At 61.3% G+C, this 45674-nt stretch carries 41 protein-coding genes; 22 read left to right on the top strand and 19 right to left on the bottom strand.

Going from position 1 to position 45674, the window contains the following annotated elements:
• Positions 1–179: 179 nt before the first annotated feature.
• From EOA19_RS30375 to rpsF, 4 genes are all read right to left on the bottom strand, one after another.
• The gene (locus EOA19_RS30375; protein ID WP_128305695.1) at positions 180–1484 is read right to left on the bottom strand and encodes a cyclopropane-fatty-acyl-phospholipid synthase family protein; all 1305 of its coding nucleotides are present in this window, start codon (positions 1482–1484) and stop codon (positions 180–182) included.
• Positions 1485–1785: 301 nt separating this feature from the next.
• Positions 1786–2370: a 50S ribosomal protein L9 gene (gene rplI, locus EOA19_RS30370; protein WP_127289263.1), complete on the bottom strand. Its 585-nt coding sequence runs from the start codon at positions 2368–2370 to the stop codon at positions 1786–1788.
• Between the two features lie 220 nt (positions 2371–2590).
• The gene (rpsR, locus tag EOA19_RS30365; protein WP_006203718.1) at positions 2591–2839 is read right to left on the bottom strand and encodes a 30S ribosomal protein S18; all 249 of its coding nucleotides are present in this window, start codon (positions 2837–2839) and stop codon (positions 2591–2593) included.
• Positions 2839–3339 (bottom strand): 30S ribosomal protein S6, encoded by a 501-nt coding sequence (gene rpsF / locus EOA19_RS30360; protein WP_013532520.1) that lies wholly within the window; start codon positions 3337–3339, stop codon positions 2839–2841. The genes rpsR and rpsF overlap by 1 nt, the downstream gene beginning before the upstream one ends.
• Before the next feature lie 453 nt (positions 3340–3792).
• Here rpsF and EOA19_RS30355 point away from each other — a divergent pair, with 453 nt between their 5' ends.
• Positions 3793–5451 carry a pilus assembly protein gene (locus EOA19_RS30355; protein ID WP_128305694.1) on the top strand — a complete coding sequence of 553 codons (1659 nt, stop codon included), beginning with the start codon at positions 3793–3795 and terminating at the stop codon, positions 5449–5451.
• An 8-nt stretch (positions 5452–5459) separates the two neighbouring features.
• Here EOA19_RS30355 and EOA19_RS30350 read toward each other — a convergent pair whose 3' ends face one another.
• The gene (locus EOA19_RS30350) at positions 5460–7388 is read right to left on the bottom strand and encodes an LTA synthase family protein (RefSeq protein WP_128305693.1); all 1929 of its coding nucleotides are present in this window, start codon (positions 7386–7388) and stop codon (positions 5460–5462) included.
• 277 nt (positions 7389–7665) lie between these two features.
• Between EOA19_RS30350 and fabD the strand changes: the two genes are divergently transcribed.
• The 8 genes from fabD (at position 7666) to gmk (ending at position 14427) form a co-directional block, all read left to right on the top strand.
• Positions 7666–8607: an ACP S-malonyltransferase gene (gene fabD, locus EOA19_RS30345; protein ID WP_128305692.1), complete on the top strand. Its 942-nt coding sequence runs from the start codon at positions 7666–7668 to the stop codon at positions 8605–8607.
• 65 nt (positions 8608–8672) lie between these two features.
• Positions 8673–8897, top strand: coding sequence for a ribbon-helix-helix protein, CopG family (locus EOA19_RS30340; protein WP_128305691.1), 225 nt, complete (start codon positions 8673–8675; stop codon positions 8895–8897).
• Between the two features lie 30 nt (positions 8898–8927).
• Positions 8928–9665, top strand: a complete 738-nt coding sequence (gene fabG / locus EOA19_RS30335; RefSeq protein WP_023813762.1) for a 3-oxoacyl-[acyl-carrier-protein] reductase — start codon at positions 8928–8930, stop codon at positions 9663–9665.
• A gap of 210 nt (positions 9666–9875) precedes the next feature.
• Positions 9876–10112 (top strand): acyl carrier protein, encoded by a 237-nt coding sequence (locus tag EOA19_RS30330; protein ID WP_006203723.1) that lies wholly within the window; start codon positions 9876–9878, stop codon positions 10110–10112.
• A gap of 34 nt (positions 10113–10146) precedes the next feature.
• Entirely contained in the window at positions 10147–11409 is a 1263-nt protein-coding gene (gene fabF, locus EOA19_RS30325; protein WP_127273339.1) for a beta-ketoacyl-ACP synthase II, read from the top strand.
• A gap of 102 nt (positions 11410–11511) precedes the next feature.
• Positions 11512–12720: an endolytic transglycosylase MltG gene (gene mltG, locus EOA19_RS30320; protein ID WP_128305690.1), complete on the top strand. Its 1209-nt coding sequence runs from the start codon at positions 11512–11514 to the stop codon at positions 12718–12720.
• Positions 12721–12876: 156 nt separating this feature from the next.
• Entirely contained in the window at positions 12877–13767 is an 891-nt protein-coding gene (locus EOA19_RS30315; protein ID WP_023813765.1) for a YicC/YloC family endoribonuclease, read from the top strand.
• A 3-nt stretch (positions 13768–13770) separates the two neighbouring features.
• Positions 13771–14427: a guanylate kinase gene (gmk, locus tag EOA19_RS30310; protein ID WP_013532512.1), complete on the top strand. Its 657-nt coding sequence runs from the start codon at positions 13771–13773 to the stop codon at positions 14425–14427.
• Between the two features lie 50 nt (positions 14428–14477).
• Here gmk and rsmA read toward each other — a convergent pair whose 3' ends face one another.
• The 7 genes from rsmA to EOA19_RS30275 form a co-directional block, all read right to left on the bottom strand.
• Positions 14478–15317: a 16S rRNA (adenine(1518)-N(6)/adenine(1519)-N(6))-dimethyltransferase RsmA gene (rsmA, locus tag EOA19_RS30305; protein ID WP_128305689.1), complete on the bottom strand. Its 840-nt coding sequence runs from the start codon at positions 15315–15317 to the stop codon at positions 14478–14480.
• Positions 15318–15327: 10 nt separating this feature from the next.
• Positions 15328–16356, bottom strand: a complete 1029-nt coding sequence (pdxA, locus tag EOA19_RS30300) for a 4-hydroxythreonine-4-phosphate dehydrogenase PdxA (protein ID WP_128305688.1) — start codon at positions 16354–16356, stop codon at positions 15328–15330.
• Position 16357: 1 nt separating this feature from the next.
• Positions 16358–17287, bottom strand: coding sequence for a peptidylprolyl isomerase (locus tag EOA19_RS30295; RefSeq protein WP_128305687.1), 930 nt, complete (start codon positions 17285–17287; stop codon positions 16358–16360).
• Between the two features lie 99 nt (positions 17288–17386).
• Entirely contained in the window at positions 17387–19825 is a 2439-nt protein-coding gene (locus EOA19_RS30290; protein ID WP_164893080.1) for an LPS-assembly protein LptD, read from the bottom strand.
• Complete coding sequence (gene lptG / locus EOA19_RS30285) at positions 19825–20910, bottom strand: LPS export ABC transporter permease LptG (RefSeq protein ID WP_206638135.1); 1086 nt, start codon at positions 20908–20910, stop codon at positions 19825–19827. The genes EOA19_RS30290 and lptG overlap by 1 nt, the downstream gene beginning before the upstream one ends.
• Positions 20907–22109, bottom strand: coding sequence for an LPS export ABC transporter permease LptF (lptF, locus tag EOA19_RS30280; RefSeq protein WP_128305684.1), 1203 nt, complete (start codon positions 22107–22109; stop codon positions 20907–20909). Before lptF ends, lptG begins: the two co-directional genes overlap by 4 nt.
• Positions 22110–22220: 111 nt before the next feature.
• Entirely contained in the window at positions 22221–22409 is a 189-nt protein-coding gene (locus tag EOA19_RS30275) for a hypothetical protein (RefSeq protein WP_127289235.1), read from the bottom strand.
• A gap of 51 nt (positions 22410–22460) precedes the next feature.
• Between EOA19_RS30275 and EOA19_RS30270 the strand changes: the two genes are divergently transcribed.
• Entirely contained in the window at positions 22461–23972 is a 1512-nt protein-coding gene (locus EOA19_RS30270) for a leucyl aminopeptidase (protein ID WP_127289425.1), read from the top strand.
• A 28-nt stretch (positions 23973–24000) separates the two neighbouring features.
• Complete coding sequence (locus EOA19_RS30265; protein WP_128305683.1) at positions 24001–24450, top strand: DNA polymerase III subunit chi; 450 nt, start codon at positions 24001–24003, stop codon at positions 24448–24450.
• 88 nt (positions 24451–24538) lie between these two features.
• Here EOA19_RS30265 and EOA19_RS30260 read toward each other — a convergent pair whose 3' ends face one another.
• A complete protein-coding gene (locus tag EOA19_RS30260; protein WP_128305682.1) occupies positions 24539–25060 on the bottom strand; it encodes a DUF995 domain-containing protein in 522 nt (173 codons plus the stop codon).
• A 179-nt stretch (positions 25061–25239) separates the two neighbouring features.
• Positions 25240–26163: a glycoside hydrolase family 26 protein gene (locus tag EOA19_RS30255; protein ID WP_128305696.1), complete on the bottom strand. Its 924-nt coding sequence runs from the start codon at positions 26161–26163 to the stop codon at positions 25240–25242.
• 623 nt (positions 26164–26786) lie between these two features.
• Here EOA19_RS30255 and EOA19_RS30250 point away from each other — a divergent pair.
• The 3 genes from EOA19_RS30250 to EOA19_RS30240 all read left to right on the top strand — a co-directional run bounded on the left by EOA19_RS30250 (position 26787) and on the right by EOA19_RS30240 (position 32225).
• A complete protein-coding gene (locus tag EOA19_RS30250) occupies positions 26787–28673 on the top strand; it encodes a cellulose synthase catalytic subunit (protein ID WP_128305681.1) in 1887 nt (628 codons plus the stop codon).
• A 260-nt stretch (positions 28674–28933) separates the two neighbouring features.
• Positions 28934–31372 (top strand): sulfatase-like hydrolase/transferase, encoded by a 2439-nt coding sequence (locus EOA19_RS30245; RefSeq protein ID WP_164893079.1) that lies wholly within the window; start codon positions 28934–28936, stop codon positions 31370–31372.
• Positions 31373–31808: 436 nt separating this feature from the next.
• On the top strand, positions 31809–32225 hold the full coding sequence (locus EOA19_RS30240) for a hypothetical protein (RefSeq protein ID WP_128305679.1): 417 nt from the start codon (positions 31809–31811) through the stop codon (positions 32223–32225).
• A gap of 260 nt (positions 32226–32485) precedes the next feature.
• Here EOA19_RS30240 and EOA19_RS30235 read toward each other — a convergent pair whose 3' ends face one another.
• Both EOA19_RS30235 and EOA19_RS30230 read right to left on the bottom strand, forming a co-directional pair.
• Positions 32486–33487, bottom strand: coding sequence for a glycosyltransferase family 2 protein (locus tag EOA19_RS30235; RefSeq protein WP_245486377.1), 1002 nt, complete (start codon positions 33485–33487; stop codon positions 32486–32488).
• 44 nt (positions 33488–33531) lie between these two features.
• Positions 33532–34434, bottom strand: a complete 903-nt coding sequence (locus tag EOA19_RS30230; protein WP_245486374.1) for a lysylphosphatidylglycerol synthase domain-containing protein — start codon at positions 34432–34434, stop codon at positions 33532–33534.
• A 545-nt stretch (positions 34435–34979) separates the two neighbouring features.
• On the opposite strand from EOA19_RS30230, the gene EOA19_RS30225 reads away from it, so the two are divergent.
• Positions 34980–35483, top strand: coding sequence for a DUF995 domain-containing protein (locus EOA19_RS30225; protein WP_128305676.1), 504 nt, complete (start codon positions 34980–34982; stop codon positions 35481–35483).
• 688 nt (positions 35484–36171) lie between these two features.
• On the opposite strand, the gene galE is transcribed toward EOA19_RS30225, so the two are convergent.
• Both galE and EOA19_RS30210 read right to left on the bottom strand, forming a co-directional pair.
• Positions 36172–37251 (bottom strand): UDP-glucose 4-epimerase GalE, encoded by a 1080-nt coding sequence (gene galE / locus EOA19_RS30215; RefSeq protein ID WP_128305675.1) that lies wholly within the window; start codon positions 37249–37251, stop codon positions 36172–36174.
• A complete protein-coding gene (locus EOA19_RS30210) occupies positions 37248–38285 on the bottom strand; it encodes a UDP-glucuronic acid decarboxylase family protein (protein WP_128305674.1) in 1038 nt (345 codons plus the stop codon). Before EOA19_RS30210 ends, galE begins: the two co-directional genes overlap by 4 nt.
• Positions 38286–39341: 1056 nt before the next feature.
• On the opposite strand from EOA19_RS30210, the gene EOA19_RS30205 reads away from it, so the two are divergent.
• From EOA19_RS30205 to EOA19_RS30185, 5 genes are all read left to right on the top strand, one after another.
• Positions 39342–39947 (top strand): hypothetical protein, encoded by a 606-nt coding sequence (locus EOA19_RS30205; protein WP_128305673.1) that lies wholly within the window; start codon positions 39342–39344, stop codon positions 39945–39947.
• 61 nt (positions 39948–40008) lie between these two features.
• On the top strand, positions 40009–40863 hold the full coding sequence (locus EOA19_RS30200; protein ID WP_128305672.1) for a 23S rRNA (adenine(2030)-N(6))-methyltransferase RlmJ: 855 nt from the start codon (positions 40009–40011) through the stop codon (positions 40861–40863).
• A 193-nt stretch (positions 40864–41056) separates the two neighbouring features.
• Positions 41057–41509 carry a hypothetical protein gene (locus EOA19_RS30195; protein ID WP_128305671.1) on the top strand — a complete coding sequence of 151 codons (453 nt, stop codon included), beginning with the start codon at positions 41057–41059 and terminating at the stop codon, positions 41507–41509.
• Positions 41510–41642: 133 nt separating this feature from the next.
• Positions 41643–42224 (top strand): TetR/AcrR family transcriptional regulator, encoded by a 582-nt coding sequence (locus EOA19_RS30190; RefSeq protein ID WP_128305670.1) that lies wholly within the window; start codon positions 41643–41645, stop codon positions 42222–42224.
• Positions 42221–43057: a DMT family transporter gene (locus tag EOA19_RS30185; protein ID WP_023813790.1), complete on the top strand. Its 837-nt coding sequence runs from the start codon at positions 42221–42223 to the stop codon at positions 43055–43057. The genes EOA19_RS30190 and EOA19_RS30185 overlap by 4 nt, the downstream gene beginning before the upstream one ends.
• Positions 43058–43095: 38 nt before the next feature.
• Here the strand turns inward: EOA19_RS30185 and EOA19_RS30180 are convergent, their stop codons facing one another.
• Entirely contained in the window at positions 43096–43407 is a 312-nt protein-coding gene (locus EOA19_RS30180; protein WP_023813791.1) for a transcriptional regulator, read from the bottom strand.
• A gap of 573 nt (positions 43408–43980) precedes the next feature.
• On the opposite strand from EOA19_RS30180, the gene EOA19_RS30170 reads away from it, so the two are divergent.
• Complete coding sequence (locus tag EOA19_RS30170) at positions 43981–44460, top strand: histone (RefSeq protein ID WP_128305669.1); 480 nt, start codon at positions 43981–43983, stop codon at positions 44458–44460.
• Positions 44461–44872: 412 nt separating this feature from the next.
• A complete protein-coding gene (locus EOA19_RS30165) occupies positions 44873–45469 on the top strand; it encodes a glutathione S-transferase family protein (protein WP_031213750.1) in 597 nt (198 codons plus the stop codon).
• The last annotated feature ends 205 nt before the right edge of the window (positions 45470–45674 follow it).

The raw sequence follows: 45674 nt of genomic DNA, 5'->3' as shown, positions 1-45674 counted from the left end.
GACGCCGCACTCGCGCAGCTCTCATCCCCGCCTAAATAGCTATCGACAACCGAGCGCTTGAAACTCTCGCTGTATTTGGACATGCAAAACCCCCGAAGGTTGTGTCCAACTTTCGGGGGTCAGTTCAACGGTCACGGGACCTTTTTCAGTGCAGGCGCCGGCAATGGCAAGCGGCAATGCTATTCCTGGTCCGCAACCTTGCGGCGACGAGCTGGCTTGGCGGTCGGGCTCTTTTTGACGGGAGCCGTTTCACGATGCCCCATATCGCGTATCTCGAGCGCCTTTTCGCATTTGGCCATGTAGTCGCGCGACATAGGCAGCGTATCGTTCTTCTTGGTGATCTGGATCTGGAAGATGACCAGGTCCTGCCAGCGGAAGGCGGCTTCCGAGGCCGCCAGATAGAATTCCCACATGCGGCAGAAGCGCTCGTCATAGATCGCCTTGGCCTTGTCGCGGTTGGCAGCGAAGCGCTCGCCCCAGTGCTTCAGCGTATCGGCATAGTGGAGCCGCAGGATCTCGACGTCGGTGACGACCAGGCCCGACTTTTCGATCGCCGGCATGACTTCCGAGAGCGAAGGGATATAGCCGCCCGGGAAGATGTATTTGCGGATGAATGCGCTGGTCGCCCACGGCACGCCGGAACGACCGATCGTGTGCAACAGCATCACGCCATCGGGCTTGAGCAGCGTCGCGCTCTTGTCGAAGAACGTACGGTAGTGGTTGACGCCGACATGCTCGAACATGCCGACCGAGACGATGCGATCGAAACGCTCGTTGAGTTCGCGGTAGTCCTTGAGCTCGAAATGCACGCGGCTTTCCAGCCCTTGCGCGTGCGCCCGGTCGGTGGCGACGCCATGCTGCTCGGTCGACAGCGTCACGCCCTGCACGTCGACGTCGAACGCCTTGGCGAGGTAGAGGCCAAGCCCGCCCCAGCCGGAGCCGATGTCGAGCACCGTCTGGCCGGCTTTCAGCCGGAGCTTGGCGGCGATGTGGCGCTTCTTGGCGGCCTGCGCTTCGTCCAGCGTCATGTCCGGCTGCTCGAAATAGGCGCAGGAATACTGCATGTCCTGGTCGAGGAAGAGCCGGTAGAGGTCGCCCGACAAATCGTAGTGGCGCTGCACGTTGCGGCGCGAGCGCGAGGCGGTGTTGATCTGCTGCAGGCGGCGGAAGGCGTGGCGCAGCCCTTCGATGGCCTTCGACCAGGTGGCGTCGATGCCGCCGCTGCCCATGTTCTGGAAAGCGATGCGCATCACGCCCAGCACCCCGCCTTCGAGGATGTCGAGTTCGCCGTCCATGTAGGATTCCGGAACCGCCAACATTGGATCGAAGGTGATGGCGCGCTCGGCATGCGCCGTCTTGATATGCATGTGCACCGGTTCGCCGCTGCCGTCGCCGAAAACCACAGCCGAGCCCTTGGGGCCGGTCACCTTGAGATTGCCGGTGCGCACCAGGCGGTCGAGAACGCGCTTCAACAGAATATTCATGACCAAATGTCCCCTCTCGGCCAGACAGGCTGCCTTGGCGCGTGACCGCGAAAATCGGGATCGATTTCGCCGGGGGTCTTGCGCCGAACCAAAGTTGCACAGCGTGCTTTGCGCGGCCAAAGGACGCGCTACGCCATAGTCTGCAACAATATATAGGGGTTCGAAAAGTTCCATTTGGCACAAAAATGCCCGGGCGAGAGACCCGGGCATTGGTCCAGCATGGCTGGATGACGGCAAAGTGATCGGAGCTTGGCTTTAAGTCGTGATCAGCCCATGGCTCCAATCGTCTTGCGAAGTGTGATCAGGCGTTGTCTTCGCCGCCCTCGAACTCGGTGTTCGGATCGAAGAAGTTCTCCGGCCGGGCGTTGTCGTTGATGTCGTCGCCATAGATGGCTTCGGCGGTGGTCAGTGTCTCGCCTTTGGCCTGGCGCTCGGCTTCGTCGGCCGTGCGGGCGATGTTGAGCGTGACGGTGACCTCGACTTCCGGATGGAGCGCGATCGCCACATTGGTGACACCGATGGTCTTGATCGGCTGGTTGAGCAGGATCTGGTTGCGGTTGATCGAGAAACCTTCCGCCGTCAGCAGATCGGCGATGTCGCGGGTCGAAACGGAACCGTAAAGCTGCCCGGTTTCGCCGGCGGAGCGGACGGCGATGAAGCTCTTGCCGTCGAGCTTTTCGGCGATCTGGGCCGCTTCCGACTTGCGCTCGAGGTTACGGGCTTCGAGTTGGGCGCGCTGGCCTTCGAACTTCTTCTTGTTGGCTTCGTTGGCGCGCAGCGCCTTGCCCTGCGGCAGCAGGAAGTTACGGGCAAAGCCGTCCTTGACCTTGACGGTGTCGCCCATCTGGCCGAGGCGGGAAACGCGTTCGAGAAGAATGACGTCCATGGTTTTGTTCCTTCGGTTGGGCGCCAATCGATCGATGAGATCGACGCCGAATGTCTCTGGAACAGGTCAGGAAGCTTGAGCGCCGGGGGCGCTGGTGACGCTGTCCTGCCTGTCGCGGCAGTTAGAGGTTTTTGACCTCAACCCGGGATTTGATGTCCAACCCTGCGGCGCCCGTCGCCGCGGGAGAAGAGCGGGCGGCGAGCCGCCCGCATTGACGCTATTAGCGAACCACGTAGGGCAGCAGGCCGAGGAAGCGGGCGCGCTTGATTGCCTTGGCGAGTTCGCGCTGCTTCTTCTGGCTGACGGCGGTGATGCGCGACGGCACGATCTTGCCGCGCTCAGAAATGTAGCGCTGCAGGAGACGCACGTCCTTGTAGTCGATCTTGGGCGCGTTGGCGCCTGAGAACGGGCAGGTCTTGCGGCGGCGATGGAACGGGCGCCGGGTCGGGATCTGATTGATGTCGACCATTATTCTGCACCCCCTTCAAAGCCTTCGCGCGGACGGCGCGGACCACGATCGGCACCGGCGTCGCCGAACGAGCGCGGCGGACGATCGCCACGGTCGCCGCGATCACGGTCGCCGAACGAGCGCGGGCCACGATCGCCACGGTCGCGGTCGCCGAAGCCGCCGCGTTCCGAGCGCTCTTCGCGCTTCTGCATCATGGCCGACGGGCCTTCCTCATGCGCCTCGACCTTGATGGTCAGGAAGCGCAGCACGTCTTCGGACAGGCCCATCTGGCGCTCCATCTCGTTGAGCGCGGCCGCTGGGCAATTCAGGTCCATCAGCGTGTAGTAAGCCTTCCGGTTCTTGTTGACCCGGTAGGTGAGGGACTTCAGTCCCCAATTCTCGACCCGGCCGACGGACCCGCCATTCGCGGAGATGACACCCTTGTACTGTTCGACAAGAGCATCGACCTGCTGCTGCGAGAGGTCCTGCCGGGCAAGAAACACATGTTCGTAAAGAGCCATTATGTCTTATGCCTTTCTTCGTTTCTCTCCCGGTTCCCGGCGGCAAAAGCCTCTGCAACTTCTCTGACCCGCAAACCCTCGAAGGGGCAGGGGGAAGAAAGGAGCATGACGAGACGGTCGAGAGCGGAGACACGGGAGGCGGAAGCACTTCCGGCTTCACACGAAGGTTCTAAAAAACCTCCGGCCCTCCGTTCAGCCCCCAGCAAGGACCGGCAGATTGCGGGCGTCTATATAGCAATCCGACCGTAAAGCAAGGGCAAGCGGCATTCCCGTGTGTCCCACGTGACGATCGGGGAGCAGCAACGGCGGAAGTTGTGGTTTCCGGGAACCACGTCTTAACCACACTAGAAGGTTGTGTGGAGTTGAAGCCCAGCCGTCAACGGTCGATTCATCATGGAAGGCGCAAAAGCCCGGACGACCGCACAAAAGCGGCAAGCATTTCCGGGGGTAAGGATGCTTCTCGACAAATTCTGGCGCTCGAAGAGCGGCAATTTCACGCTTGTGCTGGCACTGGGTTTGCCGGTCATCCTGACAGCAGTCGCTTTCGCAACCGATGTCTCGACCCTTATGCGGGCCAAGAGCAATTTGCAGAACGCTCTCGATTCGGCAAACCTTGCTTCCTCGCACCTTGGCGATCTCGACATCACCCGCAATGACGCTTTCAACCGCTATTTCCAAGCCAACATCGTCGGTCATGGCGAGCTCGGCAATGCGCAGGCGACGTTGACTGTCGACAAGGGCGTCAACTTCGTCAAGACAAAGGCGGTTGCCTCGGCGGACGTCAATCTCAACTTCGCCTTCCTGTTCGGCGACAGCAAGCGCATCGTCGTCGATGCCTCGGCGGTCGAATCGAACAACCAGCTCGAAGTCGTGCTGGTGCTGGACAACACCGGCTCGATGGCCGGCGCGCGCATGACGGCGTTGAGGACGGCGACAAAATCGTTGCTCGACACGCTCGAAGCGGCGAAATCGCCGACGCGCAAGATCCGCGCCTCGCTGGTTCCTTTCGTAACCGCTGTCAACGTCAATGGCGACGGCTTCGATCCGTCCTGGATCGACATGGACGGCAAGTCCTCGACCAACGGCGTCAATTTTCCCGTCATCGACGGCAAGCGACCGAACCACATGGCGCTTTTCAAACAGCTCAAGAAGACCGGATGGACCGATGCCGGATGGAATGGCACCGGATGGAAGGGTTGTGTCGAGGCGCGGCCAGGCGCTTACAATATCTCCGACACGCCACCCGACACGGCCAAGCCCGACACGCTGTTCGTGCCGTACTTTGCGCCGGACGATCCCGAAGACGCCCAAAAGCCGTCTGGCGCCTATGGCAATTCGGACAAATACTACAACAACTCCTACCTCAACGATGTCAGCGACAAAACCAGGCTTGCCCAGTCGGGCATCAACATTCTGGGCATCGATCTCAGCAACCTGCTCGGCAACCTCATCGACCTTTTGTCACCCGATGACAGGGCTGCCAGGGAAAAGATCGCCAAATATGTTGCGCCCGCCAAGGAACTCATCACCGAGACCGGCTCTCCCATCACTATCGGCCCGAACCGTGCGTGTCCGACCCCGGTGGTCCCCCTGACCGACGATTTCGACAAGCTGCGCAAGGCAGCCAGTCAGATGACCGAGTGGAACGGTGCGGGCACCAATGTCTCCGAGGGCCTGTCATGGGGTATGCGGGTGCTGTCGCCCGCCGCGCCCTACACCGATGGAGCGCCGTGGAAGACGCCCGGCATCAGCAAGATCGTGCTGTTGCTCACCGACGGTGAGAACGTCGTCTATGGCGCCAGCCAACAGCCGACGAAGTCTGACTACACATCATATGGCTATCTGGCCGGCGGCCGTTTCGGATCGGATAACCAGACGACGGCGGCACGCAACGTCGATGGCTGGACCAAAAGCGTCTGCACCCAATTGAAGGACCAGGGCGTACAGATCTACACCATGGTGCTGCAGTCCGACACCGCAGCCAACCGTGCGCTTTACAGCGCATGCGCCTCTGATCCGAGCGGCTATTATGCAGTCAACGATCCGACCAAATTGCCGGACGTCTTCCAGCAGATTGCCAACAAGTTCTCGAAGCTGCAATTGACGAACTAAAGGCGATCTCAACTCGTATGGGCGACAATCTTGTCGACGGTTTCGGGGAAGAAGTCGGGCGCGGCGTGGCGTTTGCCGAACATCATATCGTACTGCAGCAGGCGGAAATCGCGGATTGCCGGATCGATCTCCTTCTGTCGCGCCCAATCGGGCGTGGCTTCGCCAGCCGGCGTCAGCAGAAGATTGCGGTCGACGACACGGTAGCGTTCGCTCATCTCGCCCAGGAAGCCGGTGTAGTAGGGATGGCTGATCCCGGCCGTTTTCAGGATATGATAGGGCAGGAAGGCTGGGCTGACGGCACCCATGTGCTCAGCCGGTCCGGTGCGGTTCGACCAGATGACCAGCGGCGTCTCGTGGTGTTCGAGGGCGGCCTCGGGCGACGCTTCCTTGCGCGGCGCGACATTGTCCTTGAGGAAGCCGGTTTCGACGTAGACCGGCCCCAGCGGCGGCAGATGGTCGCCGAAGAAGGCGATCACGGTGGGGCGGGAGCGTTTCTTGGCCCATTCGACGAGGCGTTCGAGACCGCGATCGGCATCGGCTGAGCCCTCGGCGTAACTGAGCAGCGATTCGCGCGCCCACTGGCTGATTGGCGCCTGCACCGTGTGCGTCGGATTGTAATAGCGGTTCGGCTCGTAGGGACCGTGGTTCTGCAGGCTGACCGCAAAGAAGAACACCGGCTCATCGCTGGCGTCAGCCTCGCTGATGATCTCGTCGGTCATCGCGGCATCCGATGCCAGTGGCCCGCGTTTTTGCATTGGCGGCAGCGTCTCTTCCGACTTGAAATCGTTGAAGCCGAAATCGGCATAGACCGCGCCACGGTTCCAGAACCAGTTGGTACCGGGATGGATGGCGCGCGCCCGGTAACCCTGGCTCTTCAGGAAGGTCGCGAGCGAAGGCGTCGGCGTGCGCACATATTGCTGATAGGGGATGCTGCCTGCCGGCAGGAACGCGTTGGAGAAGCCGGTCAGCGCCTCGAACTCGATATTGGCGGTCATGCCGCCGAACTCCGGCGAGAACATCGAGCCCGAGCGCAGCGCCCGCACATTGGGGATTGGATCTGGCGTGATGGTGACGCCAGGCAACCTGGTCGGATCCCAGAAGGATTCGCTCATGACGATGATGATGTCCGGCTTCTCGGCCGGCACCGAGGCGGTCACACCGGGCCTGGCTATCGCTGCGATCGCCTTGTCGGAATAGCCCGGCGGCGCCGAGACATGCGCCATCGGCACATTGAGCGCAAAAGCCAGCGCAAAGCCGTTGGAGGCATAGTTTTCCTTCTGGTCCCACATGATCGGGATGATCTGCAGCCGATCCCTGGTCCAGGAGAAGGTGGCGTAGTCCATGATCGAAACGAAGAAGGCGAGCAGCGGCACGGCCAGCGTCAGCCGGGCAAGGCGGCCCTTGCGGCTGAGCGCGGGAACCTTGCGGCGCCACAGCCGCCAGCCGTAGACGAGCAGCGACAGGCCGGCGACGATGCCGACGACCATGGCGAGCGCGGTTATCGGCCGGTCGCGCACCAAAAGCGGCAGCAGCGCGAAGATCTGGCGGGCATAGAGGAAATCGGTGGGATAGAGCGGATCGCCGAGATAATGCGACTTCTGGTGGCCGACGAAGGCAAGGGATAGCGTCAGCGGCGCGACGATCATCAGGCTCTGATGGCTGCGGCCGAGCACCGCATCGAGGCCGATCAGGATCAGCGCGAAGACGACGATGGTGGTCCAGCCGGGCTTCAGCGGCTGCAGGAAGAAGGAGACGGTGCCAGCAAAATCGCCGCGCACGATCAGTTCGATCGCAAACACCAGGACAGCCGCGATCGCCAGGCTGACAAGCCCATAGCGCACGACCGGCCATCTCCTGCCCGGCAGATAGCCGGTGGAGGGGTCGTCTTCCAGGAACTGTGGCGCGGGCTTGCCGGCGCGTTTGTAACTCTTTGCCACTTAAACTTCCCCACCCAGCGACAAACACGTCACTCGATTGTCATGGAATTGTCACGCAAAGCTAGCGCCTGTGGCCAAAATAAGAAGAGCCAGCAAACGAATCGTGAGCGGTTTTCATCAGGAGTGATCGCCAAAAAGCCTTTCGGAACAGGCACTCGGCGGATGAGGCGGCCGTCGGGCAGGGTCAAACCGGGCTTGACTTGGCGCCCCGCCATGCCTCACAGGCAAGAAAAACTCGTCTATCAGGCAAGCAAAACCAGCCCTTGGGAGCCCTCGCATGGCCGTCGCATTCACCTTTCCCGGACAAGGCAGCCAGGCGGTCGGCATGGGCAAGGATCTCGCCGACGCCTTCCCCGAAGCGCGCAGGGTCTTCCAGGAAGTCGACGACGCACTTGGTGAGAACTTGTCGAAGCTGATCTGGGAAGGGCCGGAAGAGGCGTTGACGCTGACCGCAAACGCGCAGCCGGCACTGATGGCGGTGTCCCTGGCCGTGATCCGGGCGCTGGAATCGCGCGGCTTCTCGCTGAAAGGCAAGGTCACCTATGTCGCCGGTCATTCGCTGGGCGAATATTCGGCGTTGGCCGCTGCTGGCTTCGTTTCGGTTGCCGATGCCGCCCGGTTGCTGCGCATACGCGGCAATGCCATGCAGGCGGCGGTGCCGGCCGGCGAGGGCGCCATGGCGGCGATCATCGGATTGGAACAGGCCGATGTCGAAGCAGCCTGCACCGAGGCATCCAAAGGGTCGGTCTGTCAGATCGCCAACGACAATGGCGGCGGTCAGCTGGTTATTTCCGGAGCCAAGGCCGCGGTCGAACTGGGGGCGAAACTGTGCACGGAAAAGGGCGCCAAGCGTGCGCTGATGCTGCAGGTCTCCGCGCCTTTCCACTCCGCGCTGATGGCGCCCGCGGCCGACGTCATGCGGGAAGCCCTGGCCGGCGTGACAAAGAATTCGCCGGTGGTTCCCGTCCTATCCAATGTCACGGTTAGCCCGACCAGCGATCCGGACGAGATCGCCCGCCGCCTTGTCGAGCAGATAACCGGCCGCGTGCGTTGGCGCGAGACGGTGGAGTGGTTCGGCGCGAACGGCATCACCACGCTTTACGAAATCGGTGCGGGCAAGGTGCTTTCGGGCCTGGCACGGCGCATCAACCGCGATATCACCACCGCGTCGATCGGCACCGCGGCTGAGGTCGAGGGGGCGTTAGCGGCGCTTGGTTGAACGGCTTGACTTGAATTCGCTGATGCGCGGCCACATGAATACGTGCATCGCAACTAAGGTGGGGCATGTCCACATCGATCCGTCTTTCTCCTGAGATCAGGCTGCGCCTGGATGCTCTCGCGTCCAAGACTGGGCGCAGCAGAGCCTATCATATGCGTGAGTTCATTGAGCGCGGCCTTGAGGACGTAGAAGACTACTACCTTGCCGCCGAGGTGCTGGCACGGATCAGGAGCGGCGAGGAAGGTATTATGAAAGGCGACGACTTCTGGGGCAGTGATGTCTACAGATAACCGTTATCCGGTTTGAGAGAAGGAAAAGACATGTTCGAATTGACTGGCCGCAAGGCGCTCGTCACCGGCGCATCGGGAGGCATCGGCGAGGCGATCGCCAGGATGCTGCATGCGCAGGGCGCGATCGTCGGCCTGCATGGCACCCGCGTCGAGAAACTGGAAGCGCTGGCTAGCGAGCTTGGCGACCGGGTCAAGCTGTTCCCGGCCAACCTGTCGAACCGTGACGAGGTCAAGGCGCTCGGCCAGAAAGCCGAGGCCGATCTCGAAGGCGTCGACATCCTGGTCAACAATGCCGGCATCACCAAGGACGGGCTGTTCGTGCGCATGTCGGATGCCGACTGGGACACCGTGCTCGAAGTCAACCTGACCGCCGTGTTCAGGCTGACCCGCGAACTCACCCATCCGATGATGCGCCGCCGCCATGGCCGCATCATCAACATCACCTCGGTGGTCGGCGTCACCGGCAATCCCGGCCAGACCAATTATTGCGCCTCAAAGGCCGGCATGATCGGCTTTTCCAAATCGCTGGCACAGGAGATCGCCACCCGCAACATTACCGTCAACTGCGTCGCCCCGGGCTTCATCGAATCGGCGATGACCGACAAGCTCAACGACAAGCAGAAAGAGGCGATCATGGCGGCGATCCCGACGCGGCGCATGGGCACCAGCGTTGAAGTCGCGTCCGCCGTCGCTTATCTCGCCTCCAACGAAGCCGCCTACGTCACCGGCCAGACCATCCACGTGAATGGCGGCATGGCGATGATCTGACGAGGTTCGGCAGCAACGCCGGCGGGTTGTGAAAAGAGACCATTTCGGCTTGGACCTCAGCTATTTTTCGTGTAATGCGGCCCGCAACCCGGCGGTTCGGGCAAAAACCGGTCCGTAGTCGTTGCGTTTCCGGCAGGACCATCTTTCAGCTTGATTAGCGGCATTCTGCCCGCTAACGAAGACAGACAAACAAAAGACGAGGATGCCCAAATGAGTGACACCGCAGAGCGCGTCAAGAAGATCGTCATCGAGCACCTTGGCGTCGATGCCGACAAAGTGACGGAGCAGGCGAGCTTCATCGATGATCTGGGCGCCGACAGCCTCGACACGGTCGAACTCGTCATGGCGTTCGAAGAAGAATTCGGCGTCGAAATTCCCGACGATGCGGCTGAGACCATCCTGACCGTTGGCGATGCCGTGAAGTACATCGACAAGGCTTCGGCCTGACGCTTTCCGCAGTCATCACCGGGGAGGACCTGCGATGAGGCGTGTCGTCGTCACGGGCCTTGGGTTGCTGTCGCCGTTCGGCATGGGCTTCGAGCACAGCTGGAAGGAACTTCTGACCGGCCGCAGCGCTGCCAAGCGCATCACTGAGTTCGAGGTGGAGGATCTTGCCTGCAAGATCGCCCACGTCATTCCGCGTGGTGACGGCAGCAATGCCACCTTCAATCCGGAGGCCGTGCTCGAGCCGAAGGAACTGCGCAAGATCGGCGACTTCATCCTGTATGGGATTGCCGCCGCCGACGAGGCGCTGAAGGATTCCGGCTGGGAACCCAAGACGCATGAAGAGCGGTGTGCCACCGGCGTCCTGATCGGCTCCGGCATCGGCGGCATCGAGGGCATCGCCGAGAACGCGATGATCCTCAAGGAGCGCGGCCCGCGCCGCATCAGCCCTTTCTTCATCCCGGGCCAGATCATCAATCTCGTCTCCGGGCAGGTTTCGATCCGGCACGGGCTGAAAGGCCCGAACCATGCCGTCGTCACGGCCTGTTCGACCGGCGCGCACGCCATTGGCGATGCTGCCCGGTTGATCATGTGGGGCGATGCCGACGTGATGGTCGCCGGTGGCGCCGAAGCGCCGGTGACGCGGCTGTCGATCGCCGGTTTTGCCGCATGCCGGGCACTGTCGACGGAACGCAATGATTCGCCGCAAACGGCGTCGCGACCCTATGATCGCGACCGCGACGGCTTCGTCATGGGCGAGGGCGCCGGCGTTGTCGTGCTCGAGGAGCTCGAACATGCCAGGGCGCGCGGCGCCAAGATCTATGCCGAGGTGACGGGTTATGGTCTCACCGGCGATGCGCATCACATCACCGCGCCCGCCGAGGATGGCGATGGCGCCTTCCGTTGCATGACGGCGGCACTGAACCGGGCCAAGTTGACGCCGGCCGATGTCGACTACATCAACGCGCACGGCACCTCGACCATGGCCGACACGATTGAGCTCGGTGCCGTCGAGCGGCTTGTCGGCAATGCCGCATCGAAGATTTCGATGTCGTCAACCAAGTCGTCGATCGGCCATCTGCTTGGAGCGGCGGGTGCCGCCGAAGCGATCTTCTCTATTCTTGCCATCAGAGACAATGTCGCGCCGCCGACCATCAACCTCGATAACCCGGAACGCGAAACCGCGATCGATCTGGTGCCGAACAAGCCGCGTGCCCGCCAGATCGACGTGGCGCTGTCCAATTCCTTCGGCTTTGGCGGGACCAACGCGTCGCTGGTCTTCCAGCGCTACAATGGCTGATCGTCCGGCTGCCGGGCGGCGCTTTGGCGTGCCGTCAATTTTGCCATATTCGCCCCTACTCTGCCGCTGGGGATTCGTTGGGCGATCAAACGGTAGGGCGAAATGAACACAAATCCGGCAGGCAACGGAGAATTCGGGCAACGGCCGCCGACATCCGGCCCGATCGTGCCGAAAACGGCCAGCGAGGCGTTGCGGCCGGAGGCTGGCACGCCGCCGCCGAAGCGCTCGCGTGCGTCACGCAGCCAGGTCGTCGTGTTCATGAACTTCGTCATCTCCTCGGTGATGCTGGTGGTCCTGGCGGCCGGCGTCGCGGTCTATTTCGGCAAGCAGGAATTCACCGAACCCGGACCTTCGGCTAATGGCGACACCTTCCTGGTCAAGCCGAACACCGGCGTCCAGGATATCGCCGACCAGCTCGAACGCCGGGGGCTGATCAGCGACGCCCGGGTATTCCGTCTTGGCGTGCGGGCCTTCGGCAATGATTCCGCGCTGAAAGCCGGCGAGTACGAGATCAAGCCCAGGGCTTCCATGCGCGATATCATGGAGCTTTTGAAGAGCGGCAAGTCGGTGATGTATTCGCTGACCATTCCTGAGGGACTGACGGTCGACCAGGCATTGCAGCGCATCGCCGAGGAGACTGCCTTGAGCGGCGACATGCCGGCAACCACGCCGCCGGAGGGCAGCCTCGCCACCGACACGCTGCGCTTCACGCGCGGCGCGACACGCCAGCAGATGGTCGACAAGCTGCTGGCGGATCAGAAGAAGCTGGTCGACGATGTCTGGCAGCGGCGCGCGCCTGACCTGCCGCTGGCCAGCGTCGAGGAGTTCGTCACGCTGGCCTCGATCGTCGAGAAGGAGACGGGCAAGGGTGACGAGCGTTCGCGAGTTGCCGCCGTCTTCCTGAACCGGCTTGCCAAGGGCATGCGCCTGCAATCCGATCCGACCATCATCTACGGGCTGTTCGGCGGCAAGGGAAAGCCGGCGGACCGGCCGATCTACCAGTCGGACATCCAGAAACAGACTCCCTACAACACCTATGTGATCAATGGCTTGCCGCCGACGCCGATCGCCAATCCGGGTCGTGCAGCGCTGGAGGCGGTGGCCAATCCGTCGAAAACCGCCGACCTCTATTTCGTTGCCGACGGCACCGGCGGGCACGTCTTTGCCGCGACGCTGGACGAGCACAACGAGAATGTCGCCCGCTATCGCGCGTTGCTGAAGAAGCAGGCCGATGATGCCGCCAAAGCCGCCAAGACGACTGGCACCGGCGACAGCAATGCCGGCGGCGGTGACGCGGGCGCTGCCCAGTAAATGAAGAAAGGCGTTGCCCGACAGGCAGCGCCCTGACATTTGGAAGAGCGCCGCGCGTCCGATTTCGACGCCTGCGGCGCAGTCTTTTTTCAAGCCGCACTCGTTCCTGTCCGGAAAGCCGGTTCAGGGGCGATGTGCCAGGGACGTGTGGGCGATATGAATTTGCAGAGCATGACCGGTTTTGCACGTGCCGTCGCCGAGCACGAAGGCACCTCGATCGCCTGGGAGGTCAAGTCCGTCAACGGCAAGAGCGTCGAGGTACGGCTGCGGCTGCCGCAAGGCTTCGAACGGTTGGAACCTGCTGTCCGGCAGATACTTCAGAAACGTTTTGCACGCGGCAATTTCCAGGCGACGCTGACCATCGGCCGTGCCGTTGGCGCGCAGGCGCAGCCGGTCGTCAACGAAGCCTTCCTGAAGGACCTTGCTGGGCTCGCCAAACGGCTGCAGGAGCAATTCGGCGTTGCTGCGGCGACGTCAGATGGATTGCTTTCGCTGCGCGGCGTGCTCGACATTCCTGAAACCGTCGAAACCGAGGAGGCGAGGGCCGCGCTCGATGCCGCGATCATGGTCGCGCTCGAAGTGGCCTTGAACGGGCTCGAACAGGCACGTCAGGGCGAAGGAGCCGCGCTGGCTTTGCTGTTGTCGGGTCATATCGACACGATCGAGGTGCTGACGCTGCGGGCAGAAGTGGATCCATCCCGCGAGACGACGGTGATTCGCGAACGCATCGCCGAGCAGGTCAGGCTGCTGATGGACGCTTCCGCCAATCTGGATGCCACCCGACTGCACATGGAGGCGGCGTTCCTGGCCACCAAAGCCGATATTCGCGAAGAGATCGACCGGCTGAAAACGCATGTCGCGTCCGGCCGGGCTCTGCTGCTGGGCGGCGGTGCGGTCGGTCGCAAGCTCGATTTTCTGGCACAGGAATTTAACCGCGAATCGAATACGCTGTGTTCCAAATCGAATGCCGCAGCCGTCACCGCGATCGGCCTGGACCTGAAGGCGGTGGTCGACCAATTTCGTGAACAGATCCAGAATCTGGAGTAGCCGATGGTTGCCAAGGATTTGGGGTCCCGCATTCGCCGCCGGGGCCTGATGCTCGTCCTGTCGTCGCCATCCGGCGCCGGCAAGTCGACGATCGCGCGCAATCTTCTGGAAAGCGATTCCAGCCTCGAACTGTCGGTCTCGGTCACCACCAGGCCGCGCCGCGGAAGCGAGATCGAAGGCGTCCACTATCATTTTCGGACGATGCGCGAATTCGAGCGGCTTCGTGATTCCGACGCACTGCTGGAGTGGGCCGAGGTGCATGGCAATTGCTATGCGACGCCGCGCGAACCGGCCGAACTGGCGCTGTCCGAGGGGCGCGACATGCTGTTCGACATCGACTGGCAAGGTGCCCAGCAGCTCAAGGAGAAGATGCGCGCCGACATTGTCTCGATCTTCATCCTGCCGCCATCGATGAAGGAGTTGAAGGCGCGGCTGAAACGTCGCGCTGAAGACCAGGAGGCGGTGATCGAAACGCGGCTGAAAAACGCCCGCAACGAGATCGAGCACTGGAAGGAATATGATTTCGTCATCGTCAATGACGACCTTGACCGCGCCTTCGCCGAAGTGCGCGGTATCGTCGTCGCCGAGCGGCTAAGACGCGACCGCCGGCCAGGCCTGTTCGATTTCGTCTCTGGACTGTTGGACGAGAAGACGGGCTGAGGCGGTGAAGCGCCAATCTCCCCCACGAGGGGTGGGAGATCGGCAGCTTCTTACACCGCATTGGTCAGCCGCACGAACTCCTCGACGCTCAGCGTTTCGGCGCGGCGTGTCGGATCGATGCCGGCGCGTTCGAGCAGGGCCTCGCCGCCGAGGCTCTTCACGCTTTGCCGCAGCATCTTGCGACGTTGGCCGAAGGCGGCTTCTGTGACGCGGCCGAGTTTTTTCACCTCGGCGGGCAGGGGCGTCGGGCGCGGCACCAGATGCACCACCGAGGAGGTGACCTTTGGCGGCGGCGTGAATGCCTGTGGCGGTACGTCGAAGGCGATCCTCGCCTCCGTCCGCCAGCCGGCAAGAACCCCCAACCGGCCATAGCTGTCGCTGCCGGCGGGAGCGACGATGCGCTCGGCCACCTCGCGCTGGAACATCAAAGTCATCGAGGTGTAGAAAGGCGGCCAGTCGCTGACCGTCAGCCAGCGCACCAGCAGCTCCGTGCCGATGTTGTAGGGCAGGTTGGCCACGATCTTGACCGGACCGCCGTTCCCGGTCGCTCGGCTGGCAAGGCCTGCGAAATCCGTCTTCAGCGCATCGCCGGAAACAACCTCCAGCCGGCCGGGATAGTGGTCGGACACTTCGGCAAGAGCAGCCAGGCAACGTTCGTCGCGCTCTATGGCGATCACATGGCGCGCTCCGTTGTTGAGCAAGGCGCGGGTCAGCCCGCCGGGACCAGGACCGACCTCGATTACTGTTGCATCGGACAAGTCGCCGGCGGTGCGCGCGATCTTGCCGGTGAGGTTGAGGTCGAGCAGAAAATTCTGGCCGAGCGCCTTCTTCGCCTGCAACCCATGACGCTCGATCACCTCGCGTAGCGGCGGCAGCCCGTCGATGCTCATGCCCGAGGTCTCATACGGCGATTGCCTTCGTGTTCGTGTCGGCCAGCCGCCGGGCAAGCTTCAGCGCCGCTATCAGGCTGTCGGGCCGCGCCACACCCTTGCCGGCAATGTCGAAGGCCGTGCCGTGGTCGGGCGAGGTGCGGATGAAGGGCAGGCCGAGCGTGACATTGACCGCCTCGTCGAAAGCCAGCGCCTTGGCCGGGATCAGCGCCTGGTCGTGATACATGCAAAGGGCCGCGTCGTAGCCCGCCCGCGCCCGGACATGGAACAACGTGTCGGCCGGCAAAGGGCCGAAAGCGTCGATGCCCTCGGCACGCAGGATGTCGACCGCCGGGCGCACGATCCGCTCGTCCTCAAGGCCCATGGAGCCGCCTTCGCCGGCATGCGGGTTGAGCCCGGCAATGGCCAGCCTCGGCTTGGCGATGCCGAAGCGGCCGGTGAGATCGGCAGCGGTGATGCGCGCAGTGGCGACGATCAGTTCGGTGGTCAGTGCCTTCGGCACCTCGGCCAGCGCGATGTGGATGGTGACGGGAACGGTGCGCAGGTCGGGTCCTGCCAGCATCATCACCGGCATCGCCTCGACGCCGCTGTGCCGGGCCGCCAGATGCGCCAGATACTCGGTGTGGCCGGGAAAGCGAAAGCCGGCATCGTAGAGCGGCTTCTTGGCGATCGGGCAGGTGACCACGGCCGAGGCTTCGCCGGCAAGGCAATCGGCGACGGCGCGGTCGATGGCCTCGATGGTGGCTTCCGCATTGGCCGGATCCGGCCGGCCGGGGCTGTCGATGCAGCCGGCGGCTAGTGGAACGATCGGCAAGGCGCGGGCAAAGACCTGCGCCGCTTGCGCTGATGTCGTTTCGACGACCGGCAGCGAAATGCCGAGCAGGCGCGCCCGGGAGGCGATCAGTGCCGGATCGGCGAGCAGGTAGAAGGGGGGCAGGTCGGCAGCTTCCCGCGCCATAAAGGCGGCGATGGCGATCTCCGGCCCAATGCCGGACGGATCGCCGACGCTCAACGCGAGCGCAGTCACTGCGTTGCTCACGTCAGCGCTTGACGATGCGGGCTTTTGCCTTCAGCTCGTCGACATATTTCTTGCTGAGCGCGTCGGCATCCTTGTCGCCGCCAGAGCCTTCGGCCTGGAACGCCATCTGCGCGACCTTGTCGTCGGACACTTCGCGCGACGAGCAGATGCCGATGAATTCGACGCCGCGCTCGGTTTCGCGCGTGGCGGTGGCACCGCCGACTTTGGTCGCCTTGATCTGCTCGGCCCAGTCCGGCGGCAGTTGCGGCGCGAGCACCCGGCCCAGATCCCGAACGGTGACGTCGATCAGGCCCTTGGCGAATTCGCGCGTCGTTTTGCAGCCGTTGAAGCGAGCGCGCATGGCGTCGGCCTCGCGCTTGCGTTTGCCCAGCGTCGCGCTGCGTTCAGTCGCCGGCACCACGAAGATGACCTGCTGCAGCATGTATTCGGTGGCGCTCGGTTTGGCGCCGCCTTTTTCGAGCATCTTCCTTACCAGATCCTGCTCGCTGACGGCACCTGTGCCGTCGCCGGAACGGTAGCGCGCGCTCAAGGCCTGGTTCCAAGCCATCTGGGCGCGGATGAATTCCTTGAAGTGGCTCTTGGTGACGCCTGACTTCTCCATGACGCCGTCAAGCTGGCTGAGCTGCATCTTGTTGCTCGAGGCAAAGCGCTGATACGCCGCCTCGACCTGTGCGTCGCTGATGCGGATGCCAAGCCGCTTGGCCTCGGCCATACGCAGCGTCTGGTCGATCATTTCCTGGCCGGCATCGCCCTTCTTGCGCTGCAGCTTCAGGAAGGCGGCGCGATGGGCGATGTCGCCGCTGGTGACCGGAACGTCGTTGACGACGTATTTGATCTCGCTGGCGAAAGCCGGCGGCGTCATTGCGGTGATCGACACGGACGTCGCCGCCACGAGCAACGCTAAACCTGCTGAAAAGAGGTATTTCCTCATCGTTGGTATCCCAATTCTATCCCGGTCCCGCCCAATTTCATCTTTCCAGGTGCGCGAAATCCGTGCCAGCCCTATGCGGCGAAACGATGTCGCCGATTGTTACTGGATCGTGTCGATGGCACTGGTCGACGAGCCGAATTCGCCGAGGGTGCGGAACGACAGATTGAAGCCGATGGTCTGCGACACCTCCCTGGTGTTCAGATCGCGCGACTGCGAGTAGGTCATCAGATAAGTGAAGCAGGAATCGTTGTAGGCGAAGCCGACGCCGTCCTTGACCAGCAGGCTTTGCTGCAGGTCGTAGGTTCCTGTGCCGAAGACGCGCCAGTTTTCGGCCAGATGCGTGGATGCACCAAGTGTGACTTCGTGACGGTCTTCCGTGAAACCGTACAGCGGCTGGGCCTGGATGAAGGCGTATTTGGCGCTCAGCGACACAGGCAGGCCGGAATAGGCGGCCTTCACCTCGGCACGGCGGACCTCGAAACTCTGTTCGTCGAAACGGCCGCTGACCGAGGCCGCGAAGCCGTTGGGGCTGTTGATGCCGAACAGGCCGACATAGTCGGACTTGGTCGTGTCGAGGCCGGAATTGGCGCCGACATTGACCAGATCCGGCGCGGCAAAGGAGTTCTCGCCGCCGATCTGATAGGATTGGCCGAAAATCGCATTGGTGCCCCAGCCATTGTTGTACGAGCCGGAATAGCGGAAGCCGACATTGGCGCGCGAACCGCCTTCGACGCGGTCGTAACCGGAGAACTTGTCGCGCTCGAACAAGGTGGTCGCGTCGAAGACCATGCTTTGGGCGTCTTCGTTGGGCACTGAGAGGCCGCCGACATATTGCTCGTTCGGACGCATGAAGACCTGCGCCATTGGCTCGATGACATGGCTGGACCCGCTGGCCATGGAAAACAGCACCGGCCAACGCATCTCGAGGCCCGCGGTTGCCATGTAACGGGCAAATGACGAGCGCATATCGTCCTGCTCGCCCAAATGCGTTGCCATTCGGTCGATGGCGTCTAGCGAAGCCGACGATGCGTTGAGGTAGTCCACATCGCCCTGCAGCGCGAGCAACGGCGTTAGCACCAGTCCGTCATCTGTGACGAAACTCCGCTTCCACTCGGCCTCGGCGGTGAGACGGCCCGATTCGCCTTCGATGCCGCGGACGCGCTGCGTCGGAGTGAGGGCATTGTAGGGCTGGACGAAGGTCTCATCGACATCGTCGCGGCGGATGACACGCGCGTTGACATTGAGGGACAGCTGGCCGCCGGCCACCGAGGCATCAGGAATATAGGCGTAATCGAGCGACGGCAGCACCCACGGCTGTTGTCCGCTTCGCGCAGAGATATTGTCGTCAGGCGTATCTTCCTGCACATCGAAATGCATGGCGCGCACGTCGAAATAGTTGCGGCCGTTGAGACCCGTCAAGTAGACCGACGACTGGTGGACGCTGCTATTGTACTTGTCGATGCCGTAGGTGTTCGAGAAGTTCTTGTCGGTCTGCAGCAGCACGTCCCAGCCGAAGTTCCAGCGTGAGTTGATGGCGAACTGCCCCTGGGTACCCATCATGCCGCGGAATTTGTTGGGATCGCCGGCGCTGCCCGAATTGACGTTGTGGCCAGAACTGGATGGGAAGGCAGTGGTGTCGAGGAAGGCGTCGGGATTCTGCTGGTGTATCCCGGCGATCTTCAAGCTGTACTCGCCATTGTCGAAGCGCTGACGCCACTCGGCCTCACCGAGGAAACCCTGCCTGGTATAGCCGGTGCCGGTGACGGTCAGGTCGTAGGTCGGCGCCAATGCGAGATAATAGGGGACTTTCACGCCGACGCCGAGATCGCTCTTGTAGATGATGCTCGGGATCAGGAAGCCGCTCTTGCGCTTCACCGTCGGGTCGGCAATCTCGAATGCAGGCAGATAGGCAAGCGGAAAACCGAAGAATTCGAAATTCGCATTCTCGAAGCGAACCGTCTTCTTCTCACCGTTCCAGATGATCTTCTTGGCCTTGACGCGCCAGGTCGGCGCTTTGTCCGGCTTATCCTCGCACGGCTCGCAGGCGGTGTAGACGCCATTGTGGAAAGTGGTCAGCACGCCGCCCATGCGTTCTGCGCTTTCGGCGGCGAAATAGGCCTTGTCGATGGTCTCGACCCGCAACGCGTTGACGAAGCCGTCGGCGAAGTCATCGGTGATGTCGATATGCTGCGAATTGATCTTGGTGCCGTCGCTGTTGATGACTTCGACGTTGCCGCTCGCCACCATCCGCTTGGTGTTGCGGTTGTACTCGACCCGCTGGGCGACAAGGCGATTGCCACCATAGTCGATCTGCACGCCGCCAACGGCGGTCACGGTCTGGTTGTCGTTGTTATAGACCAGCGTATCGGCCGCCAGCAGCATTTGCGAGCCGGACGGAACCGATGTCGCCATGTCGCCGACGTCCTGCGCGAGCGCCGGTGCCGGAACGGCGTAGGCAAGCACGCACGCCAAGGCGGTCGCCACATAGAGGCGCGCCAAACCGGCCTGCCTGTTGCTGGGCAAAAACGCCTCCCTCACTAGCCGTCTTCCTTGTATAGCAGGAAAGTCACCCCGAAGAACATAGCCACCATGACCGGTACCCAGGCGGCTACGACAGTCGGCACGAATCCCGCCACGCCGAATGCCTTCACCAGCACCGAAACGACATAAAGCAGAAAGCCAGCGATGATGCCACCCAGAATCATCGTCGCCGACTGTCCCATCCTGGCAAATCGCATTGAAACCGTTGCCGCGATCAGCGTCATGGCGACGAGAAGGAACGGCAACGCCACGAGCGAATCAAACTGCATGGCAAAGGCATTTGCCTTGAGGCCGAAGGAGCGGGCAACCTCGATCTTTCCGGGCAGGTCGTAGAAGGGGATGGTTTCGGGGCGCGCCAGCCGCTCTTGCACGAATTCGGGCTTCAGATTGGTCGGTACGCGATCGGTTGCCGATGCCTGGATCGTGCCGTTCTGGAACGTCTTGACGTCCTGCAATTCCCAATAGCCGTCGCGCAGGAAGGCACGGGCGGCGTCCTTGCGCTCGACGATGTTGCCTTGCGGGTCGAGAATGAAAAATACGACATCGGCCATTTCCAGGCCCTGGTTCAGGATGGCCCGCGCACCGATGATGGTGTCCCCCGAACTGGTTTTCTGGCGGATCCAGGGCGCGGCATCGGCCGAGACCGTATTCGATTTGCCGGAACGCAGCTGGGTTTCGATCTGCTCGGACCAGGAGAATGCGTGCGCGGCGAGCGGATTGATGACGCCAACCGACAGGACGCCGAACAGCAAGGCTCCGACACAGCAGGGCAAGAGGAACTGCCAGGCGGAAACACCGGCGGAACGCGCGATGACCAGCTCGTAGCGCCGGTTCAGCGACACCAGCGTTGCCATCGCCGAGAAGAGACCGACGAACGGCACCGTCTGCAGCATGATCATCGGCATACGGAGGCCTGAAATGGCTACCGCCGTGCCGTAGGTGAAGCCGGGCAGGCCGGTGGTGCGTCCGGACAGCTCGGTGAAATCGATCAGGAACACCAATGCCAGGAGGCCGATGAAGAACCAGATGGTGATCGTCACATAGCGGAAGAAGAAGTAGCGGCCCAGTGTCCAGCCCATCAGCCGACCCCTTGGCCTGATGCGCCGCGCCTGGACAAACGCAATTTGAAAGCATTCCAGCTGTCAGCGATGCGCGTGGCGAAGTTTGTCATCCAGTCCGCCCAGGTCACGGGCAGTTCCAGTGTCCGGTTGGAGACGATGAACCAGATCGCCACCGCGGAAGCCACGATCGGCACGCCATAGACCATATACGCATATTGCGGGACCTCATCCGCCTTGCTGGCGGCAAAAAAGCCCAGCCAACGCACGAACAGCGATATCGTGATCGCCGTGATCAGCGGATTGACGCGCGCCTCGCGGTGCGAGCGCGCATCGCCAGCGACCGCAAGCGCGATCAGCGCGAAAACCATGGAATAGGTCCATTCCGAGAACCGTTGGTTGACCTCGGCCCGGTATTCATAGGGGTTCTGCTGATAATACTTGTCGTTGGCGCCCGGGTTGAGCAGGTACTGCGTCGTCTGGTCCTTGGGCAGGAGCGTCACCGCCGAAGCCGCCGCCATGAAGGCCGACATGTCGAAGGCATAGGAGGTGAAGCGGATGACGGAGAGATCGCCGGTCAGCGTTTTGCGATGGATGACGCCGTCATTCATCATCAGCACCTTTTCACCGCCGCGTTCGATGATGCTTCCGGTCTTGGCGTAGTAGACGAGGTTGACGCCTTCTTCGCGCGAATCGGCGACGAAAATGCCACCCAGCCGATTGTTGGGAAGGCGCTCGCCGATCTGCAGGAACAACCCGTCGTCAATCTTGCGGAAGGTGCCTTCCTGGATGATCAGCGACAACAGATCCGCGCGCGACGACGCCACCAGGGCCCGGTTCTTCTGCCGTGCGTAAGGGTCGATGCCGTTGTCGACGGCAAAGGAAAAAACGGCGGCGGCGAGCGCCAGCAACATGATCGGCCGCACGATCGTCCAGCGCGAGGCCCCCGCGGCGTTGACGACGGCGAGTTCGGAATCCGAATTCATGACACTGAGTGTCTGTGCGACCGCTACCACCAGCGCGAAAGGCACCACGATCGGGATGATGGACGGAAGGATGAGGGCGGCGACTTCGAAGAAGGTGAGCGCCGACTGGCCGCTGTCGGTGACCAGGTCGATCTTTGCCAGCACCTGCGTCGTCCATACGATCGCCAGCGTCCACACAAGTGCGGCCATGAAGACCACGAAAGCGCGGCGCATGATGTAGCGTTCAACGACCTTCATGAAGGCTTTTCTCGATTTTTTCGAACGGCATCATGCCACCGAACAAGGTAGCTGTCCGGCAGCGCCTGCACAACTGGCTCATCAGATGGTCTATCCGGGTTCTGTCCCACATCACGCCCCCCGGCTGGGCGGAGTGTCGGCGGGAATGGATAAGAAAGGGCGAACATCGATGGTTAACAACAGGTTGCGGCAAAAAGCGGGGCCGTGCCGCGACGAATCGTCATCGATTCCATAGGTCATATGGGATGCCAATTCGGCAAAGTCTTGCCAAATGCCGGAAAACGACCAAATGTCGCGCATCGTTTCGAACCGCTTCCCCAAAAGTCGCGCATTCCCTGAAAGCAGGACATGATGAATCAAAGACCGTCGATCGCCTTCGCCAAATTTTCCGGGTCCCAGAGCGCGGTGAACAAGAAGGGCACGGTCTTCGTGCTCGCGGCGGATGAGGGCGGCCTGAGCGACGTCGCCAAGGCCGGTGATCCCGGCAAGACACTGGAGCGGGCCTTTCCCGTGGCTGAGTTCACGGGCAAGTTCGCCAGCACGGTGGAAGTTCTGGCGCCGCAGGGAGCATCGCTCGACAGACTGGTGGCGATAGGCGCCGGCAAGGTATCGGGACTGGACGAATATGCGTGGTTGAAGCTTGGCGGCACCGTTGCCGCGTCGCTGCGCAAGGCGACCGAAGTGGCGGTGGTCCTCGATGTGGCCGGCGCCTCGCCGAGCGCGAAAGACGCGGCAAGCCTTGCCGCGGGCATTCTCCTGCGCAGCTATTCCTTCGACAAGTACAAGACCAGGAAGGACAAGGACGACGGCAAGGCAGAGCCGAAGAAGCCGGTCAAGGTGACCATCCACACCGCCGATCCGGCCGCTGCGAAGAAGGCCTTCGCCGATGCCGAGGCGGTGATAGACGGCGTCCTACTGGCGCGCGACCTCGTCAACGAACCGGCAAACGTGCTTGGGCCGGTCGAGTTCGCTGCCCGCGCCAAGGAACTCGAGGCACTAGGCGTCAAGGTCGAGATATTGGCTGAGAAGGAAATGAAGAAGCTCGGCATGGGCTCGCTGCTCGGTGTCGCGCAAGGATCGCCGCGCGGCGCCCGCATGGCGATCATGCAGTGGAACGGCGGCAAGCCGAAGGACAGCCCGATCGCCTTCGTCGGCAAGGGCGTCACTTTCGACACTGGCGGCAATTCCATAAAGCCGGCCTCGGGCATGGAGGATATGAAGGGCGACATGGGCGGTGCCGCCGCCGTTACCGGCCTGATGCATGCGCTGGCGGCCCGCAAGGCGAAAGCCAATGTCGTCGGTATCATCGGACTGGTCGAAAATGCCGTCGACGGTCATGCCCAGCGCCCCGGTGATATCGTCACTTCGATGTCGGGCCAGACCATCGAGGTGCTCAATACCGACGCCGAGGGCCGCCTCGTGCTGGCCGATGCGTTGTGGTACTGCAACGACCGCTTCCAGCCGAAATTCATGGTCAATCTGGCGACGCTGACCGGCGCCATCATGGTGGCGCTCGGTCAACATTATGCCGGCCTCTTTTCCAACAATGACGAACTGGCCGAAAAGTTGGCGGCGGCGGGGCAGGCGACGCAGGAACGGCTGTGGCGCATGCCGCTGGGGGCCGAATACGACAAGCTGATCGATTCCAAGAACGCCGACATGAAGAACATCGGCGGCCGTTTTGGCGGCGCCACCATCGCGGCGCAGTTTCTGCAGCGGTTCGTCAAGGACACGCCATGGGCCCATCTCGACATTGCCGGCACGGCGATGGGAGCGCCGTCGAACGAGATCAACCAGTCCTGGGGTTCCGGTTTCGGCGTCAGGCTGCTCGACCGGCTGGTGCGCGACAATTATGAGCAGTGAACGGGTTCAATCACTATAGGCTGAAGCGATGGCCGACGTCCTGTTCTACCACCTGACCGAATCGACGCTGGAGGATGCGCTGCCAGGCCTCCTGGAGCGCAGCGTCGACCGTGGCTGGCGCGCCGTGGTGCAGACAGGCACCGAGGAACGCCGCGATGCGCTCGACCAGCATCTTTGGACCTTCCGCGACGATTCGTTCCTGGCGCACGCGACCGATCATGAGGCTCATCCCGGCGAACAGCCGATTCTGTTGACCACCGGCGACGGCAATCCCAACGACGCAAAGATAAGGTTCCTGGTCGACGGCGCGGTGCCGCCTGACCTTGGCGGCTACGAGCGCGCCGTGTTCCTGTTCGATGGCCACGATGCCGCGCAGCTCGAGGCGGCGCGAGGGCACTGGAAGGTGATGAAGAGCGCTGGCCACGCCATCACCTATTGGCAACAGACGCCAGATCGCCGCTGGGAGCGCAAGGCTTAAGGCAGGTCGCCTGAACGTGACTGAGGCAGGTCGCTGACCGTTCAGTCGACCCGCTTTTGGACCAGTGACCTGTCGCGGATGAAAGTCTCTACTGCTTTGCCTTGATCCGGCTCTGTTTGCGGCTGACGTAGTCGCCGTGTTTCAATTTCATGAACGCGTCCGCAAGGTTGCGGTGCGAACTCCTGAATACGTACCATTCTCCATCCGGAACCCGGCGCTGGTAGAGAATCCTGCCTGCCTGGCGATGTTCAAAACAGGAAAGAGCGTTGGAGTCGCCTCCGGCTCCGTGCCATTTTGCGCGGAAGCACAGCTTGCCTCCTCCGGGAATGAACCAGATGCCGTCACCGTAGCCCAGCTTGCGCGCCTTATCCGAGGTCCAGGCACTGAACTGACGGCGCTGGACGGCAAAATATCCAGCACCCTCCCGACCCCAGAGCCACGAGCGGTTCTGGTACATCTGGTAGATGCCTTCGTCCGGCACCACCTCTGCCCGCATGGCCTGTTCGGCGATTTTCGTCGCCGTCTTGGCCGTTGCGGGAAGCTGGAAAGCAAACAGACCGATGGAACAGGCAAGTGCCGTTCCGATACAATTGCCCAGTACTCGTTTCACAACCCCTACCCCTACTGTTACGCCACGCCCGGTTTATTGGAACGCCTGGAACCGGATGATTTCAGGTGGAATCCTGAAATCTGAATCCGCCACTAAATCAAAGAAACGGAGCATGACGCCTGGACAAACGGTGCCCCGTTTGTCCGAAAAGCCGCTTCTCACTTTTTGAGTATCATGCTCTAGGGCAAGACATGCTGGGTCACCCTCCAGTCGGGCAGACCATAGCCACCCAGCCACGGCCACACTTCCTTCTGGTTGAAGTAGACGACCGAAGTCAGCGCCGGAAACTCCGCGTAGGATTTGCGGGAATCTTCCTGCCATTTCGAGACATAGTCCTGCTTTCCGACATAGCCGAGTTCCGCAACGACGATCGGCTTGTTGAACACCGCAACGCGGTCATAGCCGGGCTTCAGCAGTTCAGCGAAGGTGCGGTCACGACCGGTCTCGTCACCGTCTTTTTTCTGCAGACCGAACACCGACAGGCCGATGACGTCGACATAGTCGTCGCCGGGGTAGTATTTTTCCAAACCCTCTTCGCCTTTGGGCGACCACATGTACTTGGCGGCGGGGGCAGCCTTGCGGCAGATGTCGACTTCGCGCTTGTAAGCGGAGATCCAGTCCTTGGGAGCCCAGTTGGCCCAGGTGAAGCGGCCGTTCTTGTCTTCCATTTCCTGAGCCCAGCGAATGGTCACCGGGCTCTTCATCTGTCCCACCAGGCCGCAGATTGCCTGCATGTTGGCATCATATTTGCCGCTCAAAATGCCGTCGCGCAATTCGGGCGGGGTGATGCGCCAGTCCTTGGACCATGTCCACGGCTCAATCGTGATCAGAAGCGAACGGCCGCGCTGCAGCGCATAAGCGTCGGCAAGCGGCAGCGTCGACAGATCGACGTCTTCCCAGGGCAGGAACAGCTCTTCGATGCTGGCGCTCTTGTCGGTGCTGAAGTCCCCGTAGGGATCATAGGAACCGAACGCCGACGCAGCGCTGCTCGTCTGAACGGGGTCGGTCGCGGTTACGGAGCCGGCCCCTCCTGCAGTAGGGAAGGCGGCGCTTCCGCCCAATACCAGCGCGATTGCAAGTGCCTTTGCCGCGGAGTGTGTCATCATAGATTCTCCCATGGCCTCGACTTCTCGCGGAAGTTAAGGCTTCGCCCGTGCGCATCGATGCCTGATCGATACGGCTACCCAAAAACCTATCGGCTCCATTGGCGGAATCTGCGGGATTTCGGAGCGATTATTGGCGGTTGTGCGAACCTTCGCACGAAGCCCACCCAAAATACTTCTCAAAGCGCCAACACAGAAGGAGCCGTCGAGAGAGTTTCGCCGCGATACTCACAAATTCGCGTCAATATTCCGATATATCATCCCTGTCTAATTTAAGAGCCGGGCGGACCAAAGAGTCAAGCGCAATTAATGGTTGCTTAACCATGATGTTCGCAACATGGTTAACGCTGCCTTGGGCGCTTCTTCCTGCGGACAGCCTCGGCCCCTTCGACGGATTCTCCGACGCTGAAACTTTTGCCGGCCGTGATTGCAGTGCTGGTCGGGGGAGGCGTCCACGGAATTACCCTCCCGATTCAAGATGTTAAGTTAACCAATTCGCAAGAAGTATAGTTAACCAACGCTTAATTTAGTTGACTCTAAGACACCCAAGTGGATTCTAAGGGCGGGTTTTCAAGGCGCGTCAGCCGTCGTTCGGCTGATGCTCGGGTGGCGGCGGTACGTGTATGAGTGTTTCCGCGGACGTGGGGATCATCAGCGGCAAGACCATGCCGAAACGGGGGCGTGGGGCGGCTCCGGGGAAGGCGGCGGAGAAGCCTCCTTTTCTGGTGCCGGTGCTGTCGGCCACCCAGCGGCGGATCTGGAGGCTGGGACTTGCCTGCTGGTCGGTAACGTTCGGATTTTTCTGGTTCTGGTGGCTGCAGCCCGGGCACATCGAACATGTCATTCCATACATGCTGGCGACATTGACGCTCGTATGGCTGACGTTCATGCCGATGTATTTTCTCTTGAACGTGCATGCGATGAAAAAGCCGTCCAGTCTTCACACGATCCCGGAACGTTCGCGGGTCGCGATGGTGGTGACCAAGGCTCCGTCCGAACCGTTTTCGGTGGTTGCGCGAACGCTCGAAGCGATGCTGGCGCAGGACTGTCCGCATGATACCTGGCTGGCCGACGAGGACCCGTCAGAGGAAACGATTGCCTGGTGCGATGCCCATAACGTCATGATTTCGACGCGGCGCGGGCGGGAAGATTATCACCGCAAGGTGTGGCCCCGCCGGACGCGCTGCAAAGAGGGAAACCTGGCGTTCTTCTACGACCACTATGGTTATGAGCGCTACCACTTCGTCGCTCAGATGGATGCGGACCACGTCCCGACACCCACCTATCTCAGGGAAATCCTGGTCGCCTTTGCCGACCCGGCGGTTGGCTATGTATCGGCGCCGAGCATATGCGACAACAATGCCGCTGAAAGCTGGTCGGCACGCGGCCGACTGTTCCCGGAAGGGATGTTCCACGGACCCTTGCAGTCCGGCCATACGGGCGACGGAACGCCGCTCTGCATCGGCTCGCACTATGCCGTGAGAACCGCAGCGCTCAAGCAGGTCGGCGGCCTTGGCCCGGAACTGGCCGAAGATCACTCGACGTCCATGCTGTTCATTGCGGCTGGTTGGCGCGGTGTGCATGCCATAGACGCCATTGCCCATGGCGATGGCCCGCAGACCTTTGCCGATCTTGTCACGCAGGAGTTCCAGTGGTCGCGGAGCCTGATGACGATCATGCTCGAATACTCGCCGATATACCTTTCCAAGCTATCGCCACGGCTGAAATTCCAGTTCCTGTTTCGCCAGCTCTGGTATCCGCTTTTCGCCGTGTTTTCGCTTGTCATGTACGTCATGCCTATGTACGCGCTTCTGACGGGGAAGAGCTTCGCCAATGTGACGTATGTTGATTTCCTTTTATACTATGCTCCGAACTCTATTTCCCTGATTATGCTGGTGATGTTGCTGAAGGCATTCGACCTGTCGCGCCCGCTCACTGCCAGGACGATCAGTTGGGAGGGAATGTTGTTCTCATTCTTCGCGCGTTGGCCGTGGGTGCTGGCGGGCACGCTGTCGTCGATCCGTGATTATGTGACCAAGTCGTTCGTGGATTTTCGTGTTACCCCCAAGGGCAGTGGCCCGAAAAATCTGCTGCCTGCCCGCGTCATCGTTCCGTATGTGGCACTTGCAATCGGAGCTTCGCTGCCGGTCCTTCTAGTGGACCGCGCGTCGGATGCCACCGGCTTCTACTGGTTCGCTGCCTTCAATGCGTTCGTCTACGGGCTGCTTGTGGTCGTAATCATCACCAGGCACCTGGCGGAGAACAGAATTTCGTTGCGGCGCAATGTTGCGAAACTCGCCTTGCAGGCCTCGCTCGCTGGCATTGCGCTCTTCGTCCCGGGCGCTGCGTTTTATGACCGCGGCCTGGAAGGCATATATGGGCTCCAGCAGGGAGCAGGCAGTGTGCGCATCGTCAGCGTGGCCTACCCGGTTTCCGGAGCCGGGCGTGGTGGGAGCGGAACCCGCACATTCCATCTTGACCCCGCCTGGGATCGGCCAATCGTCAGATAATCGGATCGGAAGAGCCGAGCGAACTCGCCTTCTCGGACCGATCGCCAAACAACGAGCTGCAAGGCACGGGACCACGCCTCGACCGCAGGAGATTGAAAGCAGCGGCTGATTTGAGATTTCCGGTCGCTTTGCCGGTGGCAAATCCGGCAGCCAGCAAATGCCAGTGGGTTGAGATGGCCGCGCGAGCACTTCCTCGCTGCCTCACAGGCCAGATATTTGTTCTTTCGGTTGTCCATTCGAGTCATGCACGGATCAGTCAGATGGAATCCAAGACGCGGCCCAGTACCCTTCGCTACATGCGCTTCTTTCGCGCAAGCGTGCTGTTCATTTGTACCGCTCTGTTTTCCTGGCTGCTTCTGGGCATCTATCGAAGCTTCATCATCGATCCTCAAACGACGCTCCAGGGCCTTTCCGCCTCCATCCCCAGCGGAATCGCCGCAAGCTACCACGACCTGGTTTTCGTTGTATTCCTGACGGCGGCAGCCTTGGTCCTGCTTTTCCTGGCGATGGGAAGTCGATCTGGCACTGTCGTCGTCGTCTTCATATTCTATCTCGCGATCCTGGTTTTACTTGGTTGGGGTTTTGCCAACATCAATCTCGTCAAGATGCTGAGCGAACCGTTCACTTTCCAGTGGTTGGTCTATGGTGACTTCCTGCAGAATGCCGACGCCAAGAACGCCATGCGCGATGCGTTCAATCTGAGGGACTTTGCGGCCTCTTCCTTGTCCATAATTCTTGTGCTCGTCCTAGGGTACGCCGCAGCAAGGCTATGCTTACGGCTGGGGGCAACCGGCCGCACGATATTTCTGGGCACGCTAATCCTGTGCGTCGCTGCGGCATTGTTCGGTACGGGACGCTATCTGCAGGTGGCGGCCCTGCCGGCGGCAAAAATCGAAAATCCGATCGTGCATTTTGTTGAATCCGGCCTGCTCAATCCTACGCCGGTTGTCTTTACCATGAAAGTCGACGCCAACGACCCAGACGTGTCCAGCGTTGGAGAGCGCCCGGCGGAGACCTCCAACTTCAAAGCGCAATCACCAAATCCGATAAAGAATGTGCTGGTTTTCATGATGGAATCAGTTCCATCTCGGCATATTGAGACATTTGGTGGAGAGTATCCTGTCACGCCAAATATAAAACGGTTTTCAAGCGATTCTATGCGCTTTGAAAAAATATATTCGCACGCTCCATCTACGCAATATTCTATATTCTCTTTGTTCAGCTCGATGTACAACGATATATCATACTACGGAATGACAGCGAGCCACCCGAATCTGCCGCTAAGCTCGATTTCGAGCACTCTGTCCGAGAATGGCTTTCGCACTGCATTTTTCTGGAGTGCGGATTCACGATTCCAGCGCGTGGATGAGTTTCTGCTTAAGAGGGCGTTGGATGTCGTCAAGGATTATCGCGGGCAGAAATGCAACGTTCCCACATTCAGGCTCAGCGATGAAAAGTGGAAGAACATGGACTACAACAGCGACCTCTGCACGGCGCAGTCAATCATCGACTGGGTGAACGCGGACTCGGAAGATCCTTTCTTTGCCGTCATGTTCACTGCCATGACGCATTACCCCTACCTCATTGATAGCCCGCTGTTTTCGGCGATGCCCGCTTCTTCCCAAGACAGCGCGCAGGTTCACTACTCGGATGACGAGAAATTCAACGCCTACCTGAACGCCCTGAAAATCGGTGACCAAGCGCTAGGACAGATCCTTGATTCACTTAAGCAATCCGGCAAACTCGATTCGACGCTTGTGGTCATACTCGGTGATCACGGTGAGGCATTTGGAGAGCATGGCAACTACGTCCATGCCAGTGCGCTCTACGAAGAAAACGTCCACATCCCTCTCATCATGATCAACAAGCAGCTTTTTCACGACGACGTGGTCCATTCCGTTGGCGGGATTGTCGACATAGCTCCGACGATCCTCGACATACTGGGCCTTCCGCTCCCTAAGTCATGGCAGGGCCACAGCCTGTTTAGCAAGCAGCGGCCGAACAGGACATTCTTCTTCAGCCCTTGGAGCGGGTATCAATTCGGTTACCGCGAAGATGATCGGAAGGTCATCTTCAACGCGTCCACCGGCAAAATCGAGGAGTATGACCTTGAGGCTGATCCCACGGAAAAAGTCAATCTCGTCAAGGGCGACACGCGCGATCATAGCCAACTGCTGCGGCCGATCGCCGGATGGGTACAGTCTCAGAAGCGGCGCGTGGCGGATATGGTCGCCGACGAGCAGAAGAACACGGCACGTTGCCGGATCGCCAGCCTCGAGATCGACGCGGCCGGCACCAGCTTCGAGGGTTCCCCTCGGCTCGACGTGCTTGTCGACGGAAAGCCGGTTGGACAGGCGGACGTCCTGGGGACGGAAAGCACGGCGATCACAGCAGAATCGATCGTCGCGGAGTTGAAGGCAGCGTCGGCTCACACCGTATCATTTCGCTTCAATCTGAGCGCCGTGACAAATCCGCAGAAGATCGAACTCCGCTATGCCAACGACCTCTGGGCGGGACAGGGCAAGGCTGGCGATCGCAACCTGTTCGTCAAGAATATCAAGATAGACGGCCGAGTGATGCCGAAGAGCAAGCTGCATGTCGACAACAAGACTGTAGGGTTCATCGATGACAGCGGGACCAGCATGTTCAACAGCGGCTCGCTGTGGGTCAGCGGTCCATTTGTCGAGGGCTGCATATAGCGGCATCGGCACCCTGAAGCGGGCCGCCGCATCCAGCCACTTCCGGCGATAAGGATCGCCGGCCCCTTTTTGTCGGCTTGGGGCAGTCAGCCCTGCCGGCGCCGGTTGCGGCGCTGAGCGTTTATACATCGCAACATCCCTGACAGCCCGAGCGCCGGCTTCTGTTTGCCGCGGGCGCGAGTCCGTCGCGTATGCCGATGTGCCGTTTGGCAAGGCTCCGTCTGCCAGCCGATCCGACAACCGAATTTCCTTCAAATTCGAGCGAAGCGTGAAAGGCTGCGTTCATTATGACGTTTGCACGAATTTTAATAAGTCTCTTCTAATATGATGGAACGATATGAGTGGAAAACGGCCACTCACGAGCGATTAGAAACGACGGATTCGAAGTATATTCTTTGCTTTCAATCACGTTACATTACAGGCCAGGGAGCAGATAATGAAACAGTTTATGGACAATCTGACCGATACAGGCAGAAAATTTGCCTATGCTGTTGCTGCAATCGCATTGGCCTCAATGGTGTCAGGCTGCCAGACGATGGACACGACCAAGACCAGTTCAATCAACGGACGGATCGTTGATCAAGGTTTTGGCAAGAAGGTCCAGCACGTCAGGAAGCTCGATCGCGTCGGAAAGAAGGTTCTTCACCGCAAGCCGCTCACTCAGACGACCATGGTGACGCGGACGAGGGAGGAGACCTATGCGGCCTTCGTGCGGCCGCAGCGGGTCGGCAGGCCGGCGATGGTGAAGGTCTCCTACAGCCCGGGCAATGGCGGCCCGTTCCTCGGTCATTCGCCTTGGATTTGTGGCCCGAGCGGTTTCGGCCAGCGCGCCAGCTGCCGTTCGCGCTACTAGACCATCGGACCCAAAAGTGGCGGCGCGATTTGAATGAAGGATCCGCCGCTCTTGTCTTCGCCGGGGGCGCGAGTCGAGGGCGAGGGGTTGGCGCAGGATATTGCGCCTTGCCTCGCCCTCAGGCCGCCATTCCCGGCGTCGACGAACCCTGCCGGTCCACTGTCGGCCTTGAAACCAAAATCACACCCAGCAAGCTGTTGATGAAGCCACCGCTCCGGTCAGCGCTGTGGGCGCGGAGCTTCCATGGCGTTCCGATCAAGTCACGATGGCCGGCTGGGGCGGAGCCAGCCGTCATTGTCACCGGGCGCCGGGCGCGGCCGCGCGACATAGGCCGATGCTCCATTCGCTTCGTGATAGACCCGTGCCAGCATTTCAGCCAGCACGCCCGATGTCACCATCTGCACCCCGGCGATGAGCAGGAAGAAGCCGGTGAACAGCATCGGGCGTGTTCCGATGTCCTCGGCGAAAAGCAGCTTCAGGCAAAGCAGGTAGGCAAGGATCAGCGAACCCAGCGCGCCAAGCACGATGCCGATGCCGCCGAAGAAGTGCCCGGGCCGTGTGCGATAGCGCATGAAGAAATACATGAACACCAGATCGAGCACGACCCTGAAGGTGCGCGAAATGCCGTATTTGGACTGGCCGTGGATGCGGGCATGGTGCGTCACCACCTCCTGCGCGATGCGTCTGGGTGTCGTCACCGTGGCCAGCCATGCCGGGATGAAGCGGTGCATCTCGCCATAGAGCTTGACGCTGCGGATGACGTTGCCGCGATAGACCTTCAGGCTGCAGCCATAGTCCTTGAGGCGCACGCCGGTGACGCGCGCGATCAGCGCGTTGGCGATGCGCGAGGGCAGCCTGCGCATGAAAAACCCTTCCTGGCGATCCTTGCGCCAGCCCACCACCAGGTCGAGATCCTCGCTTAGCAGGCGGTAGACCATACGCGGAATGTCGTAGGGGTCATTTTGAAGGTCGCCATCGATCGTGGCGATGACGTCGCCGCGCGCCGCGTCGATGCCGGCCTGCATCGCGGCGGTTTGCTTGTAGTTGCGCACCAGCTCGACCGCATGCACATGCGGGCCGTAATGCGCCGCAAGGCGCCTGATCTCGCTCACCGTCGCGTCGGTACTGCCGTCATCGACCAGCACGACCTCCCAGGGCTGGCCGTAGCGTTCCATCGCCTGATGAATCCGTGCCAGCAGCGGTTCGACGTTTTCAGCCTCGTTGTACATGGGCACGACGATGGACAGTGTATGCTCCGGCATCACCGCGCCGTCAGGCAGTCCCGAAGCAGGGATGGGCAATATGCTCATTGGGATGGCTTCCTTGCAGGGCCGACGGCCGGGTTCCCCGGCAGCGCCGATTTCGAGGGAAACAGCCAGGCGATCGCACCCGTGGCGATTGCCGAGCAGAAGATGAACAGATGCAGTGCCAGCGCTGCCTGAAGGCCGCTCTTCATGGCAATGCCGGAGGTGAGCAGCGCCGCCGCCGCACCCGCCTCGTAGGTGCCGAAGCCGGCGACGCCTTGCACCGGCAGTATGGCGGCGCCTTCGGCCCCGACGACGCCTGGAAAGGCGGTCGAAAAGGATGTTCCCAGCAGCATTGCCAGCAACCATCCCTGTACAGTGAGCTTCAGCGACCAATTGGCGATCGTCCACCACCAGCCATAGCGCGATCGGCCGGTCGCCTCGGTGAAGACATCGCGCAGCCTGCCGAGTTTCGCCACGATCTTGCCGCGGCCTGCCCAGTCATGCGGCGCACGCGCCCAGCGCGGCAGGTACCAGGCGGCAACGATCACCGCAGCCACGCCCGCGATCCTTGTCGCCGGATGCAGGCCCGGCCACACCGCCAGAGCCAGCACGCCGACGACGAAGGCATCCTGCAGCCTGAACCACAGCAGCGAGGCGCTGGCGCGCATGATCGGTATGCCGAAGACCTGGCGCAGGAGCAGGGGAAAGGCCGTCTCGCCGCCGCGAAAGGGCACGACGTTGATCATTGCATTGTGGATCAGAATGATCCGCAGGCAGGCACCGAAACGGCCATGCACCTCGTCGCGGAACTCGTCGCAGACGCGCAGCGCGCGCAGCACGTAGGTGACGAACAACGCAAGCGCTACGGCCGCGAAAGCGCCGGGCGTGATGCTCGCGAAAGCATCGCCCACCATCTTCCAGCGCGAGTCGCTGACGACCCACGCCAGCAGGGCCAGGCTCACGATTATTGAGGCAGCTCGTTTCAACAATTCAACAATTCCTGCGCAGGCTTGCGCTATCGGATTCCGTCGGCCGCGGCGTGCTGTATCTCAAAATCCACAGCATTGGTAGCGGCCCCAGCCTTTCCGATCGACCGCATTGCCTGGCTTGCGAGCGCGCATCCGCGCAACTTCAGGCGGCCGCTGAACCTCCGGCATTGGCCTGCTTTCCGACCCGACAACGGCCCGGTTTTATCGATGGCTGCTGATTTATAGGTCGGCTGGCTGTCCGGATCCACAAGCCCGATGCGCAATCGCGGTGTTGCCGTATTGATGGACAATGCGCGTGTCGCGAATAGTTGTTGCCCGCATGCTCCGCGATGGTTGACACCGCCGTTCTCACGACTGTTAAATGGTTCGCGTGGCCGTCAAAGCGCTGACGACGCCGCCCTGGACTGAATAACATGCGAGTGCCAGCTATGCCGACAGCTTTGATCAGATCGCTGCCGCTTGATGTCGGCCGTCGGAATCGCAAGGGGCCCCGCCTGCGTGCAAGTTTCAAGCAACTTGTGCTGCTCCTGGCTCTCTGCGGTCAGGTGGCTGTTTCGGGAGCGGCGCAAGCGGCCGCCGCCAACGACAAAAGCACTGCGGAAGCCGTTACCGCCGTTGTTCCGACTGCTTACGAACTACAGCTTCTGTATGCCGGCCGCACATGGATATGGAAGGACGGAGCAGCTTATTTCGCGCAGGACAATCGACACCTCAGGGCCTGGACGTCCGGGCAGGACACGGCAACCGTCGCGGAGGGCAGATGGCTGGTGACCAAGGACGGCAAGATGTGCATGGAGCTCGCCTGGCGATCGAAGAGCTACACCGGCGAACCCCACCGCACCTGCTACAGCCATCGCATTCAGGGCCGGAACATCGAGCAACGCAAGGATCCGGACGGGGAATGGTACGGTTTCAAGCGATCTCCCGAGGATCCTTCCGACGAATACAAGAAATTCGAAGCAGGCGACACCAAGGGCGCGCAGTTCGAAGAGACCCGCAAGCTGGTCGATGCCAAGAAGTAGGCCATGCTTCCAGCCGCGCTGAGATGGCCTGGCTGTTCTTGCCGTGTGCCTGTCGCGGAACCCGCGAATCGCTTATGGTGAAGCCTTAAGCGGCTCGGCAGGCGCGGTCGTCGCGCCGATCGCATCTAGTCGCATTCAATTGCATCAGCCAGACGACGAGACGATGGCCTGCCATACGGTTTTTGATGAAATTTAATAATTAGTGATATCTAATATAACGTGTGATGTGCGAGTGGTCACTCATGCGGCGTGAAAGCGGCCCAAGTATAGTATGTCGCAACGCGCCCTTGGCTTATACTTGATAGCAAGGGACAGAGGATGAGAAATTCCGCGAGCGTATTTCGCTCAAGCAAAAATGTCGTATCTATTGCCGCGGCCGTGGCGCTGAGCTCTATGGTTGCAGGTTGTCAAGGTATGGACGCAACTGAAACCGGTTCGGTCCTTATCATGCCCACAGTCCACCCGGCCCGCAGTCAGCCCGCGGTCCAGCCCGTGCAGGCCACATTTCTCGTGCGCTCGCTCCGTGCCGACCATCCGATCCAGATGACAAGCACGATAGCAACTGAAAGTGCCTACGCCTTTGCACCACCGCAACGGATCAAAGCCAGCACGCCGGCGCCAGTGAAAATCTCGTTCAATCCGGGCGATGGCAGCACGTTCTCGGGCGGCTCGCCTTATATCTGCAGCCCTAGCGGATTCGGCCAGCGCGCGAGCTGTCACCCCCGCTATCTCTGACTCGTCGAGCGACGACCGACGCTGCCACCCTGGCTGGCGGCAGTTTCATTGGCTTGGTCTTCAGTCCGAAAAAGGGAGCGGCCGTCCTGACAATGGTGTCGATGTCTGAAAGCTCCGGCACAAAGCCAAGATGTTCGCGTGCGCTTCCCGGATCGGCGTAGAGCTCCGCCGGATCCCCAGGGCGTCGGCTCCTGAGCACTGCCGGAACCGGCCTCGACGTCATTCGGCCGACCGCCTTGACGATCTCCTTGATGGAGATGCCCCGCCCGGTGCCGAGATTGACCGCAAGACTTCGCCCGCCACCCTCGAGATAGATGAGCGCTTTCAGGTGAGCGCGGGCCAGATCGGTGACGTGGATATAATCCCTTACGCAGGTGCCGTCCGACGTGTCGTAGTCGGTGCCGAAAACCTCGATCGCGTCGATGATGCCCGATGCGGCCATGAGCACTCTGGGAACCAGATGGGTTTCCGGCGAATGCCACTCACCGAGCTCGCCGTCGGGGTCGGCGCCACAAGCGTTGAAATAGCGCAGAATCGCAAATTTCATTCCATACGCGGATGCATAATCGCCGATGATCTGTTCACCCATCAGCTTGGAGCGCCCGTAGGGGCTGATCGGATTTTGCGAGGAGGTCTCACGAACCGGCAACGCTTCCGGCACGCCGTAGGTCGCACAACTGCTGGAGAAGATGATGTTTTCGATCGAACTCGCGCGTGCCGCATCGAGCACCGCGATGGTGCCTGTTACATTGGTCGAATAATATTCGGCCGGCTCGCGAACGGACTCCCCGACATAGGCCAGCGCCGCAAAATGGATCACGGCCGCCGGCCGGTACGTGTCCATCGCCCGCCGCAGTGCATCCTGATCCCGGATATCGCCGACGACAAGCGGCCCCCAGGCGACGGCTCTCTCGTTTCCGCGGCTCAGATTGTCGAAAACCACCGGCATGTAGCCGGCGGCGGCCAGCTGCTTGCAGGTGTGACTGCCGATGAAACCGGCTCCACCCGTCACCAGGACTGCCGGCCGGCTCATGAAGCGGCAGCTCCTCTGGCGATGTGACTTCCGTAAAGCAGGGCATCAAAATACTCGACGGTACGCGCGAGCCCCTGGCTCAAGCCGATTTTTGGCTCCCAGCCGAGATTGGCCTTGGCAAAGGAGATGTCCGGCTTGCGCTGCCTGGGATCGTCGACGGGCAGCGGCCGATGCACGATCTTCGATCGGGCGTTGGTGTAATCGACGACCAGCGTCGCCAGTTCCATGATGGTGAATTCGGCAGGGTTGCCGAGATTGACCGGGTGGGCGGGCGCGCTCGGCGCGTTCATCAGCCGGATAAAGCCCTCGATCAGGTCGTCGGCATAGCAGAAGGAGCGCGTCTGCTGGCCGCTGCCATAGACGGTCAGGTCCTCGCCGCGCAGCGCCTGGACGATGAAGTTCGAAACCACACGCCCATCGTCGGGCTGCATGCGGCGACCATAGGTGTTGAAAATGCGGGCGACACGGATATCGAGGCCATAGGTTCTCGAATAATCGAAGAACAGGGTTTCGGCCGAGCGCTTGCCTTCATCGTAGCAGGAACGCGGTCCGTGCGTGTTGACGTTGCCGAAGTAGCTCTCGGGCTGTGGATGCACGAAGGGATCGCCATAGACTTCGGATGTAGAGGCCTGGAATATCTTGGCCTTGTTCTGTCGCGCGAGTTCCAGAAGGTTCAGCGATCCAAGCACGCTTGTCTTGAAGGTGTGGATCGGGTCTGCCTGGTAGTGCGGCGGAGAGGCGGGGCAGGCGAGATTGTAGATCTCGTCGCATTGAAGATCCGAAGGCAATGCATCGACGATGTCTTGCTCGATGCAGCTGAAGCGCGGATTATGCAGGAGGGTATTGAGATTGTATCTTTTGCCGGTGTGGAAATTGTCCAGCGCGACAACCTCGTATCCGTCCCGCAAAAGACGTTCGCACAGATGCGATCCTAAAAATCCCGCTCCTCCGGCGACAAGGGCGCGCCGTCGGCTTTGGTTGGCGCCCCTTTGGCTGCCGGATTCCAGTTTCAGAACCTTGACAAGCTTACTCATGCTTTCCTCATACGCACCGCACACGCTACCGCCGGGCCGGGACAAAGCATCGCCCGGCCACGTTCCCAGAACGTGGCAAACCTCCGCATCTGCGGAACCGCCATCACTGATGTGCGTCAATTGTTCTTTGGCTTTCGCGAAGCTGGTGCGACTACACAACCTCCGTGCTGCCGCTCAGCATCCTCTGCGCCCCCGAAATCGCGATTACACGCTCGGTGTCACCATCGTCGATTGCTCGCCCAAATTGCACATCCCAACGCATCGAAAATATACCTGTGGAAATCATAGTCAACTAAATTAGATATTTCTTAACCATATCTGTTTGCGAATGGTTAATCACGGGCCGGCATCGGCCTCGAAGCTGAACCAGGAGATGTCCAGGGCAGTTCCTCATTTTGAATCAGGGTATTGGGCCCGGCCGCTGGCAGTCGGCGCCACAAGCTGTTCGTTGTGCCGAATCAGCGCTTGGCAGCAAGGTTCGCCATGAATGAGGGGTTGCGCAATTCAGGGCGAGGTCGGGCTGTATTCAGCCGAAAGGTGAAATTTAACGATCCGAGCGACGGGAAAATTTCAGATAGCAATGAGATTGCTGCCCAAAACCGCTCGGAGTGCAAATGTAAATTCCAGGGTGCGAATATTCATACCATAGGGCTTGAACTATCGGAGGCACGCCGCAGCTGGCTATAGTGGGAAGAAGGGCAAGGGCTAAAGCTTTGTAAGCAAATTTATTCACAGGAACGAATTTTGACTTCATCCTCTTTTGGTGCCGCTGTTCATGATCTTTGCGCATCAAAGCCTCTGGTTCGCAAGGCGCGCCGATGGCCCATTTCGCCGAAAAGCGCATGCGCGTGTTCATTTCATAGTGGAGGAGAGGCCACTTCGGCAACGAATTTTAAGCGCATAGGTAGAACTCCGCACTGGCGCGCGGCCACGCCGCCACCGGGTTGTTACTTGCGCACGTCTAACTCGATCGCCTGGGGTGGCGACCCGGCTGGCCATCGCCTTTTGATCGTTGGGGCGCTATTGGCAAGGTCACGATGGAATGTGGTGATGTGAATGCGCTTTCTGTTTGTCCTGATCCTGCTCGTCGGCGCCGGCATCGGTGTCGTCTATCCCTGGGCGATGAGCAACTTCTCCGGCCATGAGATCGGCACCTGGCGGGTCTATGAGCAGGGCCGCTTCAAGCCGCTGACGGTGCCGCTCTCCGGCCGCGACGCGCCGGTGCGGGTGCTGGTCGACCTGACCGCAAGAGCAGAGCGCATCGTCTCGCAGCAGCGCACCGTGCTGACGCTGACCGCTGCAAGCAATGGCCGCACGGTGCTCGCCTCGACGCTGCAGTTCAACCATTCCGACAATCCTCGCCAGGCCAGCCCGCAACTGCCCGACAAGATCTTTCGCGACGAGGCCGGCGTGATCGCGACCGTCAGCCCGGGTCCCTACATCTTCACCGTCGGACCGGGTGATGCCGACGACATACCGATGCGGGCGGTCGATCTCATCCTGCGCTCCGGCGCCGGCGAGATCGACAGCCGTGCACGGCCGGTCGGCTTCGCGCTGATGGCGATCGGCCTGATCGGGTTCTTGCTGACTTTGCGCACTCGTGGCGGCCGGCCGGAAAATCCCAACTCGCAGCCGCCACCGCCGCGCTGGGGCAGGGGCTGATGCATGTCGCCCAAAAGTGTGCAGCGGTTTGGGACAACGACGTGCATAACGGTACAAAACCATGAACTACCGCCACGCCTATCATGCCGGGAATTTCGCTGACGTCGTCAAGCATGTCGTGCTGACACGCTTGCTCGAGTATCTGAAGCAGAAGGACAAGGCGTTTCGGGTCGTCGACACCCATGCCGGTATTGGCCGCTACGACCTGTCGTCCGTCGAAGCGCAGAAGACGGGTGAATGGCAAGGCGGCATCGGCAGGCTGATCGATGCCTCGTTTGCCGCGCCGGTGGCGGTGCTGCTCGCGCCTTATCTGGAGACAATACGGTCGCTCAACCCCGAGGGTGGCATCCAGAAGTACCCGGGCTCGCCGTTGATTGCGCGCCATCTCATGCGCAAGCAGGATCGGCTGACGGCGATCGAGCTGCACCCCAAGGATGCCGCGAGGCTGAGGACGTTCTTTGCCGGCGATTTCCAGGCCCGGATCATCGAGCTCGATGGCTGGCTGGCGCTCGGCGCCCATCTGCCGCCGAAGGAAAAGCGCGGCCTTGTCCTCATCGATCCGCCATTCGAGGAAGCGGGTGAGTTCGAACGCCTTGTCGACGGGCTTATAAGGGCGCACAAGCGGTGGCCCGGCGGCATCTACGCGCTCTGGTATCCGATCAAGGACCGCAAGGCGATCATCGCCTTCCGCAAGGCGCTGAAGCAATCCGGCATTCCGAAGCTGCTCGACATCGAATTCGAGATCAGGCCGGCCTCTTCGGAACCCAGCCTCGACGGCAGCGGTCTGCTGGTGGTCAACCCGCCGTTCACGCTGGAGGGCGAGCTGCGGACGCTGCTGCCGGCCCTGCACAGGCTGCTTGCGGTGGGGCGGCCGGCGCACTGGTCGTTGGAATGGCTGGCCGGCGAGCAGGCTTGAGGCGGGCTCATCGATGACCCAGGGACCGTGCTCTCTTGGGTCTGGATATGAACGTGCCAGAGCCATTCCGGTGCGTGCAAACTCGGCTTTGGTCAAAAAGCGGTTTCAAACTGGGAAACCATTGTCAACGCAACCGCTTGACCGCCGCCGAGCGAATCCGCACAGTGCGCGCAATCGACCTTGAGAGGCTGCCATGACTCGCTTCGCCAAATCCGCCCTTGCCGCCCTGATTTCGCTCTGCACCCCGCTTGCCGCGCCTCTCGGTATCACCCAGACCGTGCAGGCCGCCGATCTTACGGTCTATTCCGATGAAGACAGCGGGGTCTGCGGTCAGCCCTGGGTACTGAACAAGATCACCAGCCGCTTTTCCTATCAGGTGCATCACGTGCCGCATCTGCTTGACGTGCAGATCACCGATTTCCGGCGCATCCACCAGCATCGCTATCTGGCGGCCAACGATACCTGGCCGATCGGTCGCCGTTATTGCGGCGCCACCGTCAGTCTGTCCGACGGCCGCGATCGCACCATCTGGTACCTGATCGAGGAAGGCCAGGGCTTTGCCTCGATCGGCGACAATGTCGAATTTTGCGTCTCGGGCTTCGACCGCTGGATGGTCTACAACGGCCGCTGCCGCATTCTGCGCTAAACCCGGTCTCCCCTTCCAATCTCTTTCGCGCCTGTGGCTTGATCGGCTGCAGGCGTTTTTTGTGCCGCGGTGACAGCAGACGCGATCCGTCGCATAGCTATGAGACAGACCTGTCTCACCACTCGGTAAACGCATGACACCATCGCCCGTTTCCGATAAGCGCCAGCACGTCGTTGAAACGGCCTACGTGCTGTTCAAGCGCGCCGGCTTCCATGCGACCGGTATCGACCGGATCATCGCCGAAGCCGATGTGGCCAAGATGACGATGTATCGCCACTTTCCCAGCAAGGACGAACTGATCGTCGAGGTGCTTGGCTATCGCGCTATGCGTTTCGACCGCCAGCTCGACCGGCTCGCCCAAGAGGGCATTCCGCCGGAACAGAAAATCGGAAGAATCTTCGACTGGCATGCACGCTGGTTCCGCAGCCCGGATTTCCATGGCTGTCTGTTCGCACATGCGCTGGCCGAGTTCGGCGATCCCAGGCATCCGGTTTTCAAGGCCGTTGTCAGGCAGAAGAACGGCCTCAAGCGGCGCATGCGGTCTATCCTCGAAGAGGTGATGCCGCGCGGCCGCGCCGAGAGCGTGGCGGCGACGCTGCTTATGCTGATCGAAGGTGCGACCTTGCTGGCGCAGATGGGGCAGGTCGACGCCGCCATTCGCGACGCCCGCAAGGCGGCCATGGGCATCGTCGCTGCTTCGCGCAGGCCGCAATGAGCCCGCTGGTCATCGGGCTCGCATTGTTTGCGGCGATCCTGCACGCAAGCTGGAACGCGTTCCTGCGCACGGGGGCCGACAGGCTGTGGACCGTCACCGTCATGAGCTTTTCAAGCACGGCGCTCGCCATCCCCTTCGCCTTCTTCCACGACCTTCCGGCCGCGCCGGCCTGGTCCTATATCGTGCTCTCGGCCTGCCTGCAGGTTGGCTACAGCTTGTTTCTCGTGGCCGCCTACAGATATGGCGAACTGGGGCAGGTCTATCCGATCGTTCGCGGCAGCGTGCCGCTGCTTGTCACGCTCGGCGGGTTCTTCCTGGCCAACCAGCAGCTCACTCTGCCGCAGACCGTCGGCGTCGCGCTGGTCGCTGGCGGCATCATGGGCCTTTCACTCGGACGGGGCAGGGCCGCCACGACATCGATATTCTATGCATTGGCAACGGGAGCTATCATCGCCGCCTATGCGACGGTCGATGCGCTCGGCGTTCGGGCGGCGGGAAACGCCGGCGCCTACACTGCATGGGTCCTGCTGATCTACGGCGCGTTGCTGCCGGCGGCCTTCGTCGCCTGCCGTGGCCGGCTCATAGTCGACCTGCGGGCGCCGGAAACCTGGAAGGCGCTGGGCGGGGGCCTGTTTGCACTTCTGGCCTACGGTGTCGTGGTCGCGGCCTTCGCGCTCGGACCAGCAGGTCCGATCACCGCGATCCGCGAAACCAGCGTCGTCTTCGCGGCCTTCATCGGACGCCTGTTCCTCGGCGAGGTGCTGACGCCGCGGCGGGTCGGCGCCTGCGCCATCGTCGCGCTCGGCGCCATCTGCCTCGGCTATCAGCCGTGACGGAACTGCGGATCGCGCAGGATTGCCCGGTCACCACGCTATTTCCTGCGCGGCGCCGCCTCGGCCTGGTCGAGGATCTTGCGCAGGAATGCGGCGTGGCCGCGGAACGCGCGCCGTCCACTCATCGTCGCCCTGACGCGCGTCTGCGGCCGGCGGCCGACGAACAGCTTTTCGATGTCGACATAACCGGCCCTGGCCAGCGTATCGAGGTGCGCGCCGAGATTGCCGTCGGTGACGTCCACGATGGCCTTCAGCCCGGTGAAGTCCAGCGTTTGACGTCTTTCCAGCATGCTCAGCGCGGCCATGATCCTGAGCCGAGTGCTCTGGTGGATGATTTCGTCGGCACTCATCGATTGGCTCCGGCGCAGCCAAGCCGGAGGCCACGGACAACCATGCTGCCGCCGTGGCGGACCGTCTTGGCAATCTGGAACGGCGGCAGCGCCGTTTGCCTCTGTGCGATCGACATCGAAGTACTCCCCATGCTGTGCAGAATACTCTGTTACGTAGAGTTATCTGTCAATTCACGAGCAAGCCGGTCTGCGATCGTGCTTGACAAGACGATGCATCGACCGGCTGTCGCGTTGCAGTATAGATCGTCCGCCTGCACGAGATGATCGCACCGATGAGGCGGCGGTCATGATATCGGCGGCCGACGATCGACACGCAAAGCTGTTCACTGATCTTGGGAGCTTCACGAGAGGAGCGGTCCCGCGGAGTGCGGAGAATGTCGGCGACACATTCTAGCCATTGGTCGAAGATCAGCAGTGAATTTCTGCGACGATCAGCACGACCATGTGCCGATCGTAACCGAAATTTAAGCTGCGAAAATCAGTCTATTGCTTCGCTGGCTAGCAAGCCGCGAGTCAGATATGCATGAGCGCGCCGGGTCATTACGGCCGTCGGCACAAAGGAAGGGGCATCGCATGGCTAAGCAGTCATCCAAAGCGCCGGCGTCCAAGGCACCGGCAAAGAAAGCACCCGCAAAAGCAGCGACGGCAAAGGTCGCAGCTGCAGTGAAGAAAGCAGCACCCGCTGCCAAGCCGAAGGCCGCGGCGGCCAAGGCAAAAGCAGCACCGGCCAAGAAGCCGGCAGCGAAAGCTGCTGCGAAACCGGCAGTGAAGAAGGCAGCACCCGCCAAGGCAGCGGCAAAGCCGGCGGCGAAGGCGGCACCAGCCAAGAAGCCTGCAGCGAAGGCCGCCGCGAAACCCGCAGCGAAGAAGGCAGCGCCTCCAAAGAAACCGGCTGCCAAGGCTGCACCTGCCAAGGCTGCACCTGCCAAGAAGCCGGCTGCGAAGGCTGCACCGGCAAAGAAGGCAGCGGCAGCGAAATCTTCAGCACCGGTGAAGAAAGCGGCACCTGCGGCCAAGCCGAAGGCAGCGCCCGCGAAGGCCGGCAAGAAGTAGTCGCGTCTTCCCTCGCCGGGGCGGTGCCAAAACAGTCAAGGGCGGGTGCCTGACAGGCGCCCCGCTCGCTGTTTAGGCAGTCGGAAGGCGAGAACAGAGGCGGACGGAGGATATCTTTTCGCAGCTCCCAGGACTTCGCCATAGGGCGAAGTCCGGTGGGGCTTTTTTTGTGTCATTCATGCGGGTGATGAAATATCGGCGCGAGGCTCTTCGGTCTTGCCTGTCGGCTGAGCGATCCCTGCGATTCCGGCAACTCGGCGACCATGGTGATGAAGCGCCGTCTTCACGGAGCGCTCGCTAAACGGCCCTGGCCGATGCGCCGCTCGCTGGCGGCTGGGTTTTCCGCTTCTGGCCATTGCTCGATCGCGCCTGATCGGTCAACACTGCCGGCCTGCAAAACAGGAAACCGATCATGCCCAGACTGCTCTATGCGTCCACCTCTCCCTACAGTTCCAAAGTGCGCATGGCCGCAGCCTATGCCGGCATCGACATCGAAACGGTGGCGGTCAAAACCGAGGACAAACCGGCCGAACTGGTCGACGCCAACCCGCTCGGCAAGATCCCGGTTCTGGTGCTCGACGACGGTCGCTCCATCCATGACAGTCGCGCCATCACCCAGCATCTCAACCGTTTGTCGAAGAACGCGCTTTTTCCACGCAATCCCGACAAGCGGCTCGAGGCGGAAGTGCTGGAGGCATTGGCCGACGGCATTTGCGACTGCGCGCTGTCGATGGTCTATGAACGGCGCACGCGGCCCGAGGAGATGGTCTATCAGCCTTGGCTCGATCGCCAGTGGGCGAAGATCACGGCGGCACTCGACCTGCTCAACGCCAACCCGCCGAAGCTGCCGAAGAAGATCACCGCCGGCCAGATGGCGCTGCGCGCCTGCCTTGGCTATCTCTCGCTGCGCTTTGCCGGAAAATGGGAAAAGGGCCGCGCCCGGCTGACACGGTGGGCTGCGCGCTTCGACGAGAAGTTTCCAGAGCTGAAGCCCTGCATTCCCGGTTGATAGCCGATTGCCCCGGGATTGATTTCCCGATCACCCGGGAAAATCACTCAGACACAAAAAAAAGCCGGGCGCGAGGCCTAATGCAGTTCACTTAGGCACCTTCAGTGTTCTGACAGGATATTTGGCTGGTAGCTTTTTGACGACACGGGGGCATGATCGCCCCCGTGTTTTTGGGAGGATGAGGTCTCCCAGCCGTTGTCTTAAT

Source organism: Mesorhizobium sp. M7A.F.Ca.US.010.02.1.1, from assembly GCF_004023085.1.
In the GTDB taxonomy this organism is placed as follows: Bacteria; Pseudomonadota; Alphaproteobacteria; order Rhizobiales; family Rhizobiaceae; genus Mesorhizobium.
Note: the sequence above shows the minus strand (reverse complement) of the source record. Positions and strands in the feature narration are given on the sequence as shown.

Bases quoted from the DNA above. Each gene is read 5' to 3' on its own strand.
- EOA19_RS30375 (WP_128305695.1), bottom strand. From the start codon at position 1,484: ATGAATATTCTGTTGAAGCGCGTTCTCGACCGCCTGGTGCGCACCGGC.
- rplI (WP_127289263.1), bottom strand. From the start codon at position 2,370: ATGGACGTCATTCTTCTCGAACGCGTTTCCCGCCTCGGCCAGATGGGC.
- rpsR (WP_006203718.1), bottom strand. From the start codon at position 2,839: ATGGTCGACATCAATCAGATCCCGACCCGGCGCCCGTTCCATCGCCGC.
- rpsF (WP_013532520.1), bottom strand. From the start codon at position 3,339: ATGGCTCTTTACGAACATGTGTTTCTTGCCCGGCAGGACCTCTCGCAG.
- EOA19_RS30355 (WP_128305694.1), top strand. From the start codon at position 3,793: ATGCTTCTCGACAAATTCTGGCGCTCGAAGAGCGGCAATTTCACGCTT.
- fabD (WP_128305692.1), top strand. From the start codon at position 7,666: ATGGCCGTCGCATTCACCTTTCCCGGACAAGGCAGCCAGGCGGTCGGC.
- EOA19_RS30340 (WP_128305691.1), top strand. From the start codon at position 8,673: ATGTCCACATCGATCCGTCTTTCTCCTGAGATCAGGCTGCGCCTGGAT.
- fabG (WP_023813762.1), top strand. From the start codon at position 8,928: ATGTTCGAATTGACTGGCCGCAAGGCGCTCGTCACCGGCGCATCGGGA.
- EOA19_RS30330 (WP_006203723.1), top strand. From the start codon at position 9,876: ATGAGTGACACCGCAGAGCGCGTCAAGAAGATCGTCATCGAGCACCTT.
- fabF (WP_127273339.1), top strand. From the start codon at position 10,147: ATGAGGCGTGTCGTCGTCACGGGCCTTGGGTTGCTGTCGCCGTTCGGC.
- mltG (WP_128305690.1), top strand. From the start codon at position 11,512: ATGAACACAAATCCGGCAGGCAACGGAGAATTCGGGCAACGGCCGCCG.
- EOA19_RS30315 (WP_023813765.1), top strand. From the start codon at position 12,877: ATGAATTTGCAGAGCATGACCGGTTTTGCACGTGCCGTCGCCGAGCAC.
- gmk (WP_013532512.1), top strand. From the start codon at position 13,771: ATGGTTGCCAAGGATTTGGGGTCCCGCATTCGCCGCCGGGGCCTGATG.
- rsmA (WP_128305689.1), bottom strand. From the start codon at position 15,317: ATGAGCATCGACGGGCTGCCGCCGCTACGCGAGGTGATCGAGCGTCAT.
- EOA19_RS30295 (WP_128305687.1), bottom strand. From the start codon at position 17,287: ATGAGGAAATACCTCTTTTCAGCAGGTTTAGCGTTGCTCGTGGCGGCG.
- lptF (WP_128305684.1), bottom strand. From the start codon at position 22,109: ATGAAGGTCGTTGAACGCTACATCATGCGCCGCGCTTTCGTGGTCTTC.
- EOA19_RS30275 (WP_127289235.1), bottom strand. From the start codon at position 22,409: ATGCGCGACATTTGGTCGTTTTCCGGCATTTGGCAAGACTTTGCCGAA.
- EOA19_RS30270 (WP_127289425.1), top strand. From the start codon at position 22,461: ATGAATCAAAGACCGTCGATCGCCTTCGCCAAATTTTCCGGGTCCCAG.
- EOA19_RS30265 (WP_128305683.1), top strand. From the start codon at position 24,001: ATGGCCGACGTCCTGTTCTACCACCTGACCGAATCGACGCTGGAGGAT.
- EOA19_RS30255 (WP_128305696.1), bottom strand. From the start codon at position 26,163: ATGACACACTCCGCGGCAAAGGCACTTGCAATCGCGCTGGTATTGGGC.
- EOA19_RS30250 (WP_128305681.1), top strand. From the start codon at position 26,787: ATGAGTGTTTCCGCGGACGTGGGGATCATCAGCGGCAAGACCATGCCG.
- EOA19_RS30245 (WP_164893079.1), top strand. From the start codon at position 28,934: ATGGAATCCAAGACGCGGCCCAGTACCCTTCGCTACATGCGCTTCTTT.
- EOA19_RS30240 (WP_128305679.1), top strand. From the start codon at position 31,809: ATGAAACAGTTTATGGACAATCTGACCGATACAGGCAGAAAATTTGCC.
- EOA19_RS30235 (WP_245486377.1), bottom strand. From the start codon at position 33,487: ATGCCGGAGCATACACTGTCCATCGTCGTGCCCATGTACAACGAGGCT.
- galE (WP_128305675.1), bottom strand. From the start codon at position 37,251: ATGAGCCGGCCGGCAGTCCTGGTGACGGGTGGAGCCGGTTTCATCGGC.
- EOA19_RS30210 (WP_128305674.1), bottom strand. From the start codon at position 38,285: ATGAGTAAGCTTGTCAAGGTTCTGAAACTGGAATCCGGCAGCCAAAGG.
- EOA19_RS30205 (WP_128305673.1), top strand. From the start codon at position 39,342: ATGCGCTTTCTGTTTGTCCTGATCCTGCTCGTCGGCGCCGGCATCGGT.
- EOA19_RS30200 (WP_128305672.1), top strand. From the start codon at position 40,009: ATGAACTACCGCCACGCCTATCATGCCGGGAATTTCGCTGACGTCGTC.
- EOA19_RS30195 (WP_128305671.1), top strand. From the start codon at position 41,057: ATGACTCGCTTCGCCAAATCCGCCCTTGCCGCCCTGATTTCGCTCTGC.
- EOA19_RS30190 (WP_128305670.1), top strand. From the start codon at position 41,643: ATGACACCATCGCCCGTTTCCGATAAGCGCCAGCACGTCGTTGAAACG.
- EOA19_RS30185 (WP_023813790.1), top strand. From the start codon at position 42,221: ATGAGCCCGCTGGTCATCGGGCTCGCATTGTTTGCGGCGATCCTGCAC.
- EOA19_RS30180 (WP_023813791.1), bottom strand. From the start codon at position 43,407: ATGAGTGCCGACGAAATCATCCACCAGAGCACTCGGCTCAGGATCATG.
- EOA19_RS30170 (WP_128305669.1), top strand. From the start codon at position 43,981: ATGGCTAAGCAGTCATCCAAAGCGCCGGCGTCCAAGGCACCGGCAAAG.
- EOA19_RS30165 (WP_031213750.1), top strand. From the start codon at position 44,873: ATGCCCAGACTGCTCTATGCGTCCACCTCTCCCTACAGTTCCAAAGTG.